Below are 56,697 nucleotides of genomic sequence, written 5' to 3'. Positions count from 1 at the left end.
CAGGCCGCGGAGCGTGCCGCGGTGGTCGGCCGGCTCGGCCCGCACACGGGCGGCGGGGCGTACGGCGGGAACAGCGGGCCGGCGGCCGGCGCGAGCGGCGGGGGCCGCGGCGGGGCACTGGGCACGCATGCCGTGGCGTCCGGCGCGAACGGCGCGTACGACGGCGACCGGGCCTGGTGCGGCCCCGGTGGCGCACTCGACTACGACACCCTCGCCGCCCACCGCGACCACCCCGTCTATCCCACCGGCCGGGCCCGCATCGGCCTGGACACCGGCCAGGTCCGCGCCTACGCGCCCGAGTTCGCGCCCGGCTTCGCGCTGCGCTGGCTGGCCCTCCCGTACGAGCACGTCAACGGCGATCCGGCGGCGCTGCCCCACTGGTGGCCCACCCCCGCGGACCTGGGCCTGCCCCGGCTGGACGACAGCCACCTCGCGCTGCCCGTCCACCCGCTCACCGCCGACGGGCCGCTGGCCGAAGCGCTGCGCGTACGCGGCCTGGAGGGCGAGGCGCGGCTCGCCGACCGCGCGTGGCTGCGGGTACGGCCCACCCTGTCGATGCGGACCGTCGCCGTCACCGACGACCCGTACACCCACCTCAAACTGCCGCTCGCCACCGCCACCCTGGGCCGCCTCAACCGGCGCGGCATGAAACCGGGCACCCTCGTGGACGGCGCGGTGGGCCAGCGCCTCCTGGAAACGGTCGTCGCCCGCCACCCGCGCTTCGCCGAAACCGTGCTCCTCGCCGACGAGACCACCCACCTGGACGCCGGGCACGACCTGCTGGCCACTCTGGTGCGCCGCTACCCCCGGGGCAGCGGCGGCACGGCGGCCGTGTGCGGGAGCGGGGGCCCCGCCGCCGCACGGAGCCTGCGCGGTCTGCGCGGATCCAGCGGTCTGCGCGGCGCGCGGGTGGTGCCGGTGGCCGCGCTCGCGGCCCGGATGCCGGACGGCTCCCTCGTCGCCGACGACCTCGCCCGCCGCTTCTACGGCGGCGACCTGCTCGCCCTCCTCGACGCCTACCTGACCCTCCTGCTGGACTGGCACACCACCCTCTTCGCGTACGGCATCGCGCTGGAGTCGCACCAGCAGAACACCTCGCTCGTCCTGGACGAGGTCGCCGGACGCCCGCGCCTGCGCCTGCTGCTCAAGGACAACGACGGGCCGCGGGTGAACACCGTCCGGCTGGCCGCCGTGCTCGGCGGGGACGCCGCCGACCTGTGCGGCTTCACCGACCGCCGCATCCTGGTGGGCAGCGACGCCCCGGTGGCGGACGTGTTCACCACCATCACCGTCCACCTGTGCGCCGGGGCCCTCGCCTTCGAACTGGCCCGGCTCGGACGCGCGCCGCTGCCGGTGCTGCTCGGGCAGCTCCGCGCGCGCCTGACGGAGGCCGTGGACCGGCTGGACGCCGCCCCCGGAGCGGCTGCCGCCGTGCTGCGCACCCGCGTCCTGGACGCCGACCGGCTGCCGGTCAAAGCCATGGTCACGGCCGGCAGCCTGCTCACGAAGCGGCGGTCGGGGGCGTCGGACATCAACAAGCACTACGTCACCGGGCCGAACTACCTGGCCGCACCGGGCCGGTGATCACCACCTCGGCGCGCCGAGGCCCCTCCAGGTTTCCGCTCCCACCCCCTTGCTGGAGTCCGCGCAATGCCCCTCGCCCCCTCCCGTACGGCCGGTACCGCCCCCACGGTCCCGCTCACCGCCGACGAACCCGTCGCCCACACCCTCCTCAACTGCCTGCTGCGCGAGATCTGCGGCCCGGAACAGCAGACCGCCCTGACCGGTGACCACCTGCTGCTGCGCCTGCCGCGCTGCGGCGAACTGCTGCGGATCAAGCTGCGCCGCACCTCGCTGACCGGGGCTCACCGCTTCCGCGGCCCCGCCGGGCAGTGGCGCGACGGCGGCTGGCACGAACTGGGCTGGCAGGAACTGGCCGCGTGCGCGCAGCGCGAGCTGGAGCTGCGTACCGGCGTACGGAACGAGGAATTCCGCGCGCAGGTCGCGTCCAGCCACGCGGGCGTCACCGCCGCCCTGCGCCGTGCCGCGGCCCCCGCGGGGGACGACGACCGCGGCACCGGGCCGCACGCCCGCTACCTTCGCTCCGAACAGTCACTGCTGTTCGGACACCGCTTCCACCCGACGCCCAAGTCCCGTACGGGCAGTGCCGCCGACTGGGCTCGCTACGCGCCCGAGGCCGGGGCCCGCTTCCGGCTGCGGCACCTGGCCGTACGCGCCGAATGCGTACGCGAGGAAGCCGCCACGCCCACCGCGCTCCCCGCCCTGGACCGGCAGGGCGAGGTGCCCGACGGCTACCGGCTGCTGCCCGCGCACCCCTGGCAGTACGCGATGCTGGGCGCGCACCCCGCCCTCAGGGACGCCGTACGGCGCAGGGACCTGCTCGACCTGGGAGAGCGCGGCGAGGCGTTCGCGCCCACCGCGTCCGTCCGCACGCTCTACGACGGCCACGCCTTCCTCAAGTTCAGCCTCAACACCCGCATCACCAACTGCGTACGCAAGAACGCCGACTACGAACTGCGCGGCGCGGTCGCCCTCACCCGCCACCTGGAACCGGTCGCCACCGCCCTCGCCGCGCGCTTCCCCGGCTGCGACCTGCTGCGCGAACCCGGCTACCGCACCGTGGACGTGGGCGACCGGGAACTGGCCGAAGGGCTCGGCGTCATCGTGCGGGAGGGGCTGGGGGAGCGGCTGCGGCCCGGCGTCACCCCGCTGCTGGCCGCCGCCGTGGCCGACGAACACCCCACCAGTGACGCCCAGTTCGGCGCACTGCTGCCCGGCGCCGGGCCGGTGGTGGCGCTCAGCTGGTGGGACGCGTACCTGTCGCTGCTCGTACCGCCCGTGCTGGCCGCCTTCTTCGACCACGGTGTCGTCCTCGAACCGCACCTCCAGAACGTCGTGCTCGGCGTCGACCACCACGGCACGCCCGCACAGGTCCTCTTCCGCGACCTGGAGGGCACCAAGCTGCTGCCCGGCGGCCCGCACGCGGCGTTCCTCGCCGGGCTGCCCGGGGACGTGGCGCGGCCCCTGGTGTACGACCGCGAGCGCGGCTGGGACCGTGTCGTCTACTGCCTGCTCGTCAACCACCTCGCCGAGATGGCCGCCGCGGTCGCCGACCGGCACCCGGCGCTGGAAGGTGAACTGTGGCGCGCGGTGCGCGGCGTGCTGCGCGAGCGGAGCGCCGCGCACGGCGAACCGGACGAACTGCGCGCGCTGCTGGCGGGCGCGCCGCTGCCCGCCAAGGCCAACCTGCTGACGCGGTGGGGGCGCGCGGCAGACCGGGAGGCGGGATACGTCCGTATCGCCTCTCCGGTCGGGCCCGGGGCCACGGGCGGCGGCCCCGCCGTGCCCACGGCCGCCCTCACCTGCCCCCGGAGCACCTCGTGATCACGAAGCTGGCCGCGCGCCAGGTGGACGCCCTGACCGCCGGGCACCCGGGCCCCGGCAGCACGCTCGACGGCCCGCTGCCCGCCTATGTCTACGACTTGGCCGATCTCGCCGCCCACGCCGCGTCCGTACGGGCCGCCCTGCCGCCCCGCGTCGAGCTGTACTACGCGGCCAAGGCCAACCCGGACCCGCGCCTGCTGCGGACACTGGCCCCCTACACCGACGGCTGCGAAGTCTCCTCAGGGGGCGAGGCCGCGCACGTGCGCGCGGCGGTGCCCGCGCTGCCGCTGGCGTTCGGGGGGCCGGGCAAGACGGAGGCGGAACTGCGCGCGGCCCTGGACCTGGGGGTCGAGCGCTTCCACCTGGAGAGCGAACACGAACTGCGGATGCTGTCCGCCCTCGCGCGGGAAGCCGGGCGGGAGGCGGACGTCCTGCTGCGCGTCAATCTGCCGCTCGGCGCAGGTGCCACGGCCGGCGCGGCCCTCGCGATGGGCGGCCGGGCCACGCCGTTCGGCCTCGACCCCGCGCGCGCCGAGCACTGCCTGCCGCTGCTCTGCAACGGCCCGCTACGACTGCGCGGCATCCACGCCCACCTGGCCAGCGGCCTCGGCGCGCCCGCACAACTGGCCATCGCCGCCCGGATCGCCGACTGGGCCAGGCACTTCGCCGCCCGGCACGGCCACTCCCTGTGCGAGATCGGCCTCGGCGGCGGCATGGCGGTCGACTACGGGCGCCCGGAGACCCGCTTCGACTGGACGGAGTACGGCACCGGCCTGGCCGGACTGTCCGACCGCTACCCCGAGTTCACCCTGCGCATCGAACCGGGCCGGGCGCTGACCGCTTACTGCGGCTGGTACGTGACCGAGGTACTGGACGTGAAACACAGCCACGGCGAGGCGTTCGCCGTCCTGCGCGGCGGCACCCACCACCTGCGCACCCCGGCGGCCAAAGGCCACGACCACCCCTTCGTCGTCCTCCCCGTCGAGCAGTGGACCCGCCCCTGGCCCCGCCCGGGCGCCCACCACCAGGAGGTCACGCTCACCGGCCAGCTGTGCACCCCGAAGGACGTCCTGGCCCGCCGGGCCCCCATCGCCCACCTGCGCGCGGGCGACCGCGTGGCCTTCGCCCTGTCCGGCGCCTACGCGTGGAACATCTCGCACCACGACTTCCTGATGCACCCGCCACCGGGCTTCCACTACGTGGGCGGGCCGGAGACGGAGGCGGAGGCGGTGGACGCGCCCGCGGGCGGGCGGGGCGGTGCCGTGCTCCGCGCGCGGCACCGCCCCTGACCGGATCAGATGTCCAGATTGCCTTCGATGCGCCGGAGCTGGTGCCGGGCCATGGCGAGGTTGGACCGCTCCTTGTCGAGCGCCAGGTAGAGGAACAGCCCGCTGTTGTTGCGGGACTTCAGCAGCCGGATGAGGTGGTACTGCGTGCCGAGGGTGATCAGGATGTCCTCGATCTCGTCCTTGAGGCCGAGCATGTCCATGGTGCGCACCTTGGCGCGCACCACGTCGGTGTTGCCGGCGGTGGCGACGGACAGGTCGAGGTCCTTGCCGCCGCCCAGGGTGCCGAGCGCCATGCCGCTGCCGTAGTCGACCAGGGCCACGCCCAGGGAGCCCTCGATGCCGGTCATCGCTTCTTTGAGTGCTGTCTCGGTATTGATCATGTGAGCCGTACTTCCTTTTCGTTTCTGCGGGGAGCGGGGGGTGGACCGGTTCATGGGCGGGTGTTCTCCTGTTGTTCCGGCGCGCTGTCGAGCAGCGCGCCGATGCGGGCGCCGGCCCGCCGCCCCTCCAGGCGCAGCCGGCCGACGTTGGCCTCCGGCGCCGTCACCAGGGCCAGCGCGGCCGAGCGGCCCGCGCTGTAGGCGCCCACCCAGCCGTGTTCCGCGCGGACCAGGAGTTCGTGGGCGGTGCCGTGCCCGGCCGCGTCGGCCAGGCGCAGGGCGGCCCGCAGCGCTTCCGCGGTGCGGTTGCCCAGGTGGTGCGAATGCTCGCCGGGGACGTCCCGGGCCAGCACCCGGCCGTCGTCGTCCACGACCAGCGCCCCGGTGACGTGGGCGACACAGGCCCGCAGCCGCGCCAGCTCATCGGTGAGCTCGGTCTCTGCCGCCATGACGTGCTTCCTTCCGAACAGGCGACGCGATACACGCTTCACGGCCGGGCTCCGCCGCCGACGGAGCGGGGTGGCTTCACAGTCGGGCCTCCAGTGCGTCACGTACACGCCGCAGCAGGGCGACGTCGGGCGGTTCCGGGGCGGCCGGTGCCCGCGGGCGCCCGTCGGCCGGGGGGACGGGCGGACCGCCGGGCGGCGGGTGCGGGTGCCGGGGCAGCAGCAGACCCGCGACGGCCAGGCGCCGCACCTCCAGGAGGACGTGGAAGGCCGGCCGCCCCAGTTCGCGGGCGATGGTGCCCGGGGTCCGCGTCCCGTCGGCGAGCGCCAGTACGGCTTCCAGCCGCGCCGGAACCCGCCGGCCCGCCGCCGGCCGGCGCACGACGGGCACGGTGTCGATCTCCGGCCCCGGCCACAGGGCGTCCAGCAGCCGCCTGCGCCGCTGTGACTCGCGCAGCACCCGCTCCGCCGGGACCGAACGCGTACCGGCGCCGCCTTCCCGTACGAAGCCGTGCTGGAAGCGCGACGGGCCACTGCGCGGGGCCAGGGCGAAGAACGCCGCGTCGAAGAGCGCGGTCAGCCACCACACCTCCGCCTGGCCTTCGGACAGCAGTCCCTCCTTGACCAGGCGGCCGGGTACGTGATCGGGGACCCCCGCACGCCCGAGCGCGTCGTCCCACACGGCCCGGGGCACCCGCCCTCCCGTGGTGAGCAGGACCTTCAGCCCGGGGACCGCGGGGCTCTCGGCGTGCACGACCCGGCCGCCCACGAGGTAGAGCGTGCCGGGCCGGCACTGGAGCGCGCCGGTGGCGTGCGCCGCGGCCAGGCGCGAGAGCATCGAGGGACGCGAGGGCAGGGCGGCCGGTGCCGCGGGTGGCGCGGTGCTCATGTCAGCGCCAGCTGTCCGGCCACGTTCTCCAGGCGCAGGCGGGCCAGGGCGAGATTGCCGGACGCGCGGTCGAGCCACAGGTGCAGGAGCACGCTGTGCTCCGAGGTGTGGTCCATGAAGCGCACCAGGTGGTACCCGCCGCGCGTGGTGACGATCAGGTCCTCGACCGGTGAGCCGGGCACGGCGGCCGGACCGTCGGCGAACATGCCGGCCCCCATCACCAGCCGGGCCAGTTCGGCCGCCTCGGCGGCCGTCGCCTCGGGCCCGCCCAGGACCGGCTCACCGACCGCGTCCAGTGCGAACCCGCTCGTCCAGTCCACGAGCGCGGCGCCCCGTGCGCCGGGCACACTCATGGCCTCCAGCAGGCTCACCTCGATACCGGGCAACGCGAACTCCCCTTGTCGGCACCATGGTTGGTGCACCCGGCGGTCCGGGTGACGAGGAGGGTATGCAGGTGGCCGGGCCGGCCGGAGCAACTGGCACATTCCTGCGGGTCCTGCCCGGCAACGGTGGAAGCGCGCCCACTCTTGCTCGGTTCCTGACAGGTTCATGCACTCCCGGACGCACTCCGCGGGTGCCGGGGCGCGCCTACCCGCCGTTCGTCAGGTCCCTGACGCTGTGCCACTCCACGCTGAAGGGGCGGTACCCGAACGCGGTGTTGATGGCGAGCATCGGGCCGTTCTCGGCGTCGTTGCCGGTGAACGCCTCGGTGCAGCCCGTTTCGCGGGCCCGGTGCAGGGAGGCGGTCTTGGCGAGCCTGGCCAGGCCCTTGCCGCGGTGGGGGCGGCGGGTGCCGGTCATCGCCGAGCCGTAGCGGCCCCGGCCGTCCGTGCCGGCCAGGCAGAACGACGCGATCTCGCCGCCGACCGTCACCACCGTCGTCAGATCCAGGTCGATGTCCGGGTGTTCCCAGGTGTGCACGATCCAGTCCTCGTACGTCATCGCGTCCACGGTCAGATCGTCCGGCTCGTCCAGCATCACCTCGGCATCCGCCTCGTACAGCGGCCGGGGATCGGCACCGAAGTCGGCGGCGGTGCGCAGCTCCGTCCCGGGCGGCAGGCTCGCGGGCAGCGGCGGCAGGGCGGCGCGGGTGAGGTCGAGGCGGAGGTAACGGGCCGTGCGCAGGCGCCGGTAGCCGCGGTGTTCGGCGAAGGACACGGAGCGGGGGTCGTCCTGGGGGTAGGCGTGGAGGTGGGTGACGCCCAGCCCGGTCAGATGCTCCTCCGCCGCGGCGAGCAGGGCGCTGCCCGCGCCGCGCCCCCGATGGCCGGGGTCCACCAGAGGCACGACGACGCCCTGCCCGGGCGTACTGCTGTCGTGCCGGACCGACGCCTTCACCACGCCGACGACAGCGCCGCCCGCTTCGGCGACCCACACCCGCAACCGCTTGGCGGCCGGTGCCTCGGCGACATCCCAGGCGACCGACTGCGGAGTGGAAACCTCGTAGGGCAGTACACGATGCCGGAGGTCGCAGACGTCCCGGGCATCGGCGGGACGGAACGGACGCACGGTGATGGTCACCAGCGGGACGGTACGCCGACCGGCCACCCGGCGCCTCCGAATATCGCCCGGCCGTCCGGACCGGACCGCTTCCGCCGGAGTCCCGCCGGAGCGGGCGCATCGCGCACGCGCTACGGCGGGCCGGGCCGCCTTCCGGCCCCTGCGGCACGACATGGGCTGACCTGCGGACACGGCGGGCACCGCTGACGCACAATGGGTCCGACCCACCCCCTGCGTCCCTCGCAAACCCCGTACCAGGAGCGCCACCGTGGCCGTCCAGCAAGCGCCGCCCCTGCGGCTGTCCATCGACCCGGACGCGGCGGAGGCGCCGTTCGAACAGGTCCGTTCCCAGATCGCCGGCCAGGCCCGCGACGGCGGGCTGCCGGTCGGCCGCAAACTGCCCACCGTGCGCGGCCTCGCCGAACAGCTCGGGCTGGCCGCCAACACCGTCGCCAAGGCGTACCGCGCCCTGGAGACGGACGGCGTGATCGAGACACGGGGACGCAACGGCACCTTCATCGCCGCGGCCGGCGAGGCGGCCGACAAAGAGGCGGCCGCTGCCGCCGCCTCCTACGCCCGGCGGGCCCGGCGGCTCGGCCTGGACCACGCCGCCGCCCGCGCGGCCGTCATGGAAGCCCTGCGCGCCACCTACGGAGAGGACGTATGACCGCCATCGCCCGCGTCCAGTGCACCGCCCTGGACTGCCCCGACCCCCTGCGCCTTGCCCGCTTCTACGCGGAACTGCTCGGCGGCGAGATCAACCGCCCCGACACCCGCTGGACCACCGACGAGCACTGGGTCACCCTGCACACCGCCACCGGCACGCTCCTCGCCTTCCAGCACGTCCCCGACCACCGCCCGCCCCGCTGGCCGGACCCGGCGTACCCCCAGCAGTCCCACCTCGACTTCGGCGTGGACGACCTGGAGGCCGCGCACCAGAGCGTGCTGGACGCGGGCGGCACCCTGCTCGACACCACCCACGACGCCAAACCCCGCGGTTTCCGGGTCTACGCGGACCCCGCGGGCCACCCGTTCTGCCTCGTCAGGGAAGTACCCGAGGACCGGCAGCACTACCCCGAGGGCACGGTGTGACCAGCAAGGAGGCGCTCATACGCCGCCCCGGGCCGCGCCTCGCCGAGGGACTGACGACGCACATCGAGCGGCGGCCGGTGGACCCGGACCGCGCGATGGCCCAGTGGGAGGAGTACGTCGGCGCGCTGCGGGCGCACGGCTGGCGGACCACGGAGGTGCCGCCCGCCGACGACTGCCCCGACGCGGTGTTCGTCGAGGACACCATGGTCGTCTTCCGCGACGTCGCGCTGCTGGCCCGGCCCGGGGCCGAGTCCCGCCGCCCCGAGGTGGCCGCCGCCGAGGAGGCCGCGGCCGCGCTGGGCTGTTCGACGGGCCGGATCCGCGCGCCCGGCACGCTCGACGGCGGTGACGTCCTGAAGGTGGGCGACACGGTGTACGTCGGGCGCGGCGGCCGCACGAACGCCGAGGGGGTACGCCAACTCCGCGCCGCGTTCGAGCCGTTGGGCGCCCGGGTGACGGCCGTACCGGTCGGCAAGGTGCTGCACCTGAAGTCCGCGGTCACCGCCCTGCCCGACGGCACCGTCATCGGCCACCCGCCGCTGGTCGACGACCCCGGCCTCTTCCCCCGCTTCCGCGCGGTGCCCGAGGAGGCCGGGGCCCATGTCGTCCTGCTCGGCGGCGGCCGGCTGCTGATGAGCGCGAGCGCGCCCCGCAGTGCCGAACTCCTCGCCGGCCTCGGCTACGAGCCGGTCCCGGTGGACATCGGGGAGTTCGAGAAGCTGGAGGGCTGCGTGACGTGCCTTTCGGTACGGCTGCGGGAGCTGCCCGGGTGAGCCGGCCGTACGCCTACAGGTACAACCCCGCGTCCGCGCCCGAGTCCTGGGCCGGCACCGACGCGGGGCCGGTGCCCCGGCGCAGCGCGTACAGCTCCGCGAGGGTCGCGCCGTCGCGGGGGACGCCGTCCTCCCTGCCGAGCCAGCGCACCGCCTCCGGGCGGCTGAGCGGGCCCACCTCGATACGGGCCAGGCAGCGGCCGGGGCGCACCACGGCCGGGTGCATCCGCTCCAGGTCCTCGTTGGTCGTGACGCCGACGAGGACGTTGCGGCCCTGGCCCAGCAGCCCGTCCGTCAGGTTCAGCAGCCGGGACAGCGCCTGCCCGGCCGTGTGCCGGGCCTCGCCGCGGATCAGTTCGTCGCAGTCCTCCAGCAGGAGCAGCCGCCAGCGCCCCTTGCCCGTCGCGTCGTCCTCGCCGATGGCGATGTCCATCAGGTAGCCGATGTCGTTGAAGAGGCGCTCCGGGTCCAGGACGCAGTCGACCTGGCACCAGTCGCGCCAGGCGCGGGCGAGGGTGCGCAGCGCGGACGTCTTGCCCGTGCCGGGCGGGCCGTGCAGCAGCAGGAGCCGTCCGGCGATCTCCTCCGGCGCCACCTCCATCAGCCGGTCCAGTGCCTCGGCCACCGGGGCGGTGTAGTTGGGGCGGATCTCGTCCCACGTACCGGCGGAGATCTGGCGGGTCGTACGGTACGGGCCGCGGCGCGGGGAGAGGTACCAGAACCCCATCGCCACGTCCTCCGGCTGCGGCTCCGGCTCGTCCTCCGCGCCGTCGGCGGACTGGCCCAGCACCTTCAGGGCGAGTTCGCCGGAGGTGGCCGTGACGGTCACGTCCGCGCCGCGGTTCCACCGCGACACCAGCAGCGTGAAGCCGTCGCCCTCGGCGAGGGTCGCGCTGCGGTCCTCGTCACGCGCGGAGCGCAGCACCTTCGCGCCGGGCGGCAGCAGCGTCAGGCCGGCCTTGACCCGGTCCACCGAGCGGCTGCGCGCGTACGGCTGCTCGCCGCTGGCGAACCGCCCCAGGAACAGGGCGTCCACGACATCGGACGGCGAATCGCTGTCGTCCATGGTCAAACGGATCGGGAGGGACTCCTCGGCGGCGGACGGTCGGACATGGTCGGCACACATACCCACCATGATCGGGCACCGCGGGGCACGGCGTACACGGATTTTCCCTTGTCGCCCGGGACTTTCACAGCCTCCGGACAGCCCGGTGAACGGTCCTTAACACTTAGTGCGAAACCGGCCGTACGGCCCCCTGGGCTGGCTAGGCTGGCCCGTTGTGGGACGTCATGGGGAACGTCACGGTGGGGAACGGCACGGCGGCACGGACACCGCGGGGCGCCCGCGCCCGCCGGACGTGCCGACGGCTACGGCATTCGGGCAGGGCCGCAGGCTGCGCAACCGGTCCCGGGCCACCGCGCTGCTCGCGATCGGCGTGGCGGCGCTGGCCATGGCCCTGGCGATGTGCGGCTTCCCGCCGGAGAGCGGGAGCAGCGGTACGCGCTCCGCGGGCTCCGGCGCCGCCCAGGTGGGCTGGGGGTTCACACACACCGAGTACAGCGCGGACCGCGGCAACGACGCGGCCACGCACAGCGCGTCCGAGCTGCTGTCCGCCGAGCCGATGCCGCAGAACCAGCACATCATGGGCTGGGGCGCGCAGAACCCCGAACCGAGCCCGGGGAAGTACGACTTCAAGGAGCTGGACAGCCGCGTCGACCTGATCCGCCGGACCGGCGGCACGCCCGTCCTGACGCTGTGCTGCGCCCCGGACTGGATGAAGGGCGGCAAGGCCGGCGGGACGGACTGGAGCGCGCTGGAGAAGGCGCCGAGCCCGGAGCACTACGCGGACTTCGCCGAGCTGGTCGGCACGATCGCCCGCCGCTACCCGGACATCCGGCACTTCATCGTCTGGAACGAGTTCAAGGGCTTCTTCGACGAGGCCCGCAACCGCTGGGACTACGAGGGGTACACCCGCCTGTACAACCTCGTCTACCGGGAACTGAAGAAGATCGACAAGAACAACCAGGTGGGCGGCCCGTACGCGGTCGTGGACAGCCACCCGCCCGATGACGACTCGCAGGCCTCCGACGTCAAGGGCCCCTGGGGCAGCCTCGACCGGCGCACCGTCGACGCCGTCGAGTACTGGAACGCCCACAAGGCGGGCGCGGACTTCGTCGTCGTGGACGGCTCCAGCTACACCAAGGACGGCGAGTACGTCCCGGACGCGTTCGCCGCCACCCGCAAGTTCGCCGACATCGGGCGCTGGCTGCGCGAGACGACCGGGCTGCCGCTGTGGTGGGCGGAGTGGTACGTCGAGGTCGCGGACAAGAACGACGACCGCAAGGGCTGGAGCGAGCCGCGCCGTACCGCCGTCCAGGCGAGCGCCCTGATCTCCATGACCGAGGGCGGCGCCACCAGCGGCTTCTACTGGAACCCGGAGAACGAGGGCGCCGACTGCCCCGGCTGCCTGTGGCGCAGCACCCAGCTGCGGGGCGGCGGCGGTGAACTGCCCATGATGGACCTGCTGTCCCGGTTCTCCCGCGCCTTTCCGCCCGGTACGTCCTTCGAGCCGGTGGACGTGGCAGCGGGCGACCGTGCGAACCTCCGCGTCCTGGCCGACCGCCGGACCCTCATGGTGGTCAACACCCTCGACCGTCCCGTCCACACGACGGTGGACGGCCGGAGCCTGACCCTGGACCCGTACGAGATCCGCTGGGAGAAGCGGTCCTGAGAACCGGGCGCCCGGCCGCCGCCGGGCGCCCGCTCACGACAGCGTCACGAACCGCTGCACCAGGGCCACCAGGAAGACGAACAGCAGCGGCAGCGTGAACCAGAACGAACTCTGCAGCCAGCGGAGCTTGCGCACGCTCGGCGGCAGGGCCACCCGCACCACCTCGCGGGCCGCGAGCAGCAGGATCAGCGCCCCGGCCGCGAGCGCGCCGACGACCGACCACGTCGTCCAGGTGATCCGCGGCCCGACCGGCCCCGGGGCCGGCTCGTCCACGGGCCCCGCCGGCTGCTGCCTGAGCTCGTACAGCGCGGCGTCCTTGTTGCCCATGACGCGGCGCAGCTCGGGGCGCTGGTCCAGGGCCGTACGCAGCCGCTGCTCCCAGCTGGCGGCGTAGCCCGAGCCCAGCCGCAGCGACTCCGCCTGCGCGCGGTTGACCATGAAGTACGAGCGCGGCCCGGCGTCGCGCAGCGCGTTGACGAGCGAGTCGGTCAGGATCGGGTCGCGCGGGGCCAGTACGGGCTTGTACTGCACCCGTTCCATGTCCTTCGCGCCCCACGGTATGTCCGGGGTCACGTCGTTGACCGTGTCGTTGGTCGGCCACAGCAGCCGCGCCGTGGGCCGGTCGTGCGCGTAGACGTAGTCCATCGCGGCCACCTCGCCCGGCCGGACGCGCTCGAACGGCTCGTTGCCCCAGCGGGCCACCAGGAACCCGGTGATCAGCACCACGCCCGTCAGCAGGGCGGCGAACGGGCCCAGGCCACGGCGGGTGCCCGCGGCGCGCGGGAAGAGCGCCAGCGAGCCGAGGACGCAGGCGCCGGGCAGCGCGAACATGAAGACCCGCAGCGCCATCTCGCCGCCGTAGGACTGCATGCCGAAGGCGAGGAACGGGACGAAGGTGAGCACCAGCAGCGAGCGTTCGGAGAAGCCCGCCGCGCGCCGCCGCAGCACGCCCCAGCAGGCCAGCGCCAGCACCCCGCCGGCCAGCGCCACCCGCGCGTACAGCACCAGCTTGTGGACGCTGTCGCCGTCGCCGATCCGGCCGGCGACCGATGACGAGACGTTTCCGCCGATGCCGCCCAGCCCGCCGAACAACTCGTCGAAGTGGCCCGACCAGTACGGCTCCGCGAGGAACCCGATCCACACCACGACCACCACACCGAACAGCAGCGGCAGCCCGTACAGGGACGTACGCCGGACCAGCACCAGGAACGTCAGCACGCCCAGCATCACGAACGGTGTGAGCTGGTGGCCCGCCACGGACGCCAGGAACAGCAGGCCCAGTACGGCCAGCAGCGCCACCTGCTGCCCCCGCCCGGCCGGCGCGACCTCCGCCTCACCGGGCCAGCGCTTGCCGCGCAGCACCCGCGGATCGCGGAACCACACCAGCAGGATCGCGGCGAAGACCAGGTAGAGCAGGTAGGTGAAGCCCTGCGGCGAGAAGTAGTCCTGGCCGACCCAGCCGCACAGCGCGAACAGCCAGACCGCGCTCCACTTCGCCCGCCAGCCCGCCCGTACGGACCTCACCAGCAGGCACACCGGGGCCAGGTACAGCAGCTGGATGGTCAGCGGCCACCAGCGCAGCACCTCGGTGAAGTCGGTGACGCCGCACGCCTCGGCGATGAACTGGGCCGCCGCGAAGAAGCCCGGCCAGCTCCAGCGCGCGTCCAGATCGGGCACCGCGGTGCCGGTCCGGTCGATGTAATCCAGGAAGCCCAGGTGCTGCCAGGCGGTCGCGAAGCGCGGTTCGGCCTCCAGGACGGCGGGCAGCGCGTGCAGCGCCACCACGGTCAGGACCAGGACGGCCGCCAGCAGGACGCGCCGCGGCCGGGACAGCCACAGCGCCGACGCGAAGGCCAGCACGAGCAGGACGGCGCCCAGCAGCGTCGCCGCGGGCAGCACGCTGATCAGGCCGAGCCCGCCCATCCGGTCCAGATCGGCGTCGCCCATGCCGCGCAGCGGCAGCCAGAACAGCGCGAGCGCGGCGACCAGCAGCGCCCAGATGCCGATGTCGGGGCGCCCGCCCAGCCGGGCGGCGAGCCGGGGCCCGAAGGGGGCGGATGCCGCGAGCCGGGCCTTGAGGGGAGCGGAGGCGGCGAGACGGGCGGGGGACGGGACGGCGGTGGGCACGGCGGCCGGGGCGGCCGCGGCGGGAGCCTCCGGGGCCGGCTCGGAACGGGCCGACGGAGACCCGTCCGAGGCCGCCGTCTCCGCCCGCGGCCCCGCGGACGCCTCCGCCACCGGCTCCGCGCGGAACACCTTCGCGGCGCCCGGCGGCACCGGCTGCTCCGTACGGCCGTCCCCGTTCCCGTCCTCGTGCGCCCAGGAAGGTGCGGGCCGTACGTCCGGCCTGCGCTCCATGTGGTCGAAGTCCACGTGCAGCCCGAGCGGCATCGTGTCCACGTCGCGCAGCGCCCGCTCCGCCCAGCCGGGCCGGTGCGGCACCGCCTTGTCCCCGTCGCCCGCGGCCTCCCGCGCCCGGTCCGGCTCCGGCGGCAGGGCGGCGGGCACCCGCGCGTCACCGAGGTCGCCGTTGACGGCCAGGTCGGCCAGGTCGCCGTCGGGCGCGAGCCCGTCCGCTGGCGCCCGCGTCAGCGGGGCGGCGGGGCGGCCCTTGAGGACCCGGTACAGCTTGACGGAGGCGATGGAGACGATCACCGCCAGGCTGGAGATCTCCGCGACACCCGCGCCGGTCAGCCCCATCCGCGGCAGCAGCAGCACCGTCAGCCCGAGGACCAGGACGCACAGCAGGCCCTGCATGTACGCAAGTCCCGACGTCCGGCTCTGCGCCCGCAGCACCGCGAAGTAGACCTCCATCACGACGCGCAGCGCGGCGCCCATCGCGAACCAGCGCAGCAGCGGCGTGGCGGCGTCCGCGTACCCCTGGCCGAAGACGGCGAGGATGTACGGCGCGCAGACGAAGAGGAACAGACAGACCGGGATCATGATCCGGGCCATCCGGCGCAGCGCGGCCCGGGTGTTGTCGGCCAGCCGCGCCGGGTCGTGCGAGCCCTCGACGGTCAGCGAGGCGCCCATGTTGATCGCGAGCAGGTTGACCGTGCCGCCGATGGTGGTGGTGATGTAGAAGTACGCGTTGTCGGCCGAGCTGACCTGCGAGGCGACCAGCACCGGCACCAGGTAGACGACGGCCAGCGAGAACAGCGAGCCCGTGTAGTCGCCGGCCAGGAAGCGGCCCATCTCGCGCAGCGACGGCGGCCGGGCGGTGCGCTCGGTGGCCCGTACGTGCCGGGGCACCAGCCGCCGGAACACCAGCCAGCCCAGCGGCAGCACGGACACCGCGATGGCCGCGACCCACGAGACGAACACGCCCGCCGTCGGGATCGCCACGGCGAACGCCACCAGCAGCACCAGCTTGACCGTCGAGAAGACGAAGTTGCCGACCGGCACCCACAGCGCGCTGCGCAGCCCGGTCAGCACCCCGTCCTGGAGGGTCAGCAGCGACCAGGCGACGACGGCGACGATGAACCCGATCCCGTGGACGGGCCCGTGCAGGAACCCGTACGACGGCCCCCAGAAGTCCAGGGTCAGCAGGAAGACCGACGCGGCCAGCGCGACGATCAGCGAACTGCCCAGATACGTACGGCGGACCAGCCGCCCCGTGGTGCGCCCCGCGATGGGGATGTAGCGGGCCAGCGCGCCGGTCAGCGTCAGCGAGGTCAGCCCCGCCAGCAGCTTCATCGCGGCGATGGCCGCCGAGCCCTGGCCGACCGCGGACTCCGTGTAGTACCGGGCCGCGACCAGCCAGAACCCCAGACCGAGCAGTCCGGAGATGCCGGTGTTCAGCATCAGCGCGTAGGCGTTGCGGAACAGCGGGCTGCCCCCGCCGCCCTTCCCGCCGGCGCCCCGGCCGCCGAACAGGCGCCGCCGCCCGCCCCCGGCCGGGTCCCGTCGCGTACGCTCCTCGGTCCGGGTGGTCGTGTCAGACACGGCTTCCGCGCACCTTCCCCACTGCCTCGACTGCCTGACGGGTCCTGCGGACCACGGCGTACCCCTTCGTGAGCGCCCGGTCCCGGGCGAAGTTCCGCCCGATGCCCCGGCCCGCCACCAGCCGTGCGAACTCCTCCGTACCGGTGCTCCGCCGCACCGTCAGCCGCGCCAGCGCGTACGGGCCCTGGCGCGGCGCGGCGAGCGCGTTGCCCACCGCAAGCGCCTGCCGGAAGCCCGCCCCGCGCACCGCCCGCCGCACCCGGCGGCTGGAATAGCCGTACGGGTACGCGAACGACACCGGGGGAGCGCCCAGCTCGTCGGCGACGAGCTGCTTGCAGCGCGTGATCTCGAACCACAGCCGGTCGTCGGAGAGCCGGTCCAGCTGCGGGTGGGTGTGGCTGTGCCCGCCGATCTCCACCCCGGCGGCGGCCAGTTGGCGGGTCTGGTCCCAGTCGAGCATGGTGTCCAGGCCGCCCCCGGTGTCGTACGGGCCGCGCAGCCAGCCCGTGGAGACGAAGAGGGTGGCCGCGAAGCCGTACTTGGCCAGGGCGGGCAGGGCGTGCCGGTGCACGCCCTCGTAACCGTCGTCGAAGGTGATCAGCACCGGCCGCGTGGGCAGCGGACCGCCGTGCCGCCAGGCCGCCGCCAGGGCGGCGGTGGTCAGCGGTGTGCAGCCGCTGTCGTCCAGCACGGCCATCTGCTCGGCGAACGCCTCCGGGGTCACGGACAGGTCCAGGGTGGCCCGCGCGGGCGCGTGCGCGACCGCGTGGTACATCAGGATCGGTACGACGCGCGGCTCGGTCATGCCACCGCCCCCTCACTCCCCGAGGACGAAGACTCGCCGTCCGCCGGGGGAGTTGCAGGGGCCGTAACGTTGGCCGGTTCGTGCGGGTGGGCGGGCTCCCGGCCCGTACCGCCCGGCTCGCTCCGGCCGTCCGTACCGCTCAACCTCCTGCTCCCGCCCGGCACCGGTACCACCACGAAGCCGCTGCCGCCCACCGTCCGCCGATCGCGGCGCGCCCGCAGGCTGCCGAGTGCGTAGCCGAACGCGGCGGCCGACACGCCCGCCACGATCGCCCCCGCCCGCCCGGCGCCGCCCGGCCGCCGCAGCAGCGCGTCGCGCACCCCGCGCGCGACCCCCGCGGGCAGCACCCGGGTCGTGTACCGCCGCTCCGCCGACAGCCCGTCCCGCGTGCCCACGCTGCGTGTCACCAGCGCCTTGGACAGGCCCTCCGCGTACGTACGGGACCGGAAGTACGCGAAGCGCTCGCGGCCCCCCGGCACCCGGTGGTGGATCACCGACCGGTCGTCGACCAGCAGCACCGCGTCCGGCACCGCGCGGGCCAGCCGGATGCACAGCTCGGTCTCCTCGCAGCCCAGCGGCCGTTTTCCGGCGTCCCGGCCGATGCCGGTGGCGAACCCGCCGGCGATCTCGAACGCCTCCCGCCGGAAGGAGGCGTTGCCGCCCAGGACGTTGCGCACGCGCACCGTGTGCGGGCCACCGGGACCGTCGCCCCCGGGGAACAGCCCCCGGTACGCGCAGCCCACCACCCAGTCGAACTCCTCGGGAAACCACGACGGCCGGCGCCCCGAGGTCCACACGGGCTCGGTCCGGCCGCCGACCGCCAGCACCCGCGGATCGGCGTAGCCCTCGGCGAAGTGCAGCAGCCAGTCGCGCTCGGCCACCGCGTCGTCGTCCAGGAAGGCGATCACCTCCCCGGTGGACTCCGCGATGCCGGTGTTGCGCCCGGCGGACAGGCCGCGCGGCCCGGCGTTGGCCAGGACGCGCACCGGGCCGCTCCGGCCGGGTGACGCGAAATGAGCGCTCAGCCGCTCCTGCAGCACCGGATTGTGGTCGACCACGAGCAGCGTCTCGTGAGCCGGCAGGGACTGGTCGTGCACCGAGGCCGCCGCGGCGAGGATGTCGCCCCAGCGGTCCTCGGTGTACGCACAGATCACCACGGAGACGCGGACGCTCAAGACGCCTCTCCCGTGATCACGGCCGGGCGGGCGGGGCGCTTGTGGCGGGTGCTGCGCTCGCGCAGTATCACCTTCAGCACCCGGAACCCGTCCCGCACGGCGCGCAGGTTGCTCACGCCGTGGATGCGGTTGTACTCGTGGCTGGGGATCTCCTGGACCTTCAGACCGGCCTTGACCACGCGGATGTTCATCAGCGTCTCGACCTCGAACCCGTTGCAGTCCAGGGCGATCTGGTCCAGGCAGTGCCGCCAGAAGGCGTTGTAGCCGTAGCACAGGTCCGTGTAACGGGCGCCGAACTTGGCGTTGACCACGGTGGTCAGCACCCGGTTGCCCAGCTTGCGCACCGGCGTCATGTCGTCGGTGCCGCCGCCGTTGGCGAACCGCGAGCCCTTGGCGAAGTCCGCGCCCCCCACCAGCGCGGAGACATAGCTGACGATCTCGGCGCCGTCCGCCGAGCCGTCCGCGTCGACCATCACGATGATGTCGCCCGTGCAGGCCGCGAACCCGCTGATCAGGGCATCCCCCTTGCCCTTGCCGCGCTGTTCGACGACCTTGACGTCGGGCCGCAGTTCGCGGGCCACCGCCACGGTGTCGTCGGTGGAATTCCCGTCCACCAGAACGACTTCGTGTATCCACTCCGGAAGTGTCTTGAAGACGTACGGAAGATTCTCCGCCTCGTTCATCGCGGGTATCACGACGCTGACCGGCGGAGCTATGGCCAGGTGTGAGGAAACGGGACGGTATTGCCCCTCGGCGCTCACCGGCGTCAACGGCTTCTGATCCGTTTCCGCGGGGCGGAGGAATGAACTCATGATTCTGTTTCCCTCTCGTCCGGTGGGCCGCCCACCCCCGGGCGGCCCGGATGGGTATCCGGTTCGAAAGGGGGGTTCACACCCCGCTCAGGACGGCATGGATCTTTTCGCCGGGAGAACAGGGCGAGCTGGCTTCTGGTGTTTCCGGCCGCGCGGCTCGTGTTCGATGATCGACGCGTTTTCCGTCAGGTGAAGATCGGACACGGCACCCCCCTACCGCGCCCCGCCCCGGGCCCTGTCGCGGCGCTTGAGCCCTCCCCTTGAGCCGCCTTGCATGACGGGCCGGTGCGGGTGGTGTACGACGGTATTGATGACTGGGACTCTATGGCAATACCTCGACCTCGCATCCCGTTTTGCGTCATTGGCGTATATGGAGCGGTGTCTTCCTCAACGTCCCGACCGGATTCGGCCCATCCGTTTGAGAAGTCGATCAGCCGGCTCGAACAATTCCGGCCGGTCCAGCACCGTGTTGCGCAGAGCCCGTACCGGGACCCGATGTGCCCTATGGGCCAGCGCGACCGGATGGCGGCGCGACACCCACCCTTCGGACACCGAAAGTTCCCGGGTCTTCAGGGAGTTCTTGTATTCCTTTTCACCACGGCCCAGGTCGAGATAGGCCAGCCCGTCGGCCGCCGCCCCCTCGGCCATGCGCAGATGCAGCACCAGGCCGGGCGAGAACTTCGCGTACGCCGGGTCGTAGGCGGGGAACCAGCAGCCGAGCACCCGCTCGGAGCGCAGGCCGAAGTGCGCGGCGATCGGCCGCTCGCCCGCGTAGAGCACCGACAGCAGCCCGGCGAAGGACGCCGTGCGGGTGTGGAAGAGCTGGTCCACGAGCTGGAGGATCCACGGGTGCGCGAAGCGGTCGCTGCGGCCCGTGCGGCGGTACTGCGCCGACTTCCAGTCGATCAGCCGGCGCAGCGCGGCCGGGTCCCGCTCGTCGTGGACGTAGCGCACCGGCCCCACGTCCCGGCCGAGCTTGCGCTCCTTGGCCAGCGTCGTCCGGGTGAACTTCGGCGCCTGCGCGCGCAGCCGCTCCAGATACACCTCGTACCCCTGGTCCACGTCGATGACGGGGGAGGGGTGGCTGCGCAGCGGCGCGGTCTCGAAGGGCTTCTGGCCCTCCACCAGGTGGTCGAACTCCAGCACCGACAGGCCGCAGGCGTGCAGCAGTTCGCGGGAGTCCCACTGGAAGCCGGGGCGGTGCACCAGCCCCTGGGCGTCCGACACCCCCAGCCCGATCGCCCGCCCGACGCCCAGCGGCGAGCGCTGGAAGGGCAGGAAGGCGGCCGGTTCGCCGTCCTCCCGGATCACCGCGATCCGCACCCCGCGCCGGCAGCGGCCGACGGCGAGCGCGAACTCGGGTGCGAGAAAAGGATTCGCCAGCTGGGGTGTGCCCAGCAGGTGCGCCTGGGACTGCACGGTGCTCCACGCCGCCCGTTCGGTGCCGCTGAGCTCACCCGGGCGGTACACGCTGATGTCCACGTCAGTTCGTCCGACTTCCCCGTCCACGGGCGCCGGACCGCCGGCGCCGCACGCTGACCGCTAGGAATACGCCGCCGCTGAGCACGGCGACGGCCACCACCCCGCCCCGCGCCGACCACAGGTGCAGCGCGAGCATCGCCTGCGCGACGAGCAGGTCCAGGGCGACCGCCCCGGCCCCCGCGACGACGGTCCGGCTGAGCGGGTCCAGCCGGCCCAGCGCGGCGGCGAGCGCCGCGGCCGGCGCCAGCACCAGGAAGAAGAGGGTGCACGGGGCGCGCACCGGCGAGGCGATGTCGGCGAGCGCCAGAAAGGCGCCCACGCCGCCGACCGCCACCGCCGCACCGGCCAGTACGGGTGCCGAGTCCGCGCGCCACCGCCCGGCCACGCCGGTCTCCGGGCCGTCCGGCCCGCCGTCCTCCGGACCGCCGGGCACCGGCCCGTCGCGGTCCGGTCTGCCGCCGTCCGGCGCGTTGCCGTTGATGGTCTTGGTCTGCATTGGCAGCTTTGCCCCCCATAAGCGCCTGATGCCGGGCTTCAATGTCGCGCAGCGGGCGCGGGCCCGTCAAGACGCGAAGAAGGCGTGAACGGGCCATGTCCAGCGCGTGGTTGGGGCGCGGAACCGCCCGTCCGCGGCCGTGTCGGGGGGCGACCCGAAAACGACCTTCGGGCGCTTGCCGGACGGTCCGGACGGCGCCGGTGGCGCCACGGACGCCGATGCCCCCGGTGAGGGGTGCTTTTCACGCGGCGGGGCGCTGGCTCGATCACCGCGGTCGGCGCTCCGGGCGGCGGCACACCTCCTGACGCCTTGTCATGTCATCATCACGAAGATGTCACGACTCGGCCATCGGGGTCACCCGTGATCGTGAGAACGGGTGACAAGTCTTCCCGTGACGGAAGGGCCCTGCTACATCAGAAATGGCAGAGATCCTGCTCAGGGAGGTTCCATGAGACTGTCCCGACGCGCGGCGACGGCGTCCGCGCTCCTCGTCACCTCGGCGCTCGCGCTCTCCGGCGCGAGCGCCGCCGTGTCCGCTCCGCGCATCCAGGCCACCGACTACGTGGCCCTCGGCGACTCCTACTCCTCGGGTGTCGGCGCGGGCAGCTACGACAGCAGCAGCGGCTCCTGCAAGCGCAGCACCAAGTCCTACCCGGCCCTGTGGGCCGCCTCGCACACCGGTACGCGGTTCAACTTCACCGCCTGCTCGGGCGCCCGCACGGGAGACGTGCTGGCCAAGCAGCTGACCCCGGTCAACTCCGGCACCGACCTGGTCAGCATCACCGTCGGCGGCAACGACGCGGGCTTCGCCGACACCATGACCACCTGCGCCCTCCAGGGCGAGAGCGCGTGCCTGAAGCGGGTCGCCCAGGCGCGCGCGTACATCCAGCAGACACTGCCCGCCAAGCTCGACCAGGTCTACGACGCCATCGACGGCCGGGCCCCCGCCGCCCAGGTCGTCGTCCTGGGCTACCCGCGCTTCTACAAGCTGGGCGGCAGCTGCTCCGTCGGCCTCTCGGAGAAGTCCCGCGCGGCCATCAACGCCGCCGCCGACGACATCAACACCGTCACCGCCAAGCGCTCCGCCGACCACGGCTTCACCTTCGCCGACGTCAACACGACCTTCGCCGGGCACGAACTCTGCTCCGGCTCCCCCTGGCTGCACAGCGTCACCCTCCCCGTGGAGAACTCCTACCACCCCACGGCCGACGGACAGTCCAAGGGCTATCTGCCCGTCCTGAACTCCGCCACCTGATCCCGCGCCTGCCCCTCCCCTGACGAAGTCCCGCCCCCGGGCGGGACTTCGCCGTAGGTGCGCGTACCGCCGTCGCCCGTCGCGCCGGTGGCCCCGCCGTAGGTGGCGCCGCCCGTGGCCGTGGTCGGTGCGGTCGTCGGGGCGGAGGCGGTCGGTGCGGTGGTCGTGGGCCGGGACGTCGCCGTGGGGTAGGCGGTCGAGCGGGGCGGAGTGGTCCGCGGGTACGTACGGTGGGGAGGCGTGCTGCCGGGGTACGTACGGCCGGGAGCCGTGCCGCCCGGCGAGGCGGTCGCGGACGCCGTACTTCCGGGCGTCGTCCGCCCCGGCGTGCTGCCGCCCCCGCCGCCCGTGCCACCGCCTCCGCCCTGGCTGCTGCCGCCTCCGGAACCGCCGCCCGAGGTGCTGCCCGGCGTGGGCCCCCGCGAGCCGTCGTCCGCCAGCAGCGCGTACGCCACACCGCCCGCCGCCAGCGCCGCGATCAGCGCGCCGGCCAGCAGCATCCGGACCGACCGCCGCCGCTTCCGCTCGGCCTCGGCGGTGGTGTCCGCCGGTGGTACCGCCGCGGTCGTGTCCGGGCCCGGCACCGGCGTCGCGGGACCGTACCCGGGGGTGGCCTGACCGGCGGCGACCGTTGGGACGTAACCGGGCGGCGGCACCACCACGGTGGGCGTGGCGCCGCCCGCCGCGACCGTGTCCAGCATCCGCTGCGCCTCGGCCCCGTCCAGCCGCTCCCGCGGGTCCTTGCGCAGCAGCCCTTCCAGTACGGGGGTGAGCGGGCCCGCGTGGCGGGGTGGCGGTAACTGTTCGTCGACCACCGCGCGCAACGTGGTCAGCGGCGTGTCCTGGCGGAACGGCGAATGGCCCTCCACGGCCGCGTACAGCGTCACGCCCAGCGACCACAGGTCCGACTCCGGTCCCGCCTGCTGCCCCAGGGCGCGTTCCGGGGCCAGGAACTCGGGCGAGCCGACCAGTTCGCCCGTCAGCGTCAGGGCGGAGGAGCCCGCCACCCGCGCGATGCCGAAGTCGGTCAGCACCACCCGGCCGTCGTTGCCCAGCAGGACATTGCCCGGCTTCACGTCGCGGTGCAGCACGCCCGCGGTGTGCGCGACCCGCAGCGCGGCCAGCACCTGTGACCCGATGCCCGCGGCCCTGGCCGGCGTCAGCGGCCCGTCCGCGATCAGCGCCTCGGCCAGCGACAGGCCGCGCACCAGCTCCATGACGATCCACGGGCGCCCGTCCTCGGACACCACGTCGTAGACGGTCACCACGTTGCGGTGCGCGATACGGGCCGCCGCCCGGCCCTCCCGCTCCAGTCGCGCGTACAGCAACTCCTGCTCGGAATCTGTCAGATCGCGGGGGGCCCGGACCTCCTTGACGGCGACCTCGCGGGCCAGCAGCTCGTCCCGGGCCCGCCAGACCACGCCCATCCCGCCCCGGCCCAGCTCGGCGCCCAGCCGGTAGCGCCCCGCCAGCAGCCGTCCGCCGTCCCCGCCCTCCCCGCCGTCCCGCAGACCGCCGGTTCCCTCGCCGCCAGGACCCTCGCTCATGGACGAGCCCCCCTCGCAGTAGAGCGATTCGGTGGAAACGTACCTCAACCCAGCGTTGTTGCCGCCCCCTTGAGCAGCAATCCGCAGCCGAGCAGGAGCACGACGGCGGCGGTGCCGACGGGCGCCAGCCGGTGTGCGGCGGACAGCAGCCGTGCGCCGGTCCCGCGCCCCTTGACCAGCCGTTCCCCGAGCCGCAGGGTCAGCCGGACCGCGAGCAGCCCGGCCGCGGCCAGGGTCCCGGCCAGCCCCGCGCCGTACGCGACGACCAGCAGGAAGCCGAACCACGCCTCGCCGAGCGCGGCGGCACCGACCAGCACCACCACGGCGGACGGACTCGGCACCAGCCCGCCGGCGAACCCGAGCAGGATGATGCCGCGGAGGCCGGGGCGGGTGGGGTGGTGGTGATGGTGGGGGTGTTTGTGCGGGTGCTGGTGATCGTGTGGGTGGTCGTGCCCGTGGCCATGGTCATGGCTGTGTCCGTGCTCGTGGCCGTGCCCGTGGTCATGCCCATGCCCGTGCCCATGTCCGTACCCGCGCATCCGTAGCGCCCGCCGCAGCAGGACCGCTCCCGCCCCCGCCACCAGCGCCCCGCTGGCCACGCCGAGCCAGGCCACCACGGAGGGCGCGGCGGCCGAACCCGCCGAGATCAGCGCCCCCAGCGCGAAGACCCCGAGTGTGTGCGTCACGGTCACCGACAGACCCAGGGCCAGTACGTCCCGCCGCGAACTGCGGCCGCCCGCCGCCGCTGCCGCGGCCATCATCGTCTTGCCGTGGCCCGGCGCGAGGGCGTGCAGCGCGCCGAGCAGCAGCGCGGTGGCGAGCGCGAGCGCCGCGAAGGCGGGGGTCAGGTCGTGCCGGGCGACCAGGCCGGTCAGGGCCTGTGTCCAGCGGTCCGCGCCGCGGGGCAGGACGGACGCGGCGGGCGGGCGTTCGGCCGTCTCGGTGAGCGCGGGCCCGCCCGGTACGGCGCGGACGGCCGCCGACCGCCGGGCGGGCGGCGAGGACAGCACGTCCCGCGGGTAGGTGGTCAGCCGTCGGGACACCGAATCCGAGGGGGCGTCGGACTCGGTGAGCCGGGTGCGGTCGCCCCGGGCGGTGACCTCCCGCCAGCCGGGCGCTCCGTCGCCCTCCGCCGCGCGGAACCGCAGGGCGGCCCGGCCGTCCGAAGGCAGCCGGGCGGTCAGCCGGCACTCCAGGCGCAGGGTCGGCAGCCCGGCCTGGCCGGGCCGGGTGGCCGCGGTGGCGCGCGCGGACCGCAGCCGTTCCCGTCGCCCGTCCACGGTCAGCGCGCTGCCGCGCGCGGCCGTGGCGCACCTCTCCCGGGCCCAGGCCGACAGCTCGGCCCGGCCCGTAGCGCCGTCCCCGTTCCGGTCGATGCGGTCCTTCTGCTGTGCGGCTGGGATCTCGGCCAGGTCCTCGACGTGGTCGACGCGCAGTTCGCCGGGCCGGACGACCAGGCCGTCGTACTGGCTGACGGTGAAGTTGCCGAGCGGGTGGGCGTGCGCGGCGCCCGCGGGCGCGAGCAGCAGCAGTACGGCGGTAAGTGCCGTGACCAGGAGGGCGACCGTTCGCCTCCGTAGCAACAGGGCTCCTTTGAACGTGCTCACCGTCCGGCCTCCAGCGCGGCCAGCGACGCTCGGGCCGCGGCCGACCCCGTGGGCGAGAAGCCGCGGTCCAGGCGCAGGGCGGCGGACAGGTCGCGGCGGGCGTCGGTGGTCCGCCCGAGCGCGCGCTCGATCGTGCCGCGGTGGTAGAGGAATGCCGCGTCGCGGAATCCGGGCGCGGCGGCGCGCTTGGCGTAGGGCAGGGCCTCCCGGTCCTGCCCGGTGCGGTGCAGGGCCCAGGCCAGGGCGTCGGCCGTATGCACAGTCCGGCGGCGGGACCACTCGGCGCGGGCCGCGCGCAGGGCGGCGCGACGGTCTCCGTGGTCGGCCTCGATCAGCGCGGTGTCCAGGTCCACGGCCACGCCGTTGGCGCGCGCGAGGTCGGCCCAGGTCCCGGCCAGGGCGTACTGCTGCCGGGCAGCGGCCCGTTCACCGCGCGCTTCGTGGACCTCGCCGAGCGCGGCCAGGGGCCCCGGCAGGGGATAGCGGCGTACGACCTCGCGCAGTTCGCGGGCCGCCGTGCCCAGTTCGCCGCGCGCGGCGTGGGTGCGCGCCCGGCCCTCCAGAGCCGGAAGGTGGCCGGGCACGGCGCGCAGCGCCATCGCGTAGTACCGGAACGCCGCCGCGTACTGCCCCTGGCTGCGCGCCAGGTGGCCGAGGGCTGTGGCGACGTACGCGATGTCGTCGGGCCGTGCGGCGGACTGCAGGGCGGTCTCCAGCACCTTACGGGCGCCATCGGCATCGCCGAGCAGTTCCCGCACGTACGCGAGCCGGGTGAAGGACGGAATGCCGGGATGCACCGCGTCGGCGTGCCGCGCCGCCGCCAGCGCCTCGGGGTAGCGCCCGAGCTCCACCAGCGCGTCCACGCGGACCGCCAGCGCCCGCTCCCCGTACGGATTGACCGCGAGCGCGGCGTCCGCGTCCCGCAGCGCGGCCCGGAAGTCGTGCCGTGCCGCGGCGAGCGCGGCCCGCGCCGCGAGCCCCGCGTCGTTCTGGCGCGGGCGCAGCGCCAGCGAGCGGGTGACGGCGCGCCCGGCCTGCGGGTAGCGGGTCGGATCGCCGGTCGTACGGGCCTGCTCGACGTAGGCGGCGCCGAGCCGGGCCCAGCCGAGCCAGTCCCCGGGCTGTTCGCGCAGCCGTACCTGGAGGGCGCTGACGGCGCCGGACAGGCCGGCCGCGGCGCCGCGGCCCACGGGGACGTCGGACGACGGTGGCGCGGGCACCGGGGCGCGCGCCCGGCCACCGTCTCCGCCCAGGGCGATCCCGCCGGCGGTGACCGCGCACGCGAGCAGTACGGTCACGACGGCGCCGGCGAGCTTGCCGCGCACGCTCCTGGGCAGTCGGGGAAACATCAACGGCCGGCCCTGGAGCGGCGGTTGGAGCGCAGCCAGAGCAGCCCGGTGCCGACCAGCACCAGCCCGACGGCGCCCGCCGAGGCGGAGGCGATCAGCAGGGTGTCGCTGCCGTCACCGGTCGTGCCGTCCTGCGGGCGCAGCCCGGTCCGCAGCCCGGCCGACCGGTTCACCGCGCCCTGGTCGCTGCCGCCCGTGCTGCCGCTCTTGTCCGTACTGCCGCCGCCCTTCTTGGCCACCGGGCCCTGGGAGCCCGAGGCGGGCAGCGCCAGGTACGGGAAGGTCTTGCCGAACGGCTGGTCGTTGGCGTCGACCGCGTCGCCCAGGTCGTTCTTCTGGCCGACCAGCTCGCCCTCCACCACCTGGAGGGAGATGTCCACGACGTCGTCGGCGAGCCGCCTGCCGTTCGGGTAGCCCGCGTTGTCGCCGTCCAGGACGCCCAGGCGCTTGGGCTGCGCGGTGGGCGGGACGGCGGTGTTCAGCCGCAGCGCTTCGGCGGGGCGTACGTTCGGCGGCTGGTTGAGCTTGGCCACGCCGGTCAGGAACACCGCGATCAGATCCTTGCGGGGCAGCGCCGGCGCCTTGATCCCGTAGATCTTCTCGATCAGCCGGGCCAGCTCGGGGTCGGTGACGTACTTGAGGAACTGCGCGTCGTTCCACGGCGCGGACGCGTTGAAGCGGTCCTTGTCCTTGACCGGGACGACCAGCTCGTTGACGAGCGGGTTGCCCAGCCGCGAGACCTGCGACCAGCCGCCGGAGGCGTTCTTGCGCTGGGTGGTGGACCAGACGCCGATCACCGGCTGCTTGTCCGACTGCCGCAGCTCCTTCGTCGGCACCTGGAGGGCCACCGACTGCACGTTGTAGCCCTTGAGCGTGTCCCGGCCGACCTCCGAGAGGTCGCCGCCGTACAGCAGGTCGAAGGCGCGCAGGTCCAGGAAGAACGGGTCGTCCGCCTGGCCCGCGAAGGTCGAGCCGCCGCCCGCGACCGGCCGGACCGCCTGGTCGCGCAGCTTCTGGTAGTCGGGCATCGACGCCTTGCCGACGTTCGAGGGCGCGGCGGTCAGGTTGTCGGCGATCTTCGTGGTGGAGACCACCTTCTGGTCCTTCAGCCGCAGCAGGTCGATGTCGTACGTCTGGTAGTAGTTCAGGTCCTTGTCGTCGAGGGACGTGACCTGGCCGGTGTTGTAGAGGAACGTGTCACCGCTGCGGTAGTTGTCCTTGAACGTCCACCGGTAGACCAGATCGCCCTGGCCGTCCCCGTCGCTGTCCACGTGCACGTCGTACTGGGCGTCCGTGGCGAACTTGTAGAAGTTCGGGCCGCCCGCGGGCTCCGCGAAGGGCCACCAGTTCACCGTCAGCGTCGTGGTGTCCGGCTTGTCGGGGCTCTGGAAGGCGTACACGTCCGTGGTGTCGTACTCCGGCTGCCCGGAGATCTGCGGCGCCTCCCGGTGGCTGGAGGCCTGCGCCGGGCGGGCCGCGAGCGGGCCCGCGGCCACACCGGCGACGCCCGCGGCGGCCAGCGAGCCGCACGCCAGCACGGCGACGGTCCGGTGGCTGCGCCTGCCCTTCCTGGTCCTGTGGTTCTCGGTGGCTTCGGTGCTGGCGGTCATCGCGTCGGTCCTTCTCGGGCGTGCCGGGCGGTGCCGGCCGGGTCGGCGGTGCGGGGGCCGCACCGTGCTGTGGCGGCTATTCGTGGCGCCGCCGCGTACGGATGGGTCCCGCGTCCGCGGAAACCGGGCGCCGCCCGGACCGGTCCGCCGCGCGTCTCGCCCCGAACCCCCTACGGCGGGACAATGACCGGTCGTCACGGGAACGGGGTGAGGGCGCGTGGAGTCCGAAACGGCCGCCGGGCGCGGCGCCGAGGTGCTGCTGCCGCTGGTCGCGCGCGGCGACCACGGCGCCTTCGAGGAGCTGTACGACCTGGTGTCGGCGCCGGTCTTCGGCATGGCCCGGCGGGTGCTGCGGGACAGCGCGCAGGCCGAGGAGGTGACGCAGGAGGTGCTGCTGGAGGTCTGGCGGCGGGCCCACCGGTACGATCCCGGGCGCGGCAGCGGCCTGTCGTGGATCCTCACCCTCGCCCACCGGCGGGCGGTCGACCGGGTGCGTTCGGCGCGGGCCGCGAGCGAGCGCGAGGAGCGGGCCGCGCGCCGGTCCGTGGTGACCGCCTTCGACGAGGTGGCCGAGCAGGTCGAGGGGGCCTTCGAACGCGAGTGGGTGCGCCGGTGCCTGGAACGGCTCACCGCGTTGCAGCGGCAGTCGGTCACCCTCGCGTACTACGACGGCTACACCCACCGGGAAGTGGCCCGTCGGCTGGCCGTACCGCTCGGCACGGTCAAGTCCCGGCTGCGCGACGGGCTGGCCCGGCTGCGCGACTGCCTGGCGGCCGCCGGATGAGCCGCCGTCCGCCGTCCGCGGCCCTTCGTGACGCGCTGCGCGCCGGCCGGCGGGGCGCCCACACCCTGGCCGCCCCCTACGCCCTCGACGCCCTCGGCCCGCGCGAACGCCGCCGCTTCGAACGGCACTTGCGCCACTGCCCGGACTGTGCGGCCCACCTGCGGGTCCTCTCCGAGGACGCCACCTGGCTGGCCCGCGCCGCGGCCCGCCCCGCCCCGGAAGAGCTGCGGTCCCGGATCCTGACCGCCGCGCTGGCCACCCCGCAGGAGGCCGCGGTCCCGCGGCCCGCCGAGCCGGTGCCCGTGTCCGAGGGCCCGCGTCCCGCCCGCGCGCGGGCCCCGCGGCTGCCCGCCCGGTACGGCGCCCGCCTCGCCGGGTCGGTCGCCGCGCTGAGCCTGCTCGTCAGCGCCCTGCTCGCCTTCCAGCTGATCCGTACGGACAGTGAACTGGACCGGCAGCGCGCCGTGACGCAGTCCGTGAACGCGGTGCTGGCCGCGCCGGACGCGCTGGCCGTCTCCGGCCGCCCGATCGGCGGGCGCTCGCTGAGCGCGGTCGAATCCGCCGAAATGGACCAGGCCGTGGTGAACGCGGCCGGATTGCCGCCGCCGCCCGCCGGGCACGCGTACCAGTTGTGGCGCATGCACGACGGGCTCCGCACGGCCCGCTCGGCCGGTGTGCTGTCGTACGACCCGCGGACCCGCACCGCGGGCCCCGAAGTAGTACGTGATCTTCGGCACGGCGGCGCCGGGCCCGCGGACCGGCTCGCGGTCACCCTGGAGCCGTCCGGCGGCTCCGCCAGGCCCACGACCTCGGTACTCATCCAACTCGCCCTCGGCTGACAGTGATCCACCAGTGATCCGTCAGGCGCCGTCAACGTCGGTGCGCGGGAGGTGAATCCTGGTGAGGGGGCCGCGCGCGTGCCACGGGAGAGAGATAGGGTTACCCTGCCCGGGGCCGGGTGCCCTCGTACGGGTGGGGAGTGTCATGGAACAGATAACAATGCGCAGCAGGCCACGAGTGCCTGCGATCAGTTGCGGAAGCGGCGCGTCCAGCGCGCGGCTCGACCGTCATCTCGCGGTGCTGGGCGGACCCGCCGTCCCGCAGCGTGAGACGGAGGGTGCCACGTCGTTGATGCAGGAGCTCACCGCTCGTGACCACGTGCGCACGAGGACGAGCCGCGGCGCCAGGGTGTCGCTGTTCGCGCCGCTGCGCAGGCTGCGCCGGTCGCTGTTCGGCGGTCACAGCTGAGCCACGGCCATCGGTCCCGGCCCCTCAGGCGACCACACCGTCCCGGCGCAGCGCTGCGATCCGCTCGCTCGTCAGACCCAGAGCGCTCAGCAGCGCGTCGGTGTGCTCGCCCAGGGCCGGGACATTCCCCAGCACGGGTCCGGTGCTCCCGGGCAGGGTGATCGGCGGCAGCAGCGCGCGCAGCGGCCCCACCGGTGACCCCACCTCCCGCCAGCGCCCGCGCGCCGCGAACTGCGGATGCCCGGCCAGCTCCGCCACCCCGTTCAGCCGCGCACAGGCGATCCCCGCCCCCTCCAGCCGCCGTACGGCCTCCTCGGCCGGCATCCCGGCCAGCGCCTCACCCACCACCCGGTCCGTCTTGTCCCGGTTGCGACTGCGCGCCACATTCGTCGCGAACGCCGGATCGTCGGCCAGTTCCGGCCGCTCCAGCACCTGCCGCGCCAGCCGCCCCCACTCCCGGTCGTTCTGCACGGACAGCAGCACCGGCTGCCCGTCCGCCGTCGGATAGGCGTTGTACGGCGCGATGACGGCGTGCGCGACGCCCGTGCGCGCGGGTGGCGTGCCCCCGTACATCCCGAAGTAGAGCGGGTGTCCCAGCCACTCGGCCAGCGCGTCCAGCATGGCGACCTCCACCGGGCCGCCGCGGCCGGTCGTGCCGCGGCGCAGCAGCGCGGCCAGCACCCCGGAGAAGGCGTACATCGCCGCCGCGATGTCCGCCGCCGGTATCCCGGCCTTCGCCGGTTCCTCCGGCGTCCCGGTCAGCGAGACCAGCCCGGCCTCGCACTGGACGAGCATGTCGTAGGCCCGCTTGTGCGCGTACGGGCCGTCCGGGCCGTACCCGGAGATGTCCACGGCGACCAGGCGCGGGTGGCGGGCGCACAGCGACGCCGCGTCCAGCCCGAGCCGCGCCGCCGCGCCCTGCGCGAGGTTCTGCACGAACACGTCCGCTTCGTCGAGCAGTTGTTCCAGCAGCTCGCGCCCGCGCGGGTCCTTGAGGTCCAGCGCCAGGGACTCCTTACCGCGGTTGGCCCATACGAAGTGCGAGGCCAGACCGCGTACCGAGGTGTCGTAGGCACGGGCGAAGTCGCCGCCGTCCGGCCGCTCGACCTTGATCACCCGGGCGCCGAGGTCGGCGAGCTGCCGGGTGGCGAACGGCGCGGCCACGGCCTGCTCGACGCCGACGACGGTGATGCCCTCCAGGGGCGGCGGCTGCGGAGTACGGTCCATGGTCGGAGCACCTACCCGCCGCCGCCCGCCGGGCAACGCGCGCAGCCGTACGGCCGCGTCACAGCGGGGCGGGTCACAGCAGGGCGAACTGCCCCTCCGGGCCCTCCTCGTGGTGATCCAGGACGGAGGCCGGGCGGCGGGCCGCGGCGGACGGCGGCAGCACACCCGCCGCGCGCAGCTCGGACGCCTCGACGCGCGGCCCGTCCGCCGTGCGCCGGTGCAACGCCTCCTGCGCCGGACGCACTTCTCCCAGCAGCGACAGCACCGTGATCAGTTCCAGCAGTTCGGTGGTCCACTCCTGGGGCCAGACAGCGGGCCGCACCGCCTCCAGGCCCTCCGCGTCGCCCGTCGGCGCGGTCCGGCGCTCGAACCACGCCTCCAGTACGCGCACACCACCCGCCTCGAACTCCCAGGCCGCCGCAGGCACGGGGGAGACCCGCGCGGGGCCGAGGAGCAGGACCTCCTCGTCCGGCAGGTAGGAAAGGGCGTCCGGCAGCCCGCGGGCGGGAAGCGGGGCGCGTACGTAGGGGCGCCGGCCGCCGGGCATCCGGGGGCGGTCGCCTGCGCGCGCCCCGTACGCCGTCCCGTCACCCCGCGCGCCCCTCGTCTGGAGCCACAGCAGCCGCTCGCCCAGCGCGACGCCGTCCTCCCACACCCCGGCGTCGGCGGTCAGCGGCACGGCCGCGCCGGACGGGGTGGGGCGGGCGCTCGCCACCGTCCAGGCGAGCACCTCCGCTGCGCCGACCGGCCGGTCCAGGCGGCGGGCGAGCAGCTCCGTCAGGCCGGCCACGAGGTTGGGCTCGCTGCCGCCGGGCCGCCGGTAGAGCGGTCGGATACGGCCGGGCCGCCCGGCGGGCGACCTGCCGTCCGGCAGCAGCGCGGAGGCCACCAGCGCCGGGCCCTCCGTCTGCGGCACATGCCCCAGCTCCACCACGAACACCTGCCGCCCGTCCGCCACCCGCCACAGCTCGGGACGGGCGCCGTCGATCAGCCGGTGGTCGGGCAGCAGCCACTGCTGGTCGTACGGGCCGTGCAGCACCCGCACCGGATCGGGGCACGGGCCGCCGCCGTGCGCGAGCCGGCCGGTGGGCGTGGCCTGGCCGGGCAGCTGGGGTACGGCGGTGCGCAGCGTACGGGCGCGGCTGGGCCGGAACAGCCGCTCGCGCGCCGCGTCGTCACCCGCCTCGTGCAGCGCCGCCCAGCGGGCCCGCAGGGAGGCGGCGTCCGGGGCCATGACCCAGCCACGGCCGAGCCGCAGCGGCGCGACCGACCAGGGCATCAGGTCGTCGAGCCGGGGCGCCGCCGCGAGCCTGCCGCCGCCGCTCCCCGCGGCCTGTGTCACCGTCACGCGGTCGTCCTCCCTGGACCTTCGGTGCGCTCGGTTGCCTGGAGGCATCGTAACGGCGGCCGCCGGAGGCGGTCTTTTGCGCGTGATCATCCCCGGGTACGGTCCTGGCCGTACGGCCGTGCCGTCACCGCACGCCCATGCCGCCGCCGTCCGCCGGGAGGAAGCGCCATGACCGCAACGCAGCTCGCCGGGGCGCGGGCGGGGGCCCGGCTGGACCGGCTGCCGCCGTCGCGCTGGCACCGCCGGCTGACCCTGACCGTCGGCGTCGGCGCCTTCTTCGACCTCTACGAGATCTTCCTCGGCGGGGTGCTGGCCGCGGTGCTGGCCGAGCGGTGGCACCTGGACCACACCGCCAAGTCATGGGTGATCGCCGCCGGGTTCCTCGGCATGTTCGTGGGTGCCAACGTGCTGTCCGTGCTCGCGGACCGGTTCGGGCGGCGCCGGATGTTCCTGGTCAATCTGGGCGCGTACTCGCTGTGTTCGCTGCTGTGCGCCTTCGCCCCGAACGCCGGGTGGCTGATCGCGCTGCGCTTCCTGGCCGGGCTCGGCCTCGGTGCCGAACTGGTCCTGGTGGACACCTACCTCGCCGAGTTCCTGCCGCGCGCGGTCCGCGGCCGGTACATCGCCTGGGCCTACACCTTCGGCTTCCTCGGCGTGCCGGTGGCCGCCTTCGTCGGCGCCCGTCTGGTGGCCACCCGCGAGCTGTTCGGTGTCGAGGGCTGGCGCTGGCTGCTGGTGGCGGGCGCGCTGGGCGCGGCGTTCATCCAGCTCATGCGTGCCCGGCTGCCCGAGTCGCCGCGCTGGCTGACCGTACACGGCCGGGAGGAGGAGGCGGCGCGGATCGTCACGGACATCGAGGAGCGCGTCGCGCGGGAGACCGGCGGGACGCTGCCGTCGGTCGCGGTGGCGGCGGAGGTGCCGCAGCGCCGCGTCCCGCTGGGCGAGATGTTCCGCGGCGACCACCGGCGCCGCACGGTCATGTGGTGGATCTTCCAGGTCCTGCAGACTGTCGGCTACTACGGGTTCGGGTCGCTGGCGCCGGTCGTGCTGACCGCCAAGGGCCACACCGTCACCGCGTCGCTGAGCTACGCGGCCCTCAGCTTCTGCGGCTATCCGCTCGGCTCGGCGCTGTCCGTACCGCTCATCGACCGGATCGAGCGCAAGACGCTGATCATCGCTGCCGCGCTGGGCATGGCGGCGTGCGGCCTGGCGTTCGGCTTCGCCGGCGCGGGCTGGCTGATCGTGGGCGCCGGCTTCGCGCTGACCGTGTGCAGCAACGTCTTCTCCAACGCCTTCCACGTCTACCAGACCGAGATCTTCCCGACCGGCCTGCGCAGCAGCGCCATCGGGATCGCCTACTCGCTGTCCCGGCTCACCTCGGTGGTCCTGCCGTTCGTCGCGCTGACCGTGCTGGAGGGGCTGGGGCCCGGGGCGGTCTTCACCGGTTCGGCCGCGCTGATGCTGCTGCTGTGCCTGGACGTGGCGCTGCTGGGGCCGCGCAGTACGGGGCGCAGCCTGGAGCGGATCTGAGGCGATCTGCCTGGTGACCGGCGCCAGATGGCTGATGGCTGGTGGCTGGTGGCTGATGGTGAAGTAGGCAAAGATGTGCGACATGTCACCTGTTATCAATCGCCGTACCGTCCTCACCGCAGCGCTCGGCGCGGCGGCCCTCAGCAGCGCCCCTCTCCTGACGGGCATGGGGGCCGGCACGGCCCACGCCACGTCCGAGGGCGACCTCTACAACTCCAACACTCACCTGTACAAGGCCCTTTCCGGACAGGAGGGCATCCAGTTCGCGCGCCGGTACAAACGGCATGAGATGGCCGACACCGCGCAGGGCGAGAGATTCCCGTACCACCGCACGACGGTCATGGCCCTGCACGGCGGCGGCATCGAGAAGGGCACCTCCGAGCTGTGCCTGGGCATCGCGGGCTACCACCCCAAGACTCTGGACGCCCTCTTCCCCGGCGAGCCGGTGTACGACTACTGGATGTTCGAGGGACTGCGGCTGCCCGGCACGGGGCTGGGATCCAACCGTGAACTGCACGTCACCGCGAAGCACTGCGACGACCATGTCGCGCTCTCCATGGCGGCCTCCAGCCTCAACGTCCTGAGCCTGCACGGCTGCAAGGCCGAACAGGCGGGCGTGCGCAGCGGCCAGGACCCCAAGGTGGTCGTGGTCGGCGGCCGGAACGCCGCCTTCAAGAAGCTGCTGCACCAGGAGCTGGGCGCCGCGGGGTTCAAGACGGTGGACGGCGACGACTTCCCGGACCTGGCCGGAGTCGACCCCGACAACCCCTGCAACCGCACCATGCTCGCCAAAGGCGGCCAGTTGGAACTGAGCACCGAACTGCGCGAGTCCTTCTTCGGCACGGACACGCTGGCCGGACGTGCCGGCAGCACCAACGGCGCGTTCAAGAAGTTCGCCGGCGCCTGCCGCAAGGCGATCGCCCGTCTGGAAGCCGGGTCCGACCAGGTCATTCTCTGAGCGGTCGTCCCCGAGGGCGGATGACCGCCCGGCTCAGTGCGCGTCCAGCGTCACCGTGAAGGAGAAACGGTCCCCCCGATAGTGGATGCGGGCCACGTCCACCACCCGCCCGTCCTGGTCGTAGGTGATGCCCGTGTAGTGCAGGATCGGGCTGAGCAGCGGCACCTGGAGCAGGCGGGCGGTCTCCGGGTCCGCCAGCCGCGCCTCGACCGTGTCGGTGATGCGGCTGATGGCGACGCCCACCGCGTCCCGCAGCACCTTCGTCATCGGCCAGCGCGCCAGGTCCGCGAGGTCGACGCGGGCGGCGACGTCCGGGTGCAGGAAGTTGACCGCGTGGTTCGTCGGCTCGCCGGTCTTCTCGTCGCTGCGCAGCCTGCGGTACGTGGCGACCTCCACCAGGTCGGGGAAGTACTCCGCCAGCTCGGCCGGCACGGCGGCCGTCCCGTGGCCCAGCAGTTCGGTGCTCATGCCGGACTGCTGGGCCACGATCGCGTCCACCGAGCCGAGCAGCCGCACCGGCGACCCGCGCCGCGCGCTCGGCTCGATGAACGTCCCGCGCCTGCGGTGCCGCGTGATCAGCCCCTCCGTCTCCAGCTCCTTGAGCGCCTGGCGCATGGTCAGCACGCTCACGCCGTAGTGGGCGGCGAGCGCGTCCTCGGTCGGCAGGCGCAGCGGGGCGCCGGGGGAGCGGCCGAGTATGGACGCGCGCAGCGACTGCGAGACCTGGTACCACAGCGGCAGCTTGCGGTTCAGGTCCAGCGAGTCGGGGGCGAAGGTGGTCAACGTCGACTCCGTATCAGCGGCCGGGCGGTTCCCGGTCAGGGCCTGTGTCCGGCGTCATACACGGGCCCTCAGGGACGGAAGTGGCGCTCAAGACCTTGCCACACCCGGTCGTAGCCGCTCTGCAGGTGGTCGGCGCCCGCGGCCTGACCGGTGAGGGTGACCGGCCAGCGGGTCTCGAACATGAACGCCAGCCCGTCGTCGATCTTCTGCGGCTTCAGCTCGGCGGCGCTCGCCCGGTCGAAGGTCTCCCGGTCCGGGCCGTGCGCGGACATCATGTTGTGCAGCGAGCCGCCGCCCGGTACGAAGCCCTCCGCCTTGGCGTCGTAGGCGCCCTCGACCAGGCCCATGTACTCGCTCATCACGTTCCGGTGGAAGTACGGCGGCCGGAAGGTGTCCTCGCCGACCAGCCAGCGCGGCGCGAAGACCACGAAGTCCACGCCCGCCAGGCCGGGGGTGTCGGACGGCGAGGTCAGCACGGTGAAGATGGACGGGTCCGGGTGGTCGTAGCTGATCGAGCCGATGACGTTGAAGCGGCGCAGGTCGTAGACGTACGGGACGTGGTTGCCGTGCCAGGCCACGACGTCCAGCGGCGAGTGGCCGTAGGTCGCCTTCCAGAGGTTGCCGCAGAACTTGTTGACGACCTCGTAGGGCCCCTCCTCGTCCTCGTACGCGGCGGTCGGCGCGAGGAAGTCCCGCGCGTTCGCGAGGCCGTTGGCGCCGATCGGGCCGAGGTCGGGGAGCTGGAAGGGCTGCCCGTAGTTCTCGCAGACGTAGCCGCGGGCGGTGGCGTCGAGCAGTTCGACGCGGAAGCGGACGCCGCGCGGGATCAGCGCGACGTGCCCCGGCTCGGCACGCAGCAGGCCCAGCTCGGTGCGGATCAGCAGCCCGCCGTGCTCGGGCACGATCAGCAGCTCGCCGTCCGCGTCGCTGAACACCCGCCGTTCCATGGAGACGTTGGCGTGGTAGAGGTGGATGGCCATGCCGGTGCGCTGGGTGGCGTCGCCGTTGCCGCCCAGGGTCCACAGCCCGGCCAGGAAGTCGGTGGGCGCCTCGGGCGCGGGCAGCGGGTTCCAGCGCAGCCGGTTGGGGTCCGGCGCCGTCCCGGTGAAGGGCGCGCCGCTGAGCGCGCCGTTGTCCGTCCGCTCGAACGCCGGGTGCGCGGCGGACGGGCGGATGCGGTAGAGCCACGTACGGCGGTTGTGGGCGCGCGGCTCGGTGAAGGCCGAACCGCTCAGCTGCTCCGCGTACAGCCCCAGGGGCGCGCGCTGGGGGGAGTTGCGGCCCGCCGGCAGGGCTCCGGTGACCGCTTCCGAGCTGTGTTCGTTGCCGAATCCCGAGGAGTACGCGAGCCCCTCGGCCGTCTTTCTCGCCCGCTCGTTGCCCGTGCCTGTCATCGCGCGCTCCCGCCGATCGAGGAAATCCAGCAATCCTATGGAGGACCTTAGGATTGCGGCCCCGGCCCGTCAACGGAGACTCTCGGCCACGTGCGGCGGGTGCGCCGGGCGCGCGTGCCCGGGCCGGCCCGCTGTGACGGCCTCGTGTTTTGCTCGTATTGCTCGCGCGTCAAGACCTTGTTAACGAAAGTTTCGGCCACCTACCGTCACCTCGACCGCCGTCCCGGGCGGTGTTCAAAGGTGAACGTGAGGTACCCCCATGCTGACAATCCTCGGATTCGTCATGATCGCCACCTTCCTGGTGCTGATCATGATGAAGAAGATGTCGCCGATGGCAGCGCTCATCCTGATCCCGGCGCTGTTCTGCGTCCTGGTGGGCAAGGGGGCGCACCTCGGCGAGTACGTCCTCAAGGGCGTGGGCGACCTGGCGCCGACCGCCGCGATGCTCATGTTCGCCATCATCTACTTCGGCGTGATGATCGACGTAGGGCTCTTCGACCCGGTCGTCCGGGGCATCCTGCGGTTCTGCAAGGCGGACCCGGTACGGATCGTGGTCGGCACCGCGCTGCTCGCCGCGATCGTCTCCCTCGACGGCGACGGCTCCACCACCTTCATGATCACGGTGTCCGCGCTCTACCCGCTCTACCGCCGTCTGAAGATGAGCCTGGTGGTCATGACGGGCGTCGCCGCCACCGCCAACGGCGTGATGAACACCGTGCCCTGGGGCGGCCCGACCGCCCGCGCCGCCACCGCCCTCAAGCTGGACGCCGGCGACATCTTCGTCCCCATGGTCCCGGCGCTGGCCACCGGCCTGGTCGCGGTCTTCCTGCTCGCGTACGTCCTCGGGCGCCGCGAGCGCAAGCGGCTGGGGCTGCTCACGCTGGACGAGGCGGGGGCCGGAACCGCGACGGAGCGGACGGAGGAACTGGTGCTCGCCGGAGCGGGCGGGGGCTTCGGCGCCCGGGTGCGGACGACCGTGTTCCGTATGGGCAAGGGCCGCAGCGGGACGGCGGGCGGCGGCACCGGCACCGGAACCGGCGCCACCTCCGCCCCTGCCCCCACCGAGCCCGACTCCGCCGACGACTTCCAGGGCCTGGACCCGCACCGGCCGACGCTGCGCCCCAAGCTCTACTGGTTCAACGCCGCGCTCACCGTCGCGCTGCTGGTCCTGCTCGTCCTCCAGACGCTGCCCATCCCGGTGCTCTTCCTCCTGGGCGCCGCCCTCGCGCTCACCGCCAACTTCCCGCACATGGCCGACCAGAAGGCCCGGATCGCCGCGCACGCCGAGAACGTCCTGAACGTCTCCGGCATGGTCTTCGCCGCCGCCGTCTTCACCGGCGTGCTGACCGGCACCGGCATGGTCGAGCACATGGCCCGCTGGCTGGTCGACGGCATCCCGGACGGGCTCGGCCCGCACATGGGCATCGTCACCGGCGTCCTGAGCATCCCGCTCACGTACTTCATGTCCAACGACGGCTTCTACTTCGGCATCGTCCCGATCCTCGCCGAGGCGGGCGCCGCCCACGGCGTGGGCGCCCTGGAGATCGCCCGCGCCTCGCTCGTCGGCCAGGCCCTGCACATGTCCAGCCCGCTCGTCCCCGCCGTCTACGTGCTGGTCGGCATGGCGAAGGTGGAGTTCGGCGACCACACCCGGTTCACCGTGAAGTGGGCGGCGCTGACCTCCCTGGTCGTGCTCGCGGCCGGGCTGCTGTACGGGATCATCTGACCCGTGGGCACCGCGACGCCCGGCCGGGGCTGGCTGCTGCGCCTGGTCATCACCTTCGCCTGCGCCCAGTCGGCGGTGAGCATGGCCCGGCCCGCCGTCTCCTACCGGGCGCTGGCGCTGGGCGCCGACGAGCAGGCCATCGGCGTGATCACGGCGGTCTACGCGCTGCTGCCGCTGCTGGTGGCCGTACCGCTTGGCCGCCGCACCGACCACGGCCGCTGCGCACCGCTGCTCGTCGCGGGCGTCGCCCTGATCACCGGCGGCTGCGCGCTGAGCGGCGTGGCGGGCTCGCTCCCGGCGATGGCCGCCTGGAGCGGGGTGATGGGCCTGGGGCACCTGTGTTTCGTCATCGGCGCCCAGTCCATCGTCGCCCGCCGCAGCGCCCCCGACGAACGCGACCGCAATTTCGGCCACTTCACCATCGGCGCCTCGCTCGGCCAGCTCGTCGGCCCGGCCGCCGCCGGGCTGGTGGTCTCCGAACACGACGGCGCGATGGGGCCCACCAGCGCCACCGCCCTGCTGGTCGCCGGGGGCCTCGCCGCCTTCTCGTACGGGTCGCTGTGGCGGCTGGAGCACCTGGCGTCGGCGGCCCCCGGGGCCGCGCTGCCCGCCCGGGACCGTACGGCACCGGCGGACCGCACCTCCGTACGGGCCATCCTGCGCACCCGGGGCGTCGCGGCCGGCATCTTCATGAGCCTGGCGGTGCTCTCCGCGACCGACATCCTCACCGCCTACCTCCCCGTCATCGGGGAGGACCGGGGCATCGCGCCCGCCACCGTCGGGGCGCTGCTCAGCCTGCGTGCGGCGGCCACCATCGCCTGCCGGCTGGTCATGACGCCGATGATCCGCCTGCTCGGCCGCACCGCCCTGATGGCCGGCAGCTGCGCGCTGGCCGGACTGCTCTGCGCCGGGCCGGCGCTGCCCGTACCCGTCTGGGCGCTGGCCCTGATGCTCGCCGTCCTCGGCTTCTGCCTCGGCGTCGGCCAGCCGCTGTCCATGACCACGGTCGTCCAGGCCGCCCCGGAGGCCGCGCGCAGCACGGCGCTGGCGCTGCGCCTGACCGGCAACCGCCTCGGCCAGGTCGCGGCACCCGCCACGGCGGGCCTGCTGGCCGGACTGGCCGGTACTGCCGCGCCGTTCGCGATGCTGGCCGTACTGCTGCTGGCCTCGGCGGCGACGGCCGTCCGGCCGAAGCGGAAGGGAGGTGCGGCGCGGCCTTCGAAAAGGCGCGGCGACGACGCGGCGCCACCGCCCCCCGCCGAGCGCCCCCGGCCGGCGCCCGGCGGGCGTGCCCGCCCCGGACCCGACGGCGGAACCCGCGCCACCCGGTGAAAGCCGGAACCCGCCGCACTACGGTGACACCATGTCCGACCCGTCGCTCGAACGGTTCTTCAACGAACTCGCCGCGACCTACGACCTCCTGTACCCGGACTGGCCGGCCGCGGTGGCCCAGCAGGGCCGCGCCCTTGACGCGTACGTACGGGAGGCGCTCGGAGACCGGCGGCACAGCGTCCTCGACTGCGCCTGCGGCATCGGCACGCAGGCGATCGGGCTGGCGGCGGCAGGGCACGCCGTCACGGGGACCGACCTGAGCCCGGTCGCGGTGGCCCGCGCCGTCGCCGAGGCCGCAGCCCGTGGCCTGCGCCTGCCGGTGGCCGCCGCCGACATGCGCCGGCTGCCCTTCCGCGACGCCTGGTTCGACGCGGTGGTGTGCGCCGACAACTCCCTGGCCCACCTGACCACGCCCGACGACGTACGGACGGCCCTCGCCGCCATGCGGCGGGTACTACGGCCCGGCGGGCAGCTCCTGCTCGGCATGCGTGCGTACGAGGACGCCCGCCGCGAACGCCGCGAGGTGCTGCCCGCCCGCGTCACCCGCCTGCCCCACGGCGGCCGGGCGGTCACGCTGCAGCTGTGGGAGTGGCACGAGGACGGCGAGCACTACGACTTCGACCTGATCCAGCTGCTGCCGCGCGGCGGCACCTGGGAGGTACGCAGCCGGCGGACCACCTCGTGGGCGCTGACCAGAGAGCAGGTCAGCGGCTTCGTCACGGCCGCGGGGTTCGAACGCCTCGCGTGGCACGAACCGTCGGACAGCGGCTACTTCCAGCCGTTGCTGACGGCCCGGTGCTGAGCCCCGGACGCCTTTCCGGGAGCTTCCGAAGCCGACCCGAAGCCGACCCGAAGCGAACCCGAAGTGATCCGTAAGTGCTGCTCGGCAGGGTGGTGGCACCAGACGGGCCCGGCACCGGGCCGGCCCGCCGAACTGTGGGAGAGCACCCCGTGACGAACCCTTCGACCACCCCCGCCACCCCGTCCGCCGGCGCAGCGGGCAAGACCCCGGTGACCGTGCTCGGCCTCGGCGCCATGGGCCGGGCGCTGGCCGGCGCCTTCCTCAAGGCCGGGCACCCCACCACCGTATGGAACCGCTCGGAGCACAAGGCCGACGAGCTGGTCGCCCGCGGCGCCGTGCGGGCCGGGAGTGTGGCCGAGGCGGTGACCGCCAGTCCGCTGACCGTCGTCTGCGTCGTGGACTACGAGGTCAGCCGCCGCATCCTGGAGCCGGCCGGCGCCGACCTGGCCGGGCGGGTGCTGGTCAACCTCACCTCCGACACCCCGGAGCGCTCCCGGCGCGCCGCCGAATGGGCGGCCGGGCACGGCATCGACTACCTCGACGGGGCGATCATGGTGCCCACCACGGTCATCGGCACGCCCGGGGCGACGGTCCTCTACAGCGGCTCGCGGCGGGCCTTCGACACGTACGAGGAGACGCTGAAGGCGCTGGGCGGCAAGGCGCCGTTCCTCGGCGCGGACCACGGCGTCGCGGCGGTGTACGACCTGGCGATGCTCAGCTTCTTCTACTCCGGCATGGCGGGCATCGCGCACGCCTTCACGCTGGCCGGGGAGGAGGGCGTCATGGCCACGGACCTGGCCCCGTTCCTGGACGTGATCACGGAAATCCTCCCGCCGATCGCCAAGGGCATGGCCGACGACCTCGTCGGCGGGCGGCTCGACGGCGCGGGGGAGGGCAACATCGTCATGGAGGCGGCGGGCATCGCGCACATCGTCGAGGCGTCCCGGGACCGCGGTGTCAACACCGATGTGCTCGACGCGCTCAAGGCACTGATGGACCGCACGATCGCCGCCGGACACGGGGAATCGGAGTTCGTGCGGGTGACGGAGGCGATGCGGGGGGCGTACGCCTGAGAGGTTCGCGCCCTGGCCCCGGGGGAGGCCGCGGCGCGGGCGCGGGGTGGCCGAGGAGGGGGCTGGCGCCGGAAAACTACCACCGCTAGTTTGGGGTCGGCGAGTACCTTCGGGGCTCACGGGACCGCAGCCGGCGTGGGAGGGCGACGACGTGAAGCAGCACGATGCCATGTACATCGACGGAAGCTGGCGGCCCGCCGCCGGGACGGACACCATCGATGTCGTCAACCCGGCCGACGAGCGGGTCATCGCCACCGTCCCGGCGGGCACCGCCGAGGACGTGGACGCGGCGGTACGGGCCGCCCGCGCCGCCCTCCCGGCCTGGTCCCGCACCGCGCCCGCCGAACGCGCCGCCCGGCTGACCGCGCTGCGCGACCAACTCGCCGCACGCGCCGGGGAGATCGCCGGGACGATCACCGCCGAGCTGGGCGCGCCGCTCGCGTTCAGCAAGGCGGTACAGGCCGCCGTCCCGGTCAAGGTGGCCGGCTCGTACGCCGAACTGGCCGCCGCCCACCCCTTCGAGGAGAAGATCGGCACCTCCACCGTCCTGCACGAACCGGTCGGCGTGGTCGGCGCCATCACCCCCTGGAACTACCCGCTCCACCAGATCGTCGCCAAGGTCGCCCCGGCGCTGGCGGCGGGCTGCACGATCGTCCTCAAGCCCGCCGAGGACACCCCGCTGACCGCGCAGCTCTTCGCGGAGTGCGTGGCCGCGGCGGGCGTGCCGGCCGGCGTGTTCAACCTGGTCACCGGCCTCGGCCCGGTCGCGGGCCAGGCGCTGGCCGAACACCCGGACGTGGACCTGGTCTCCTTCACCGGCTCCACCGCCGTCGGCAGGAAGATCGGCGCCATCGCCGGTGCCGCCGTCAAGCGCTGCGCCCTCGAACTCGGCGGCAAGTCGGCCAATGTGGTGCTGCCCAGCGCCGACCTGGCCAAGGCGGTCGGCGTCGGCATCGCCAACGTCATGGCCAACTCCGGCCAGACGTGCAGCGCCTGGACCCGCGTGCTGGTGCCCGCCGACCGGTACGACGAAGCCGTGGAACTGGCCGCCGCGGCCATCGCCAAGTACGTACCGGGCGACCCGCTGGACGGCGCCAGCCGCCTCGGCCCGGTCGTCAACGCCACTCAGCGCGACCGCGTCCGCGGCTACATCGAGCGCGGCATCGAGGAAGGCGCCCGCGTCGTCGCGGGCGGCCCGGAGGCGCCCGAGGGCCGCGACCGGGGCTACTACGTCCGCCCGACGCTCTTCGCCGACGTCACACCGGACATGACCATCGCGCAGGAGGAGATCTTCGGCCCGGTCGTCGCGGTCCTGCCGTACGGGGACGAGGACGAGGCCGTACGGATCGCCAACGGCACGGTCTACGGCCTGGCGGGCGCGGTCTGGGCCGGCGACGAGGACGAGGCGGTCGCCTTCGCGCGGCGCCTGGACACCGGCCAGGTCGACATCAACGGCGGGCGCTTCAACCCGCTCGCGCCGTTCGGCGGCTACAAGCAGTCCGGCATCGGCCGGGAGCTGGGCCCGCACGGCCTGAGCGAATACCTCCAGACCAAGTCGCTCCAGCTCTGAGCGCCGCGCCACCGCCGAACCTGCCACCGCCAACCCGCCACTGCCGCACCCGCTACCGCCGTACCCGTACCGCCCGCAGACCAGGGAGCCACCTCCGTATGACCCGTGCCGCCGTACTGACCGCCGTGGGCGCCCCGCTGGAGGTCGCCGAGATCGAACTGCCCGGACCCGGGCCGGGGCAGGTGCGCGTCCGGCTCGCGGCGGCCGGCGTCTGTCACTCCGACCTGTCGCTGTCCGACGGGACGCTGAAGCAGCCGGTGCCCGCCGTCCTCGGGCACGAGGGGGCGGGCACCGTCACCGCCGTCGGCGCGGGCGTGGACACGCTCGCGCCGGGCGACCGGGTCGTCCTGAACTGGGCCCCGTCCTGCGGCGACTGCCACTTCTGCGGGCTGGGCGAACCCTGGCTGTGCGCCAACGCCGGGGCGGCGGCCGGCACCCCGTACGCCAAGCTGGCCGCCGACGGCACCGACCTCTACCCGGGCCTGGGCACCGCCGTCTTCGCCGAGGAGACGGTCGTACCGGCCCACGCGGCGCTGCCGCTGCCGCCCGGCGTCCCGCTCACCGACGCGGCGCTGCTGGGCTGCGCCGTGCTGACCGGGTGGGGCGCCGTGCACCACAGCGCGCGGGTACGGGCCGGGGAGTCGGTCGCGGTGTTCGGCGCGGGCGGAGTGGGCCTGGCCACCCTCCAGGCCGCGCGGATCGCGGGCGCGGGCCCGATCGTGGCCGTGGACGTGTCCCCGGCGAAGGAGGAACTGGCCCGTGCCGCCGGCGCCACCGAGTTCCTGGTCGCCGCCGACGACACCGCCAAGCGCATCCGCAGACTCACCGGCGGGCACGGCGCGGACGTGGCGATCGAATGCGTCGGCCGCGCGGAGACGATCCGTACGGCCTGGTCGTCCACCCGGCGCGGCGGCCGCACCGCGGTCGTCGGCATCGGTGGCCAGGACCAGCAGGTCACCTTCTCCGCACTGGAACTCTTCTACTTCGGCCGTACGCTCTCCGGCTGCGTCTACGGCAACAGCGACCCCGCCGCCGACCTGCCGCGCATCGCCGAACACGTACGCAGCGGCGCGCTCGACCTCTCCGGCATGGTCACCGAGCGCATCGGTCTCGACGGCATCCCCGCCGCGTTCCGGGCGATGCGGGAGGGCAAGGGGGGCCGTGCGCTGGTCGTCTTCTGAGGCGGGGGGCGCGCCGTTTCATGCTCGCCGGGAGCAAGCCGCTCAGCGCTCCCTCGCCCCATCGCCGACTACCCTCGCGTCCCCACCGGGCCGGCCACGGCCGTCGTGGCGGGCAACGCCCTCTCCTTCGTGGCCATGCTCCTCCTCACCTTCTCCGGCCTGCTTCCCCTCACCGGCCCGGGCACCGTCTTCCTGCTGATCAGTGCGGTGGTGGTGGCGGTGTAGGCGGTGGTGGAGTACGTGGGGCTGCGGCGGTATGTGAGGGCGGGGGAGCGGGTGAAGGAAGGTACGGAGAAAGGGCAGTGCCGTTTGTGCGGCACTGCCCTTCGGCGGCTATGGCCTTCGCAGGCTCACGAGGTCCCGTCCGCCGCCTTCGGACAGCGGGGACCGCGAGGTCACGCGACCGGCAGGAACTGCCAGAGCTGGGCCTCGGTCTGGTTGCAGTACCACTGCTGGGCCTTGGCTCCGTCGCCCTTCGCGGCGTCCACGATGTCCAGGCACCGCTTCTCGTTCTCGACGTGCAGGGGACGCAGCTGGTAGAGGTGCTTCACCGGGTCGACGAGGAAGAACCGCCAGCGCATGTTGGGGCTGCCGTTGCACGCCCACTGCTGGACGCGGGCTCCGACCTGCTTGCCGCTGTTCTCGACCTCAAGGCACTTGTTGCTGGCCACGGCCCGCAGCTCGAAAGCGGAGTTCTCGACGGGAACCGCACGCCACTTCTGGTCGACGGTCGCGTTGCAGGTGTACTGCCGGACCTCCGCGCCGTTGTCCTTCTTCGCGTGGTCGAGGTCCAGGCACTTGCCGCTGTGCGCCACCTTCAGCTGTACGACCGTTCCCGCGGCAGGGGCGGCGGCGCGGGGCGTGGCCTGGTCGGCGTGGGCGGTGGTCACGCCGCCGGCCAGCGTGGCGACGCTGCCGGCGACGGCCAGCGCGGCTCGGATGCTCCGGGACATCGTGGGTTTCGTCTCCTCTGATAGTTGTCGGTGCCCGCAACAGTCGGGCATTGCACTCTGCCTGGCCGCGCGGAGCCGGCCACCGGGGGCCGGCTCCGCGCGTTGCGGCTGATGCCGAACGGAGTCCTCAGGACTTGACCGGCAGGAGGCGCCACAGCTGGGCGTCGGTCCCGTTGCAGTACCAGCTCTGTGCGTTCGCACCGTCGTTGGTCTTGGCGTGGTCGATGTCCAGGCAGCGGTCGGCGACGTGCGTGGGACGCAGCTGGTAGAGCTCCTTGGCCATGTCGACCATGTTCAGCTCCCACTGCATCTGGGGGTTCCCGGTGCACCACCACTGCTGGACGTTGGCACCGGCCTGCTTGCCGCTGTTTTCCACTTCGAGGCACTTGCCGCTGTGGCGGGCCCGCACCTCGAAGGCGCCTTCCCCGGTGGGCACCAGCTCGAAGACCTGGTTGTCCAGGTCGTCGGCGCAGGTCTGCTGTACCGCGTTGGCGCCGTTGGCGAAGCTCCCCTTGTTGATGGTGAGGCACTTGCCGGTGAGCGCGAGCTGCAGCTGCACGCTGGTGGACGCGGCGGCGCGGGGCGTGGCCTGGTCGGCGTGGGCGGTGGTCACGCCGCCGGCCAGCGCGGCGACGCTGCCGGCGACGGCCAGCGCGGCTCGGATGCTCCGAGACATCGTGGAGTTCCCTACTTCCTCAGTCAGTGACGTGGGTGAGTTCATCGGCGGTGGTCAGCGCGCGAGCGGCGCGGACTCGCCACATCGCGTTCACGGCGACCGGGCGCTCGTCACGGGTACCGACACCGGCCGGCAGCGCCACCGTGCTCGGCGGTACGGCGGTGGCGGCGGCCGAGGCGGTGGCTGCGGCGATCCCACGCGTGATGACCTGCCGCGTACGTGCGGAGGCGACATTGTTCATGATCATTCCGGTGTGCAGGAGCCCCTCTGGTCCCACCGTACGGACGATCCGAACATGTACATGGTGGATGGGGGTGAACTATTAACGATCCGCCAGTTAACAGTCAAGTGGGTATGAGAAGGGATTGATCCGCCGTCAGTGCACCTTTTCGTCGGATCGGCAGGTTCCGGTGCTACCGCTGTGATGAGGGCGGCACTTATGGGGGCCGGTCGCGACGGTGTGGCTGCAGCGCCTTGTCTGCCCGAACTGAGCCGGTCCCTGCGGCAGTTGACGGGTGAGTGGCGCACGGAACCGCCGGGACGGCATCCCCGCCGCGTCCGGCCCCGGTGGTCATCGCGCCCATGACCTGGGAGGTCATTGAGTCACCGCCCCGGTGACGGCATCGTCACCTCGCGAAGGGGTCGTTCGCGGACCCGGCCCGCCCGGGTCCGCACCCGAAGCGAGGAGACGCGTATGACCACCACCGGTACGGCCATCGGCACCGCGGCCCGCCCCGCACCGGCGGCCGGCCCGGACACCGCGGGCCTGCTGCGCAAGATCCTGCGGATCGACAGCTGGAGCACCGCCGCGTTCGGCGTCGTCATGCTCGCGGGCGGCAGCCCGCTCAGCACCCCACTGGGCCTGCCGACCACCTGGTCCCTCCCCATCGGCATCGCCATGCTCGGCGGCGCCGCGGCCCTCGCCCTCATCGCCGGCTACCCCCGCATCCCCACCGGCCCGGCCACCGCCGTCGTCGCGGGCAACGCCCTGTCCTGCGTGGCCATGCTGGTGCTCACGTTCTCCGGGCTGCTGCTTCTCACCGGGCCGGGCGTGGTGTTCCTGGTGGTCGGGGCAGTGGTGGTGGCGGTGTTCGCGGGGCTGGAATGCGTGGGGCTGCGGCGGTACTTGCAGGCCGAACGGGGCTGATCGAGGCCCGCAGGGGCGGGCGCGACGCCGACAGGCCGTCAGCGGTGTGGTTATGATGCCGGGGATGAAGAACTTCTCCTCGTATGGAATGGGGGAATCGTTCGTGCAAGGTGAGTGCTGATGGCACTTGTCTCCGCGAACGAGTTTCCGTCCCGCCTTTTGATGTGGCAGCGCGTACGCGAGTACGCCGTGCCACCGTCCATGATCGAAATCGCGGCCGCGCGACGTACGGCCGGTGACTGGGCAGGGGCCTGCGCCGCTGCCCGGATCGATGTCGACCTCGATCTGCGCGCCGTGCGCGACCGCCACGGCACCGCCCTTGTCACCCGCCTCCGTGCGGACCTGCGCCGCCTGGCGCCGGATCTGCTCCGATGGCACATGCCGAGGGTCGCCCCCGACGGGCGGCTCCGGCCCGGCCTTACCCTCTGCCTGGCCCGCTACCACGATTCCGGCCCCACGCCGCTTCAGCTGGTGGTGCGGACACCGCCGGCCTGGGCGGACGCGGGCCAGCGGATGTCCCTGGCCCTGTGGGCGGGCGCCGGAGACGACGGCCTCGGGCGTCATCCGCACCCGCATCCCTCCCGGCGTTTCCGCCTCGACCTGCACCGGCATCTCTGGGACGCCGGGCGCAGCGGCGAACTGGCGCAGCGGTGCGGAGCGGGTGGGACGCCCGTGCCCGGCTCGTCCGACCTGCCAGGTCTTCTTGGCAACGCTCCGTTGGCAGTGACAAGTTGGGCCGCCGAAGGGCAGCTGTTGCTGGCGGCCGAGGGCCGCGCTCGGGGAGCCTTCACCGTCCGGCTCGGCGCGCGCAACCGCGCCGTGCTGGAACTCGTCGCCCCCGACGACAGCCACGCCCCTTCACTCCGGCCGCTGCGCGACGCGCTGCCGCCGCAGGAGGTCGCGGCGCTTCCGGTGCTGCCGGACGCGGCGGCCCGGGTTCTTCCGGACCTGGAGCTGCTGCGGGCCGGGCTGATCACGGCCGGGCAACTGCATCCGCTCGTCGCCGTGGCACTCGGGGCGTCCGCCCCGGCAACGGTGGCCGACTCCACCCCCGCCCCCACGTCCGCCGATCCACACCGCATCGAGTGCCGGGGCGAGGTCCACCGCATCGCGCTGCGGGACGGCGTACTGACGGCGATCGATCACGACCCGGACCAACTGCGCCGGGAAGAACTGCTGGTGGCGCTCGGCGGGCCGGGACTGCCGTGCCTGCGGGCGATCGACGCGGTGCACCGCAGCCCGGAGGCCCTGCCCGCGGTTCGCGAACGGCTGCGTCACGGTGACATCGTCGGGGCGCTGGACGTGGTCGAGGGGCTGCTCGGTCCGGGCGCCGTCCTGCGCGACGGGCCGCTCCGGGAGGAACTGGAGTCGGCCGCGGCCCGCCGTATCGACCACGGTCTCTTCCGGTCGGGGCTGGCCGACGAGCACCCCGGTGCCGGTGCGGCAGTGGGCGGAAACGCCCCGGGCGTGGGGCGCGCGGAGGCGCGCCGCCGCCCCCGCCTCAACCGGTATACGCCTCGCGACCTGAGGCGCATGTGGGGCAGCCGGGCCCGGCCCCGTACGAGCATGTACCGCTGACCGGCCGCCCGCCGAAGCACCCACGGCGCACCGGACGCCGTACACCCGCACGCCATCCGTAACGGGCCGTCGCCCCGTTCCCTCAACACACCCCAGGTGATGTCCATGACTTCCAGCACCCTCCTGTCCGCCGCCCCGGCCCCGACCGCCGGTACGTCCGCTCCCACCCCCGCCCCCGAGACCCGCACGGACCTCGCCCTCGCCGACGACCTCCTGACCCTTCTGCGGACGACCACCACCGAGCCGCGCCCCGACGAACAGCTCGAAGCGCTCACCCTGGCCGTCGCGGCCGACCTGCCCGTCCTGCTCTGGGGCGAGCCGGGCATCGGCAAGACCGCCGCCCTGACACAGCTCGCCACCTCCCTCGACCTGCCGCTGACCACGGTCATCGCCAGCGTCCACGAGCCCTCCGACTTCTCCGGACTGCCCATCGTGGGCGACGACCCGGCGGTGCAGGGGGTGCCGATGGCGCCGCCGCAGTGGGCCGTGGAACTCGTCCGGGCCGGGCGGGGGCTGCTCTTCCTGGACGAGCTCTCCACCGCGACCCCGGCTGTCCAGGCCGCGCTGCTCCGGGTCGTCCTGGAGCGGAAGGTCGGTGCGCTGCAACTGCCGCCGGGAGTACGCATCGTGGCCGCCGCCAATCCGCGCGCGTCCGCGGCGGACGGGTGGGAGCTGAGCCCGCCGCTGGCCAACCGGTTCGTGCACCTGCACTGGGTGCACGACCGCGAGGTGGTGGTGCGCGGTCTGGGCGGAGTCTGGCCGCGTGCGGAGCTGCCCCGGCTGGTGCCGGAGCGGCTGCCGGAGGCGGCGGCGTTCGCCCGGCGCGCGGTCTGCGGTTTCCTGGCGGCCCGGCCGACGCTGATCCACCGGCTGCCGAACACCGAGACGCGGCGCGGCGGTGCCTGGCCCTCGCCCCGGAGCTGGGATGCCGCGTTGACCCTGCTGGCCTTCGGTACGGCGGCCTCCGTCTCCCGGGAGGTGCTGGCGCTGCTGGTGCGGGGCGCGGTGGGGGACGGGCCGGGGCTCGAACTCCTCGCCCACCTGGACCGGATGGAGCTGCCGGACCCGGAGTCGCTGCTGGCCGATCCGGCCTCCGCCGAACTGCCCGTGCGGGGCGATCTGCGTCAGGCGGCGCTGGACGCGGTGGTGGCGGCCGTCGGGACGCGGCCGGAGCGGGAGCGGTGGGAGGCCGCATGGGCGGTACTCGTCCGCGCGCTGGAGACCGGCGCGCCGGACCTGCTGGTCGCCCCGGCGACGGCGCTGGCCGCGCTGCGGCGCGACGACTGGGAGGTGCCGGAGACGGTGGAGCGGCTGACCGCAGTGGTGGGTCTCGCCCGGCGGGCGGAACGGTCGGTGGGCAGTGCCATGGCGGCCGAGGCCGAGCGTACGGCGGGGGCGCGCCGATGACGGGGGCCGCGAAGCGCCCGGGGCCGTCCCCGCTGCCGCGCCCCATGGCCCGGCCCGCGCCGCCGCGCCCGGTTCGGGCCGCCGTGCCGAGGCAGTCGGCCGGCCGGCCCGAAGCCGCGCTGGACATGGAGAAGCTGCTGGCCGCGCGGCTGCACGCGGTGAAGGTCCGTCCGTACCTGGCCGGTGCCCTGTTCGCACTGCACGTGGTGGCGGACCGGTCGGTGCCGACGATGGCGGTGGACGCGTACTGGCGCTGCTACGTCAACCCCGGTTTCGTGGCGCGCACCCCGCTGGAGGAGCTGGCGGGCGTCTGGGTGCACGAGGTCTCCCACCTGCTCCGGGACCACCACGGGCGGGGCGAGCGGTACGCACGCGAGCACGGGGAGCCCGGGCCGGCCGAGCATGGTGAGACGGGGGTCCCGGACGAACGCCGGGAGAGGCTGCGGCGGAACATCGCCGCCGACTTCGAGATCAACGACGACATCTACGGTGACGGTCTGCCGCAACCGGCCGGTGCGGTGCTGCCGTCGCTGTTGCAGCTGTCCGACGGGCTGCTGATGGAGGAGTACCTGCGGACGGCTTCGATGTCCGGGCTCTCCGCCGAACTGGCCTGGCTGGACTGCGGCAGCGGTGCCGACGGGCAGGACCGGTCGTGGGAACTGGGGCCCGACGGGGCACACGGGCTGAGCCGGCAGCAGCGGGACGCGATCCGCTTCCGGGTCGCCGAGGGGATCAAGGGGCGGCCGGGGGACGCGCCGGAGGGGTGGCGCCGGTGGGCGGACGAGGCGTTCCACCCACCGCAGCCGTGGCGGCAGCTGCTGGGAGCGGCGGTACGCTCGGCGGTGAGCGGCGCGGGGGCGGGCGAGAACCACAGCTACCGGCGGCCGTCCCGGCGTTCGGCCGGTGTCCCCAAGGTGCTGCTGCCGAGCCTGCGCCGTACGCCGCCCCGGGTCTGCGTCGTGATCGACACCTCCGGGTCGGTGAGCGACGCGGAGCTGGGCAGCGCCCTGCTGGAGGTGGCGGCGATCTCGCGGTCGGTGGGCGGGCGCCGCGACCTGGTCTCGGTGATCTCCTGCGACGCGGCGGCCGGGGTCGCCGTCCCGCTCTGCCGCGCCGAGAACATCGAACTGATCGGGGGCGGCGGTACGGACCTCCGCTCCGGGTTCGCCCGGGCGCTCCGCTCCCAGCCGCGCCCGGACGTGATCGTCGCCCTGACGGACGGCCAGACCCCGTGGCCCTCCGTACAGCCCTCCTGCCGCACCGTCGTCGGCCTCTTCCCCCGCCCCGCCCGGATCGTGGACGAGGAGGACCCCGACTACGTACCGGACGTTGCCCCGCCGCCCTGGGCACGCGTCGTCACGATCGGCTGAGGCGGCCCAGCCGCGGCAACGCCGGAGCAGCCGCCAGAAAGACCAGGGTGGTCAGGACGAACGGCCAGGTGAAGGTGTGGCCGCCGGACGGGGCGGTGAGGGCGGTGATCGCCGGGGCCAGGGCCGTGGCGGTTGCCGCGCCCGCCACCGCGTACGCGGCCGTCCGGCGGCCGGCCGGGAGGAACACCCCGCACAGCGCCATCGCGACCAGCACCGCGTTGTAGCCGGCCGCGCCGGACGCGATCTGTGCCGTCGGGGCGCCCAGTGCCCAGGCGGTGCCGGTGCCGGTCAGGCTGCCGACGCAGGCCATCGCCCCGGCCGTACGGCTCGCGGCGAAGATGCCGGCGAGGAAGAGCGCGCCGACGTACCACTGCGGCATGAAGAAGACCTGGGCGACGTTGGCGAAGAGGCCGTGCCACAGGTCGGTGAAGGACAGGGCGGCGGGCGGCCCGCCGGTCCCGGGCAGTGCCGCCGGGGCCGCGCCTTGGTGCCAGACGCGCGCGAGGCCCGGCGCGCCGATCGTCAGCGCGCTCGCCACCAGGCAGAACGGGAGAGTGAGGGTGGGCAGTTGCCAGGTGGCCAGGACGCGTGCCGCGGCGGCGGTGACGACCGTGACCACCGCGCTGCCGGCCACCGCGAGCAGCACGGTGGACACGTGCCCGGGGCCGAGGAACACCGCGGAACCGACGGCCACCAGGCAGGCGTTGAACCCTTCGAGGCCCGCCGTGATCCGGTCGCGGTCCACACCGAGCAGGTGTGCCGTGGCCGTGCCGGCCGCGGTGCCGAGGAGCCCGTACAGGCCGTACGCCCAGCCCGCCGCGCACAGCGCCACGGTGAAGACCGCGCCCGTGACCGCGCTCGGCAGGAAGTCGACCTGACCCTGGCCGCGCAGGACATGGACGGTGTGCCGCGCCCAGCGGCGCCGGGCCGGCGGAGCGCTCCGGTCCCGTGGCGCGGCGATCCGATCACGCACGTCGTCCTCCCTCTCCGGCAGGCCGGGCACGCCGGTCACTGCGGGCGCCGTACCGGGCCCGGCCAAGTGGATGCACTTTACAGCTACGTGTTGAGCCGTTACATGTGCGGCGGCGGAGTGGTGGCCGGGTGCCGCAGCGCCAGCCCGTCGACCAGCGCCAGCAGGCCCGTCTCGAACGCGCCCTCGTCGACCCGCTGCTGGTGCTCCGCCAGCAGGTGCGCCTGGCCCAGGTGCGGGTAGTCGGCCGGGTCGTACGCGCTCGGGTCGGCCACGAAGCCGCGCGCGAAGGAGCCCAGCGCGGAGCCCGCGACGAAGTAGCGGACCATGGCGCAGATCCGGGTCGCCTGGGCGGGCGGCCAGCCGGCCTCCACCATGCCGCCGAAGGCCGCGTCGGCCATCTTCAGGCCGGCCGGGCGGCGGCCGGGGCCCTGGGCGAGGAACGGCACGATGTTCGGGTGCGCGGCGAGGGCCGCGCGGTAGGAGCGGGCCCAGGCCAGCAGCCCGGCCCGCCAGTCGGCGCCCGCGCCGAGGGCCGACACGTCCACCTCGGAGATCACCGTGTCGGCGACCGCGTCCAGGATCTCGTCCTTGGTCGTGAAGTGGTTGTACAGGGACGGCCCGCTGACGCCCAGCTCGGCGGCGAGCCGCCGGGTGGACAGGGCCGTCAGGCCCTCCGCGTCGATGAGCGCGAGCGCCGTGGTGACGATGCGCTCCCGGCTCAGCAGGGGCTTGCGGGGTCGGGCCATGCCGCACATAGTAGAGGCTGCCGCCAGAAAACTAGCAGTGGTAGTTAACGGGTGTCCGGCCGTGCCGGGCGGCCCGGCTGCCGTCACCCTCCGCAAGGGGCCTTGATGAACCTGGAGCTGAGCGAGGAGCAGGCTGCCGTCCGGCAGCTCGCCAAGGATTTCGTCGACCGTGAGATCACGCCGCACGCCGCCGCCTGGGACCGCGCCGAGCGCGTCGACCGGTCCGTGGTCAAGAAGCTGGGCGGGCTGGGCTTCCTCGGGCTGACCGTCCCCGAGGAGTACGGCGGTTCCGGCGGTGACCACCTCGCCTACGCGCTGGTGACCGAGGAGCTGGGCCGCGGCGACTCCGCGGTGCGCGGCATCGTCTCCGTATCGCTGGGCCTGGTCGCCAAGACCGTCGCGGCCTGGGGCGACGAGGACCAGAAGCGGCGCTGGCTGCCCCCGCTCACCTCCGGGGACGCCGTCGGCTGCTTCGGTCTCACCGAGCCCGGCACCGGCTCGGACGCGGGCAGCCTGGCCACCCGCGCCGTACGGGACGGCGACTCCTACGTGATCAACGGCAGCAAGATGTTCATCACCAACGGCACCTGGGCCGACGTCGTGCTGCTCTTCGCGCGCACCGGTGACGCGCCGGGGCACAAGGGCGTCAGCGCCTTCCTCGTCCCCGCGGACACGCCCGGCCTGGAGCGCCGGGAGATCCACGGCAAGCTGGGACTGCGCGGCCAGGCCACCGCCGAGCTGGTGCTCCAGGACGTACGGGTGCCCGCGGACGCGATGCTGGCCCCGGAGGGGAAAGGGTTCTCCGTCGCGATGTCCGCCCTGGCCAAGGGGCGGATGTCGGTCGCCGCGGGCTGCGTCGGCATCGCCCAGGCCGCGCTGGACGCCGCCGTCGGGTACGCCACCGAGCGCGAGCAGTTCGGGCGGACCATCGCCCACCACCAGCTGGTGCAGGAGCTGATCACCGACATCGCCGTGGACGTGGACGCCGCGCGCCTGCTGACCTGGCGGGTCGCCGACCTGATCGACCGCGGCGAGCCGTTCGCCACCGAGGCGTCCAAGGCGAAGCTGTTCGCCTCCGAGGCGGCGGTGCGCGCCGCGAACAACGCGCTCCAGGTCTTCGGCGGCTACGGCTACATCGACGAGTACCCGGTCGGCAAGCTGCTCCGGGACGCGCGCGTGATGACGCTGTACGAGGGCACCAGCCAGATCCAGAAGCTGGTCATCGGGCGGGCGCTGACGGGGGTCTCGGCCTTTTGAGGCGGCCGTGACCCGGCCGTGCCGCGCCACTCGGCCCTAAGCGCTTGCTCACCGGCGCGGTAAGGTGTTCGGTCCGTCGCGGAGAGCCCGTGGCGGACCGAGGATCGGGGTGCGCGATGGTCACGGAGGCGGAGCGGGCGGACGGCTCGGCGGAGGACTGGGCCGACGTGTCCCCGGAGGCGGCCCGCCGCCTGGTCCGTGCCGCCGTCCAGGCGTTCGCCGAGCGCGGCTACCACGCCACCACCACCCGCGACATCGCGGGCCGCGCCGGCATGAGCCCCGCCGCGCTCTACATCCACTACAAGACCAAGGAAGAACTGCTCTACAGGATCAGCGGCGTCGGCCACGAGAAGGCTCTGCGGATCATGGAGGAGGCGGCCGCCGCCGAGGGCGGGCCCACCGAGCGGCTCGGCGCCGCCGTCCGCGCCTTCGCGCGCTGGCACGCGCGGCACCACACCACCGCCCGGGTCATCCAGTACGAGCTGCAGGCGCTCAGCGAGGAGCACTACGCGGAGATCGCCGACCTGCGGCGGCGCACCGACCGCTCGCTGCGCGGCATCCTCCAGGACGGCGCGGACGCGGGGGAGTTCACCGTCGGCGACGTGCCGGGCACCACCCTCGCGGTGCTGTCGCTGTGCGTGGACGTGGCCCGCTGGTTCTCCGCGGAGGGCGCCCGTACGCCGGAGGAGGTGGGCGATCTGTACGCCGACCTCGTGCTGCGCATGGTCGGCGCGCGGCGGCCGTGAACCCGTCCGGCCGGGTGCCGGGTCGGCATTGACAGGTCCCGGGGCCGCTGAGCATGCTGAGCAAGCGCTTAGTCGATGACACGTTGATGACACGTTGACGTCACGGTCCGCGCCCCGCGCGACCTGAGGAGGCATACGGACATGGCACAGCCCCGGGTGTTCGGCTCGCTCGACGAGCTGCGGAACGCGGTCGGCGAGGACCTCGGCACCAGCGACTGGCTGGAGGTCGACCAGAAGCGGATCGACCTGTTCGCGGACGCCACCGGCGACCACCAGTGGATCCATGTCGACCCGGAGCG

The 56,697-nt window shown here is 73.9% G+C and carries 51 protein-coding genes (1 of these 51 only partly in view); 26 read left to right on the top strand and 25 right to left on the bottom strand.

The features are described 5' to 3' along the window. The 3 genes from IH45_RS0105190 to IH45_RS0105180 all read left to right on the top strand — a co-directional run. Window positions 1–1,584: IucA/IucC family protein (locus IH45_RS0105190; RefSeq protein ID WP_107058573.1), on the top strand; the 1,584-nt coding region annotated here is incomplete at its 5' end. A 66-nt stretch (window positions 1,585–1,650) separates the two neighbouring features. Next, entirely contained in the window at window positions 1,651–3,405 is a 1,755-nt protein-coding gene (locus IH45_RS0105185) for an IucA/IucC family protein (RefSeq protein ID WP_030662028.1), read from the top strand. A gap of 23 nt (window positions 3,406–3,428) precedes the next feature. Continuing rightward, a complete protein-coding gene (locus IH45_RS0105180; RefSeq protein ID WP_050514556.1) occupies window positions 3,429–4,694 on the top strand; it encodes a type III PLP-dependent enzyme in 1,266 nt (421 codons plus the stop codon). Window positions 4,695–4,699: 5 nt separating this feature from the next. On the opposite strand, the gene IH45_RS0105175 is transcribed toward IH45_RS0105180, so the two are convergent. The 5 genes from IH45_RS0105175 to IH45_RS0105155 form a co-directional block, all read right to left on the bottom strand. After that, window positions 4,700–5,074 (bottom strand): hypothetical protein, encoded by a 375-nt coding sequence (locus IH45_RS0105175; RefSeq protein WP_030662023.1) that lies wholly within the window; start codon window positions 5,072–5,074, stop codon window positions 4,700–4,702. A gap of 50 nt (window positions 5,075–5,124) precedes the next feature. Then, window positions 5,125–5,523 (bottom strand): roadblock/LC7 domain-containing protein, encoded by a 399-nt coding sequence (locus IH45_RS0105170; RefSeq protein ID WP_050514546.1) that lies wholly within the window; start codon window positions 5,521–5,523, stop codon window positions 5,125–5,127. A gap of 76 nt (window positions 5,524–5,599) precedes the next feature. Beyond that, window positions 5,600–6,409, bottom strand: coding sequence for a transcriptional regulator (locus tag IH45_RS0105165; protein WP_199810616.1), 810 nt, complete (start codon window positions 6,407–6,409; stop codon window positions 5,600–5,602). After that, complete coding sequence (locus IH45_RS0105160) at window positions 6,406–6,795, bottom strand: hypothetical protein (protein WP_030662015.1); 390 nt, start codon at window positions 6,793–6,795, stop codon at window positions 6,406–6,408. Before IH45_RS0105160 ends, IH45_RS0105165 begins: the two co-directional genes overlap by 4 nt. 202 nt (window positions 6,796–6,997) lie before the next feature. Next, window positions 6,998–7,930: a GNAT family N-acetyltransferase gene (locus IH45_RS0105155; protein WP_324607920.1), complete on the bottom strand. Its 933-nt coding sequence runs from the start codon at window positions 7,928–7,930 to the stop codon at window positions 6,998–7,000. Between the two features lie 247 nt (window positions 7,931–8,177). On the opposite strand from IH45_RS0105155, the gene IH45_RS0105150 reads away from it, so the two are divergent. From IH45_RS0105150 to ddaH, 3 genes are read left to right on the top strand one after another with little or no spacing between them, the layout of a single operon-like run. Next, complete coding sequence (locus tag IH45_RS0105150) at window positions 8,178–8,576, top strand: GntR family transcriptional regulator (protein ID WP_030662009.1); 399 nt, start codon at window positions 8,178–8,180, stop codon at window positions 8,574–8,576. Further along, on the top strand, window positions 8,573–9,001 hold the full coding sequence (locus IH45_RS0105145; protein WP_030662006.1) for a VOC family protein: 429 nt from the start codon (window positions 8,573–8,575) through the stop codon (window positions 8,999–9,001). The genes IH45_RS0105150 and IH45_RS0105145 overlap by 4 nt, the downstream gene beginning before the upstream one ends. Next, window positions 8,998–9,774 carry a dimethylargininase gene (ddaH, locus tag IH45_RS0105140; protein WP_030662003.1) on the top strand — a complete coding sequence of 259 codons (777 nt, stop codon included), beginning with the start codon at window positions 8,998–9,000 and terminating at the stop codon, window positions 9,772–9,774. Before IH45_RS0105145 ends, ddaH begins: the two co-directional genes overlap by 4 nt. A gap of 13 nt (window positions 9,775–9,787) precedes the next feature. On the opposite strand, the gene IH45_RS0105135 is transcribed toward ddaH, so the two are convergent. Next, on the bottom strand, window positions 9,788–10,900 hold the full coding sequence (locus IH45_RS0105135; protein ID WP_030662000.1) for a DUF5925 domain-containing protein: 1,113 nt from the start codon (window positions 10,898–10,900) through the stop codon (window positions 9,788–9,790). Between the two features lie 325 nt (window positions 10,901–11,225). Between IH45_RS0105135 and IH45_RS0105130 the strand changes: the two genes are divergently transcribed. Then, window positions 11,226–12,506, top strand: a complete 1,281-nt coding sequence (locus IH45_RS0105130) for a GH39 family glycosyl hydrolase (RefSeq protein ID WP_463607442.1) — start codon at window positions 11,226–11,228, stop codon at window positions 12,504–12,506. A 33-nt stretch (window positions 12,507–12,539) separates the two neighbouring features. On the opposite strand, the gene IH45_RS0105125 is transcribed toward IH45_RS0105130, so the two are convergent. The 6 genes from IH45_RS0105125 to IH45_RS01000000143180 all read right to left on the bottom strand — a co-directional run bounded on the left by IH45_RS0105125 (window position 12,540) and on the right by IH45_RS01000000143180 (window position 21,221). Then, window positions 12,540–16,451, bottom strand: coding sequence for a lipopolysaccharide biosynthesis protein (locus IH45_RS0105125; RefSeq protein ID WP_030661992.1), 3,912 nt, complete (start codon window positions 16,449–16,451; stop codon window positions 12,540–12,542). Then, entirely contained in the window at window positions 16,444–17,256 is an 813-nt protein-coding gene (locus IH45_RS0105120) for a polysaccharide deacetylase family protein (RefSeq protein WP_030661989.1), read from the bottom strand. Before IH45_RS0105120 ends, IH45_RS0105125 begins: the two co-directional genes overlap by 8 nt. Further along, window positions 17,253–18,431 carry a glycosyltransferase family 2 protein gene (locus tag IH45_RS0105115; protein WP_030661984.1) on the bottom strand — a complete coding sequence of 393 codons (1,179 nt, stop codon included), beginning with the start codon at window positions 18,429–18,431 and terminating at the stop codon, window positions 17,253–17,255. The genes IH45_RS0105120 and IH45_RS0105115 overlap by 4 nt, the downstream gene beginning before the upstream one ends. Continuing rightward, window positions 18,428–19,243: a glycosyltransferase family 2 protein gene (locus IH45_RS0105110; protein WP_030661981.1), complete on the bottom strand. Its 816-nt coding sequence runs from the start codon at window positions 19,241–19,243 to the stop codon at window positions 18,428–18,430. Before IH45_RS0105110 ends, IH45_RS0105115 begins: the two co-directional genes overlap by 4 nt. Window positions 19,244–19,630: 387 nt before the next feature. Continuing rightward, on the bottom strand, window positions 19,631–20,725 hold the full coding sequence (locus tag IH45_RS0105105; RefSeq protein ID WP_030661978.1) for a GNAT family N-acetyltransferase: 1,095 nt from the start codon (window positions 20,723–20,725) through the stop codon (window positions 19,631–19,633). Between the two features lies 1 nt (window position 20,726). Next, window positions 20,727–21,221 carry a hypothetical protein gene (locus IH45_RS01000000143180; protein ID WP_050514545.1) on the bottom strand — a complete coding sequence of 165 codons (495 nt, stop codon included), beginning with the start codon at window positions 21,219–21,221 and terminating at the stop codon, window positions 20,727–20,729. Window positions 21,222–21,669: 448 nt separating this feature from the next. Between IH45_RS01000000143180 and IH45_RS0105095 the strand changes: the two genes are divergently transcribed. Further along, entirely contained in the window at window positions 21,670–22,476 is an 807-nt protein-coding gene (locus IH45_RS0105095; protein ID WP_030661973.1) for an SGNH/GDSL hydrolase family protein, read from the top strand. Here IH45_RS0105095 and IH45_RS01000000143175 read toward each other — a convergent pair. The 4 genes from IH45_RS01000000143175 to IH45_RS0105075 are packed head-to-tail and all read right to left on the bottom strand — an operon-like array spanning window position 22,446 to window position 28,589. After that, entirely contained in the window at window positions 22,446–24,023 is a 1,578-nt protein-coding gene (locus IH45_RS01000000143175; RefSeq protein ID WP_050514544.1) for a serine/threonine-protein kinase, read from the bottom strand. The two genes, IH45_RS0105095 and IH45_RS01000000143175, sit on opposite strands and share 31 nt — an antisense overlap. Window positions 24,024–24,067: 44 nt before the next feature. Beyond that, on the bottom strand, window positions 24,068–25,630 hold the full coding sequence (locus tag IH45_RS0105085) for a nickel transporter (RefSeq protein WP_030661966.1): 1,563 nt from the start codon (window positions 25,628–25,630) through the stop codon (window positions 24,068–24,070). After that, entirely contained in the window at window positions 25,627–26,955 is a 1,329-nt protein-coding gene (locus IH45_RS0105080) for a tetratricopeptide repeat protein (RefSeq protein WP_234440423.1), read from the bottom strand. Before IH45_RS0105080 ends, IH45_RS0105085 begins: the two co-directional genes overlap by 4 nt. A 23-nt stretch (window positions 26,956–26,978) precedes the next feature. After that, window positions 26,979–28,589 carry a DUF4331 domain-containing protein gene (locus IH45_RS0105075; protein ID WP_030661960.1) on the bottom strand — a complete coding sequence of 537 codons (1,611 nt, stop codon included), beginning with the start codon at window positions 28,587–28,589 and terminating at the stop codon, window positions 26,979–26,981. 217 nt (window positions 28,590–28,806) lie between these two features. Here IH45_RS0105075 and sigK point away from each other — a divergent pair, with 217 nt between their 5' ends. The 3 genes from sigK to IH45_RS0105060 all read left to right on the top strand — a co-directional run bounded on the left by sigK (window position 28,807) and on the right by IH45_RS0105060 (window position 30,621). Beyond that, on the top strand, window positions 28,807–29,373 hold the full coding sequence (gene sigK, locus IH45_RS0105070; RefSeq protein ID WP_030661958.1) for an ECF RNA polymerase sigma factor SigK: 567 nt from the start codon (window positions 28,807–28,809) through the stop codon (window positions 29,371–29,373). Further along, the gene (locus tag IH45_RS0105065) at window positions 29,370–30,212 is read left to right on the top strand and encodes an anti-sigma factor (protein ID WP_050514543.1); all 843 of its coding nucleotides are present in this window, start codon (window positions 29,370–29,372) and stop codon (window positions 30,210–30,212) included. Before sigK ends, IH45_RS0105065 begins: the two co-directional genes overlap by 4 nt. Window positions 30,213–30,357: 145 nt before the next feature. Further along, on the top strand, window positions 30,358–30,621 hold the full coding sequence (locus IH45_RS0105060; RefSeq protein WP_030661953.1) for a hypothetical protein: 264 nt from the start codon (window positions 30,358–30,360) through the stop codon (window positions 30,619–30,621). A 24-nt stretch (window positions 30,622–30,645) separates the two neighbouring features. Here IH45_RS0105060 and IH45_RS0105055 read toward each other — a convergent pair whose 3' ends face one another. Together IH45_RS0105055 and IH45_RS0105050 are read right to left on the bottom strand one after the other, a co-directional pair. Beyond that, window positions 30,646–31,848, bottom strand: coding sequence for a CaiB/BaiF CoA transferase family protein (locus IH45_RS0105055; protein ID WP_030661950.1), 1,203 nt, complete (start codon window positions 31,846–31,848; stop codon window positions 30,646–30,648). 73 nt (window positions 31,849–31,921) lie between these two features. Beyond that, window positions 31,922–33,190 (bottom strand): type ISP restriction/modification enzyme, encoded by a 1,269-nt coding sequence (locus IH45_RS0105050; RefSeq protein WP_050514554.1) that lies wholly within the window; start codon window positions 33,188–33,190, stop codon window positions 31,922–31,924. A gap of 174 nt (window positions 33,191–33,364) precedes the next feature. On the opposite strand from IH45_RS0105050, the gene IH45_RS0105045 reads away from it, so the two are divergent. Both IH45_RS0105045 and IH45_RS0105040 read left to right on the top strand, forming a co-directional pair. After that, a complete protein-coding gene (locus tag IH45_RS0105045; RefSeq protein WP_030661944.1) occupies window positions 33,365–34,726 on the top strand; it encodes an MFS transporter in 1,362 nt (453 codons plus the stop codon). Between the two features lie 82 nt (window positions 34,727–34,808). Then, window positions 34,809–35,684: a poly-gamma-glutamate hydrolase family protein gene (locus IH45_RS0105040; RefSeq protein WP_030661941.1), complete on the top strand. Its 876-nt coding sequence runs from the start codon at window positions 34,809–34,811 to the stop codon at window positions 35,682–35,684. Window positions 35,685–35,717: 33 nt separating this feature from the next. Here IH45_RS0105040 and IH45_RS0105035 read toward each other — a convergent pair whose 3' ends face one another. Together IH45_RS0105035 and hmgA are read right to left on the bottom strand one after the other, a co-directional pair. Next, complete coding sequence (locus tag IH45_RS0105035) at window positions 35,718–36,467, bottom strand: GntR family transcriptional regulator (protein ID WP_030661938.1); 750 nt, start codon at window positions 36,465–36,467, stop codon at window positions 35,718–35,720. Between the two features lie 68 nt (window positions 36,468–36,535). After that, window positions 36,536–37,861 (bottom strand): homogentisate 1,2-dioxygenase, encoded by a 1,326-nt coding sequence (gene hmgA, locus IH45_RS0105030; protein ID WP_030661935.1) that lies wholly within the window; start codon window positions 37,859–37,861, stop codon window positions 36,536–36,538. Between the two features lie 259 nt (window positions 37,862–38,120). On the opposite strand from hmgA, the gene IH45_RS0105025 reads away from it, so the two are divergent. From IH45_RS0105025 to IH45_RS0105000, 6 genes are all read left to right on the top strand, one after another. Then, a complete protein-coding gene (locus IH45_RS0105025; RefSeq protein ID WP_030661932.1) occupies window positions 38,121–39,587 on the top strand; it encodes a CitMHS family transporter in 1,467 nt (488 codons plus the stop codon). Between the two features lie 3 nt (window positions 39,588–39,590). Continuing rightward, window positions 39,591–40,919: an MFS transporter gene (locus IH45_RS0105020; RefSeq protein ID WP_030661929.1), complete on the top strand. Its 1,329-nt coding sequence runs from the start codon at window positions 39,591–39,593 to the stop codon at window positions 40,917–40,919. A gap of 31 nt (window positions 40,920–40,950) precedes the next feature. Beyond that, the gene (locus IH45_RS0105015; RefSeq protein WP_030661926.1) at window positions 40,951–41,721 is read left to right on the top strand and encodes a class I SAM-dependent methyltransferase; all 771 of its coding nucleotides are present in this window, start codon (window positions 40,951–40,953) and stop codon (window positions 41,719–41,721) included. A gap of 149 nt (window positions 41,722–41,870) precedes the next feature. Then, window positions 41,871–42,794, top strand: a complete 924-nt coding sequence (locus tag IH45_RS0105010) for an NAD(P)-dependent oxidoreductase (protein WP_030661923.1) — start codon at window positions 41,871–41,873, stop codon at window positions 42,792–42,794. A 151-nt stretch (window positions 42,795–42,945) separates the two neighbouring features. After that, window positions 42,946–44,364, top strand: a complete 1,419-nt coding sequence (locus IH45_RS0105005; protein ID WP_030661920.1) for an aldehyde dehydrogenase family protein — start codon at window positions 42,946–42,948, stop codon at window positions 44,362–44,364. A gap of 98 nt (window positions 44,365–44,462) precedes the next feature. Then, window positions 44,463–45,545 (top strand): Zn-dependent alcohol dehydrogenase, encoded by a 1,083-nt coding sequence (locus tag IH45_RS0105000; RefSeq protein WP_030661917.1) that lies wholly within the window; start codon window positions 44,463–44,465, stop codon window positions 45,543–45,545. Between the two features lie 395 nt (window positions 45,546–45,940). On the opposite strand, the gene IH45_RS0104990 is transcribed toward IH45_RS0105000, so the two are convergent. The 3 genes from IH45_RS0104990 to IH45_RS0104980 form a co-directional block, all read right to left on the bottom strand. Next, complete coding sequence (locus IH45_RS0104990) at window positions 45,941–46,498, bottom strand: RICIN domain-containing protein (protein WP_030661912.1); 558 nt, start codon at window positions 46,496–46,498, stop codon at window positions 45,941–45,943. Window positions 46,499–46,625: 127 nt separating this feature from the next. Next, complete coding sequence (locus IH45_RS0104985) at window positions 46,626–47,174, bottom strand: RICIN domain-containing protein (RefSeq protein ID WP_030661909.1); 549 nt, start codon at window positions 47,172–47,174, stop codon at window positions 46,626–46,628. Between the two features lie 19 nt (window positions 47,175–47,193). Then, window positions 47,194–47,451, bottom strand: coding sequence for a hypothetical protein (locus tag IH45_RS0104980; protein ID WP_158812932.1), 258 nt, complete (start codon window positions 47,449–47,451; stop codon window positions 47,194–47,196). Window positions 47,452–47,868: 417 nt separating this feature from the next. Here IH45_RS0104980 and IH45_RS0104975 point away from each other — a divergent pair, with 417 nt between their 5' ends. The 4 genes from IH45_RS0104975 to IH45_RS0104960 all read left to right on the top strand — a co-directional run bounded on the left by IH45_RS0104975 (window position 47,869) and on the right by IH45_RS0104960 (window position 52,676). Beyond that, window positions 47,869–48,321, top strand: a complete 453-nt coding sequence (locus tag IH45_RS0104975) for a hypothetical protein (RefSeq protein ID WP_030661903.1) — start codon at window positions 47,869–47,871, stop codon at window positions 48,319–48,321. Window positions 48,322–48,441: 120 nt separating this feature from the next. Further along, the gene (locus tag IH45_RS0104970; protein ID WP_030661901.1) at window positions 48,442–49,899 is read left to right on the top strand and encodes a hypothetical protein; all 1,458 of its coding nucleotides are present in this window, start codon (window positions 48,442–48,444) and stop codon (window positions 49,897–49,899) included. A 105-nt stretch (window positions 49,900–50,004) separates the two neighbouring features. Next, a complete protein-coding gene (locus IH45_RS0104965) occupies window positions 50,005–51,306 on the top strand; it encodes an AAA family ATPase (RefSeq protein WP_030661898.1) in 1,302 nt (433 codons plus the stop codon). 125 nt (window positions 51,307–51,431) lie between these two features. After that, window positions 51,432–52,676: a vWA domain-containing protein gene (locus IH45_RS0104960; RefSeq protein ID WP_030661895.1), complete on the top strand. Its 1,245-nt coding sequence runs from the start codon at window positions 51,432–51,434 to the stop codon at window positions 52,674–52,676. Here the strand turns inward: IH45_RS0104960 and IH45_RS0104955 are convergent. Next, window positions 52,663–53,649, bottom strand: coding sequence for an urea transporter (locus IH45_RS0104955; RefSeq protein ID WP_030661892.1), 987 nt, complete (start codon window positions 53,647–53,649; stop codon window positions 52,663–52,665). The genes IH45_RS0104960 and IH45_RS0104955 overlap by 14 nt on opposite strands. A gap of 98 nt (window positions 53,650–53,747) precedes the next feature. Continuing rightward, window positions 53,748–54,395: a TetR/AcrR family transcriptional regulator gene (locus IH45_RS0104950; RefSeq protein WP_030661890.1), complete on the bottom strand. Its 648-nt coding sequence runs from the start codon at window positions 54,393–54,395 to the stop codon at window positions 53,748–53,750. A gap of 105 nt (window positions 54,396–54,500) precedes the next feature. Here IH45_RS0104950 and IH45_RS0104945 point away from each other — a divergent pair, with 105 nt between their 5' ends. The 3 genes from IH45_RS0104945 to IH45_RS0104935 all read left to right on the top strand — a co-directional run. Continuing rightward, window positions 54,501–55,652: an acyl-CoA dehydrogenase family protein gene (locus tag IH45_RS0104945; RefSeq protein WP_030661887.1), complete on the top strand. Its 1,152-nt coding sequence runs from the start codon at window positions 54,501–54,503 to the stop codon at window positions 55,650–55,652. Between the two features lie 116 nt (window positions 55,653–55,768). Continuing rightward, the gene (locus IH45_RS0104940) at window positions 55,769–56,398 is read left to right on the top strand and encodes a TetR/AcrR family transcriptional regulator (protein ID WP_030661884.1); all 630 of its coding nucleotides are present in this window, start codon (window positions 55,769–55,771) and stop codon (window positions 56,396–56,398) included. Window positions 56,399–56,539: 141 nt separating this feature from the next. Next, window positions 56,540–56,697, top strand: partial view of a MaoC family dehydratase gene (locus tag IH45_RS0104935; RefSeq protein ID WP_030661881.1) — the 5' end (the start) only. The gene runs 304 nt beyond the window's last position; only the first 158 of its 462 coding nucleotides appear in the window; its start codon is at window positions 56,540–56,542; the stop codon falls past the right edge of the window.

Source organism: Streptomyces rimosus subsp. rimosus, assembly GCF_000720725.1.
Lineage (GTDB): Bacteria > Actinomycetota > Actinomycetes > Streptomycetales > Streptomycetaceae > Streptomyces > Streptomyces rimosus_A.
The sequence above is the reverse complement of the archived record's forward strand: the minus strand, read 5'-3'. Positions and strand labels throughout refer to the sequence as shown.

Excerpts from the sequence above, each read along its gene's own strand:
- IH45_RS01000000143175 (WP_050514544.1), bottom strand. The coding sequence starts at position 24,023 with ATGAGCGAGGGTCCTGGCGGCGAGGGAACCGGCGGTCTGCGGGACGGC.
- IH45_RS0105165 (WP_199810616.1), bottom strand. The coding sequence starts at position 6,409 with ATGAGCACCGCGCCACCCGCGGCACCGGCCGCCCTGCCCTCGCGTCCC.
- IH45_RS0105055 (WP_030661950.1), bottom strand. The coding sequence starts at position 31,848 with ATGGACCGTACTCCGCAGCCGCCGCCCCTGGAGGGCATCACCGTCGTC.
- IH45_RS0105015 (WP_030661926.1), top strand. The coding sequence starts at position 40,951 with ATGTCCGACCCGTCGCTCGAACGGTTCTTCAACGAACTCGCCGCGACC.
- IH45_RS01000000143180 (WP_050514545.1), bottom strand. The coding sequence starts at position 21,221 with ATGCAGACCAAGACCATCAACGGCAACGCGCCGGACGGCGGCAGACCG.
- IH45_RS0105065 (WP_050514543.1), top strand. The coding sequence starts at position 29,370 with ATGAGCCGCCGTCCGCCGTCCGCGGCCCTTCGTGACGCGCTGCGCGCC.
- IH45_RS0105185 (WP_030662028.1), top strand. The coding sequence starts at position 1,651 with ATGCCCCTCGCCCCCTCCCGTACGGCCGGTACCGCCCCCACGGTCCCG.
- IH45_RS0105120 (WP_030661989.1), bottom strand. The coding sequence starts at position 17,256 with ATGACCGAGCCGCGCGTCGTACCGATCCTGATGTACCACGCGGTCGCG.
- IH45_RS0105040 (WP_030661941.1), top strand. The coding sequence starts at position 34,809 with ATGTCACCTGTTATCAATCGCCGTACCGTCCTCACCGCAGCGCTCGGC.
- IH45_RS0104945 (WP_030661887.1), top strand. The coding sequence starts at position 54,501 with ATGAACCTGGAGCTGAGCGAGGAGCAGGCTGCCGTCCGGCAGCTCGCC.
- IH45_RS0105130 (WP_463607442.1), top strand. The coding sequence starts at position 11,226 with ATGGCCCTGGCGATGTGCGGCTTCCCGCCGGAGAGCGGGAGCAGCGGT.
- IH45_RS0105075 (WP_030661960.1), bottom strand. The coding sequence starts at position 28,589 with ATGACCGCCAGCACCGAAGCCACCGAGAACCACAGGACCAGGAAGGGC.
- IH45_RS0105045 (WP_030661944.1), top strand. The coding sequence starts at position 33,365 with ATGACCGCAACGCAGCTCGCCGGGGCGCGGGCGGGGGCCCGGCTGGAC.
- IH45_RS0105175 (WP_030662023.1), bottom strand. The coding sequence starts at position 5,074 with ATGATCAATACCGAGACAGCACTCAAAGAAGCGATGACCGGCATCGAG.
- IH45_RS0104960 (WP_030661895.1), top strand. The coding sequence starts at position 51,432 with ATGGAGAAGCTGCTGGCCGCGCGGCTGCACGCGGTGAAGGTCCGTCCG.
- IH45_RS0104970 (WP_030661901.1), top strand. The coding sequence starts at position 48,442 with ATGGCACTTGTCTCCGCGAACGAGTTTCCGTCCCGCCTTTTGATGTGG.
- IH45_RS0104940 (WP_030661884.1), top strand. The coding sequence starts at position 55,769 with ATGGTCACGGAGGCGGAGCGGGCGGACGGCTCGGCGGAGGACTGGGCC.
- IH45_RS0104950 (WP_030661890.1), bottom strand. The coding sequence starts at position 54,395 with ATGGCCCGACCCCGCAAGCCCCTGCTGAGCCGGGAGCGCATCGTCACC.
- IH45_RS0105060 (WP_030661953.1), top strand. The coding sequence starts at position 30,358 with ATGGAACAGATAACAATGCGCAGCAGGCCACGAGTGCCTGCGATCAGT.
- IH45_RS0105000 (WP_030661917.1), top strand. The coding sequence starts at position 44,463 with ATGACCCGTGCCGCCGTACTGACCGCCGTGGGCGCCCCGCTGGAGGTC.
- IH45_RS0105170 (WP_050514546.1), bottom strand. The coding sequence starts at position 5,523 with ATGGCGGCAGAGACCGAGCTCACCGATGAGCTGGCGCGGCTGCGGGCC.
- IH45_RS0105135 (WP_030662000.1), bottom strand. The coding sequence starts at position 10,900 with ATGTGTGCCGACCATGTCCGACCGTCCGCCGCCGAGGAGTCCCTCCCG.
- IH45_RS0104990 (WP_030661912.1), bottom strand. The coding sequence starts at position 46,498 with ATGTCCCGGAGCATCCGAGCCGCGCTGGCCGTCGCCGGCAGCGTCGCC.
- IH45_RS0104975 (WP_030661903.1), top strand. The coding sequence starts at position 47,869 with ATGACCACCACCGGTACGGCCATCGGCACCGCGGCCCGCCCCGCACCG.
- IH45_RS0104985 (WP_030661909.1), bottom strand. The coding sequence starts at position 47,174 with ATGTCTCGGAGCATCCGAGCCGCGCTGGCCGTCGCCGGCAGCGTCGCC.
- IH45_RS0105145 (WP_030662006.1), top strand. The coding sequence starts at position 8,573 with ATGACCGCCATCGCCCGCGTCCAGTGCACCGCCCTGGACTGCCCCGAC.
- IH45_RS0105095 (WP_030661973.1), top strand. The coding sequence starts at position 21,670 with ATGAGACTGTCCCGACGCGCGGCGACGGCGTCCGCGCTCCTCGTCACC.
- IH45_RS0105025 (WP_030661932.1), top strand. The coding sequence starts at position 38,121 with ATGCTGACAATCCTCGGATTCGTCATGATCGCCACCTTCCTGGTGCTG.
- IH45_RS0104965 (WP_030661898.1), top strand. The coding sequence starts at position 50,005 with ATGACTTCCAGCACCCTCCTGTCCGCCGCCCCGGCCCCGACCGCCGGT.
- IH45_RS0105110 (WP_030661981.1), bottom strand. The coding sequence starts at position 19,243 with ATGAGTTCATTCCTCCGCCCCGCGGAAACGGATCAGAAGCCGTTGACG.
- hmgA (WP_030661935.1), bottom strand. The coding sequence starts at position 37,861 with ATGACAGGCACGGGCAACGAGCGGGCGAGAAAGACGGCCGAGGGGCTC.